At 70.7% G+C, this 56,592-nt stretch carries 53 protein-coding genes and 1 pseudogene (2 of these 54 only partly in view); 18 read left to right on the plus strand and 36 right to left on the minus strand.

Annotated elements, in window-relative coordinates; genetic code table 11:
* On the plus strand, window positions 1-602 hold the end of the coding sequence (locus ACLJWH_RS12505) for a peptide MFS transporter (protein ID WP_411141693.1). 871 nt of this gene lie to the left of the window's left edge; the window shows 602 of its 1,473 coding nt (coding positions 872-1,473); its start codon lies off the left edge, out of view; it ends in the stop codon at window positions 600-602.
* Window positions 603-654: 52 nt separating this feature from the next.
* A complete protein-coding gene (locus ACLJWH_RS12510) occupies window positions 655-2,718 on the plus strand; it encodes a CocE/NonD family hydrolase (protein ID WP_411141694.1) in 2,064 nt (687 codons plus the stop codon).
* Window positions 2,719-2,754: 36 nt separating this feature from the next.
* Here ACLJWH_RS12510 and ACLJWH_RS12515 read toward each other — a convergent pair whose 3' ends face one another.
* Window positions 2,755-4,011 carry an FAD-dependent oxidoreductase gene (locus ACLJWH_RS12515; protein ID WP_411141695.1) on the minus strand — a complete coding sequence of 419 codons (1,257 nt, stop codon included), beginning with the start codon at window positions 4,009-4,011 and terminating at the stop codon, window positions 2,755-2,757.
* Window positions 4,012-4,035: 24 nt separating this feature from the next.
* On the minus strand, window positions 4,036-5,313 hold the full coding sequence (locus tag ACLJWH_RS12520; RefSeq protein ID WP_411141696.1) for an ATP-grasp domain-containing protein: 1,278 nt from the start codon (window positions 5,311-5,313) through the stop codon (window positions 4,036-4,038).
* Between the two features lie 308 nt (window positions 5,314-5,621).
* Between ACLJWH_RS12520 and fahA the strand changes: the two genes are divergently transcribed.
* The 3 genes from fahA to ACLJWH_RS12535 all read left to right on the plus strand — a co-directional run bounded on the left by fahA (window position 5,622) and on the right by ACLJWH_RS12535 (window position 8,192).
* Complete coding sequence (gene fahA, locus ACLJWH_RS12525; protein ID WP_411141697.1) at window positions 5,622-6,887, plus strand: fumarylacetoacetase; 1,266 nt, start codon at window positions 5,622-5,624, stop codon at window positions 6,885-6,887.
* On the plus strand, window positions 6,884-7,534 hold the full coding sequence (locus ACLJWH_RS12530; protein ID WP_411141698.1) for a GOLPH3/VPS74 family protein: 651 nt from the start codon (window positions 6,884-6,886) through the stop codon (window positions 7,532-7,534). Before fahA ends, ACLJWH_RS12530 begins: the two co-directional genes overlap by 4 nt.
* 166 nt (window positions 7,535-7,700) lie before the next feature.
* On the plus strand, window positions 7,701-8,192 hold the full coding sequence (locus ACLJWH_RS12535; protein ID WP_411141699.1) for a hypothetical protein: 492 nt from the start codon (window positions 7,701-7,703) through the stop codon (window positions 8,190-8,192).
* Between the two features lie 122 nt (window positions 8,193-8,314).
* On the opposite strand, the gene nuoN is transcribed toward ACLJWH_RS12535, so the two are convergent.
* The 15 genes from nuoN to ACLJWH_RS12610 form a co-directional block, all read right to left on the minus strand.
* Window positions 8,315-9,967, minus strand: a complete 1,653-nt coding sequence (gene nuoN / locus ACLJWH_RS12540; protein ID WP_411141700.1) for an NADH-quinone oxidoreductase subunit NuoN — start codon at window positions 9,965-9,967, stop codon at window positions 8,315-8,317.
* Window positions 9,964-11,622: an NADH-quinone oxidoreductase subunit M gene (locus tag ACLJWH_RS12545; protein ID WP_411141701.1), complete on the minus strand. Its 1,659-nt coding sequence runs from the start codon at window positions 11,620-11,622 to the stop codon at window positions 9,964-9,966. Before ACLJWH_RS12545 ends, nuoN begins: the two co-directional genes overlap by 4 nt.
* 3 nt (window positions 11,623-11,625) lie before the next feature.
* Window positions 11,626-13,509, minus strand: coding sequence for an NADH-quinone oxidoreductase subunit L (nuoL, locus tag ACLJWH_RS12550; protein WP_411141702.1), 1,884 nt, complete (start codon window positions 13,507-13,509; stop codon window positions 11,626-11,628).
* Window positions 13,510-13,522: 13 nt separating this feature from the next.
* Window positions 13,523-13,822 carry an NADH-quinone oxidoreductase subunit NuoK gene (nuoK, locus tag ACLJWH_RS12555; protein ID WP_411141703.1) on the minus strand — a complete coding sequence of 100 codons (300 nt, stop codon included), beginning with the start codon at window positions 13,820-13,822 and terminating at the stop codon, window positions 13,523-13,525.
* Window positions 13,819-14,682 (minus strand): NADH-quinone oxidoreductase subunit J, encoded by an 864-nt coding sequence (locus ACLJWH_RS12560; protein ID WP_411141704.1) that lies wholly within the window; start codon window positions 14,680-14,682, stop codon window positions 13,819-13,821. The genes nuoK and ACLJWH_RS12560 overlap by 4 nt, the downstream gene beginning before the upstream one ends.
* Entirely contained in the window at window positions 14,679-15,257 is a 579-nt protein-coding gene (nuoI, locus tag ACLJWH_RS12565; RefSeq protein ID WP_411141705.1) for an NADH-quinone oxidoreductase subunit NuoI, read from the minus strand. The genes ACLJWH_RS12560 and nuoI overlap by 4 nt, the downstream gene beginning before the upstream one ends.
* Window positions 15,250-16,641, minus strand: a complete 1,392-nt coding sequence (gene nuoH / locus ACLJWH_RS12570; RefSeq protein ID WP_411141706.1) for an NADH-quinone oxidoreductase subunit NuoH — start codon at window positions 16,639-16,641, stop codon at window positions 15,250-15,252. Before nuoH ends, nuoI begins: the two co-directional genes overlap by 8 nt.
* Window positions 16,638-19,172, minus strand: a complete 2,535-nt coding sequence (locus tag ACLJWH_RS12575) for an NADH-quinone oxidoreductase subunit G (RefSeq protein WP_411141707.1) — start codon at window positions 19,170-19,172, stop codon at window positions 16,638-16,640. Before ACLJWH_RS12575 ends, nuoH begins: the two co-directional genes overlap by 4 nt.
* Entirely contained in the window at window positions 19,169-20,551 is a 1,383-nt protein-coding gene (nuoF, locus tag ACLJWH_RS12580; RefSeq protein WP_411141708.1) for an NADH-quinone oxidoreductase subunit NuoF, read from the minus strand. Before nuoF ends, ACLJWH_RS12575 begins: the two co-directional genes overlap by 4 nt.
* Window positions 20,551-21,300, minus strand: coding sequence for an NADH-quinone oxidoreductase subunit NuoE (gene nuoE / locus ACLJWH_RS12585; protein ID WP_411141709.1), 750 nt, complete (start codon window positions 21,298-21,300; stop codon window positions 20,551-20,553). Before nuoE ends, nuoF begins: the two co-directional genes overlap by 1 nt.
* A gap of 26 nt (window positions 21,301-21,326) precedes the next feature.
* On the minus strand, window positions 21,327-22,664 hold the full coding sequence (locus tag ACLJWH_RS12590; protein ID WP_411141710.1) for an NADH-quinone oxidoreductase subunit D: 1,338 nt from the start codon (window positions 22,662-22,664) through the stop codon (window positions 21,327-21,329).
* A complete protein-coding gene (locus ACLJWH_RS12595) occupies window positions 22,664-23,392 on the minus strand; it encodes an NADH-quinone oxidoreductase subunit C (RefSeq protein ID WP_411141711.1) in 729 nt (242 codons plus the stop codon). Before ACLJWH_RS12595 ends, ACLJWH_RS12590 begins: the two co-directional genes overlap by 1 nt.
* Entirely contained in the window at window positions 23,389-23,958 is a 570-nt protein-coding gene (locus tag ACLJWH_RS12600) for a NuoB/complex I 20 kDa subunit family protein (protein WP_411141712.1), read from the minus strand. The genes ACLJWH_RS12595 and ACLJWH_RS12600 overlap by 4 nt, the downstream gene beginning before the upstream one ends.
* Before the next feature lie 9 nt (window positions 23,959-23,967).
* The gene (locus tag ACLJWH_RS12605) at window positions 23,968-24,327 is read right to left on the minus strand and encodes an NADH-quinone oxidoreductase subunit A (protein WP_411141713.1); all 360 of its coding nucleotides are present in this window, start codon (window positions 24,325-24,327) and stop codon (window positions 23,968-23,970) included.
* A gap of 273 nt (window positions 24,328-24,600) precedes the next feature.
* Window positions 24,601-24,906, minus strand: coding sequence for an excisionase (locus ACLJWH_RS12610; protein ID WP_411141714.1), 306 nt, complete (start codon window positions 24,904-24,906; stop codon window positions 24,601-24,603).
* Between the two features lie 135 nt (window positions 24,907-25,041).
* On the opposite strand from ACLJWH_RS12610, the gene ACLJWH_RS12615 reads away from it, so the two are divergent.
* Complete coding sequence (locus tag ACLJWH_RS12615) at window positions 25,042-25,890, plus strand: C40 family peptidase (protein WP_411141715.1); 849 nt, start codon at window positions 25,042-25,044, stop codon at window positions 25,888-25,890.
* Window positions 25,891-26,131: 241 nt separating this feature from the next.
* Here the strand turns inward: ACLJWH_RS12615 and ACLJWH_RS12620 are convergent.
* The 3 genes and pseudogenes from ACLJWH_RS12620 to ACLJWH_RS12630 form a co-directional block, all read right to left on the minus strand.
* Window positions 26,132-26,498, minus strand: a pseudogene (locus tag ACLJWH_RS12620) (hypothetical protein).
* 14 nt (window positions 26,499-26,512) lie between these two features.
* The gene (locus ACLJWH_RS12625; RefSeq protein WP_411141716.1) at window positions 26,513-26,725 is read right to left on the minus strand and encodes a hypothetical protein; all 213 of its coding nucleotides are present in this window, start codon (window positions 26,723-26,725) and stop codon (window positions 26,513-26,515) included.
* 342 nt (window positions 26,726-27,067) lie between these two features.
* Complete coding sequence (locus tag ACLJWH_RS12630; protein ID WP_411141717.1) at window positions 27,068-27,619, minus strand: DoxX family protein; 552 nt, start codon at window positions 27,617-27,619, stop codon at window positions 27,068-27,070.
* A gap of 411 nt (window positions 27,620-28,030) precedes the next feature.
* Here ACLJWH_RS12630 and ACLJWH_RS12635 point away from each other — a divergent pair, with 411 nt between their 5' ends.
* A complete protein-coding gene (locus ACLJWH_RS12635) occupies window positions 28,031-28,642 on the plus strand; it encodes a DUF4142 domain-containing protein (RefSeq protein WP_411141718.1) in 612 nt (203 codons plus the stop codon).
* 24 nt (window positions 28,643-28,666) lie between these two features.
* On the opposite strand, the gene ACLJWH_RS12640 is transcribed toward ACLJWH_RS12635, so the two are convergent.
* Window positions 28,667-29,098, minus strand: coding sequence for a cupin domain-containing protein (locus ACLJWH_RS12640; RefSeq protein ID WP_411141719.1), 432 nt, complete (start codon window positions 29,096-29,098; stop codon window positions 28,667-28,669).
* A 603-nt stretch (window positions 29,099-29,701) separates the two neighbouring features.
* Between ACLJWH_RS12640 and ACLJWH_RS12645 the strand changes: the two genes are divergently transcribed.
* Entirely contained in the window at window positions 29,702-30,541 is an 840-nt protein-coding gene (locus tag ACLJWH_RS12645) for a helix-turn-helix domain-containing protein (RefSeq protein WP_411141720.1), read from the plus strand.
* A 690-nt stretch (window positions 30,542-31,231) separates the two neighbouring features.
* Here ACLJWH_RS12645 and ACLJWH_RS12650 read toward each other — a convergent pair.
* Both ACLJWH_RS12650 and ACLJWH_RS12655 read right to left on the minus strand, forming a co-directional pair.
* Window positions 31,232-32,230 carry a helix-turn-helix domain-containing protein gene (locus ACLJWH_RS12650; protein WP_411141721.1) on the minus strand — a complete coding sequence of 333 codons (999 nt, stop codon included), beginning with the start codon at window positions 32,228-32,230 and terminating at the stop codon, window positions 31,232-31,234.
* A gap of 746 nt (window positions 32,231-32,976) precedes the next feature.
* Entirely contained in the window at window positions 32,977-34,260 is a 1,284-nt protein-coding gene (locus ACLJWH_RS12655; RefSeq protein WP_411141722.1) for a geranylgeranyl reductase family protein, read from the minus strand.
* A gap of 158 nt (window positions 34,261-34,418) precedes the next feature.
* On the opposite strand from ACLJWH_RS12655, the gene ACLJWH_RS12660 reads away from it, so the two are divergent.
* Complete coding sequence (locus ACLJWH_RS12660; RefSeq protein WP_411141723.1) at window positions 34,419-34,931, plus strand: GNAT family N-acetyltransferase; 513 nt, start codon at window positions 34,419-34,421, stop codon at window positions 34,929-34,931.
* A 386-nt stretch (window positions 34,932-35,317) separates the two neighbouring features.
* Here ACLJWH_RS12660 and ACLJWH_RS12665 read toward each other — a convergent pair whose 3' ends face one another.
* The 3 genes from ACLJWH_RS12665 to mqnC all read right to left on the minus strand — a co-directional run bounded on the left by ACLJWH_RS12665 (window position 35,318) and on the right by mqnC (window position 38,297).
* On the minus strand, window positions 35,318-36,016 hold the full coding sequence (locus tag ACLJWH_RS12665) for a demethylmenaquinone methyltransferase (protein WP_052856279.1): 699 nt from the start codon (window positions 36,014-36,016) through the stop codon (window positions 35,318-35,320).
* Between the two features lie 363 nt (window positions 36,017-36,379).
* Window positions 36,380-36,994: an imidazolonepropionase-like domain-containing protein gene (locus ACLJWH_RS12670; RefSeq protein WP_411141724.1), complete on the minus strand. Its 615-nt coding sequence runs from the start codon at window positions 36,992-36,994 to the stop codon at window positions 36,380-36,382.
* 103 nt (window positions 36,995-37,097) lie between these two features.
* Entirely contained in the window at window positions 37,098-38,297 is a 1,200-nt protein-coding gene (gene mqnC / locus ACLJWH_RS12675; RefSeq protein ID WP_411141725.1) for a cyclic dehypoxanthinyl futalosine synthase, read from the minus strand.
* A 421-nt stretch (window positions 38,298-38,718) separates the two neighbouring features.
* Here mqnC and ACLJWH_RS12680 point away from each other — a divergent pair, with 421 nt between their 5' ends.
* Window positions 38,719-39,762: an alpha/beta hydrolase gene (locus tag ACLJWH_RS12680; protein ID WP_411141726.1), complete on the plus strand. Its 1,044-nt coding sequence runs from the start codon at window positions 38,719-38,721 to the stop codon at window positions 39,760-39,762.
* Window positions 39,763-40,145: 383 nt separating this feature from the next.
* Here ACLJWH_RS12680 and ACLJWH_RS12685 read toward each other — a convergent pair whose 3' ends face one another.
* Together ACLJWH_RS12685 and ACLJWH_RS12690 are read right to left on the minus strand one after the other, a co-directional pair.
* On the minus strand, window positions 40,146-41,024 hold the full coding sequence (locus ACLJWH_RS12685; protein ID WP_411141727.1) for an SAM-dependent methyltransferase: 879 nt from the start codon (window positions 41,022-41,024) through the stop codon (window positions 40,146-40,148).
* A 219-nt stretch (window positions 41,025-41,243) separates the two neighbouring features.
* Window positions 41,244-42,134 (minus strand): menaquinone biosynthetic enzyme MqnA/MqnD family protein, encoded by an 891-nt coding sequence (locus tag ACLJWH_RS12690; RefSeq protein ID WP_411141728.1) that lies wholly within the window; start codon window positions 42,132-42,134, stop codon window positions 41,244-41,246.
* 273 nt (window positions 42,135-42,407) lie between these two features.
* Here ACLJWH_RS12690 and ACLJWH_RS12695 point away from each other — a divergent pair, with 273 nt between their 5' ends.
* From ACLJWH_RS12695 to ACLJWH_RS12710, 4 genes are all read left to right on the plus strand, one after another.
* A complete protein-coding gene (locus ACLJWH_RS12695; protein WP_003984261.1) occupies window positions 42,408-42,611 on the plus strand; it encodes a cold-shock protein in 204 nt (67 codons plus the stop codon).
* Window positions 42,612-43,095: 484 nt separating this feature from the next.
* On the plus strand, window positions 43,096-43,530 hold the full coding sequence (locus ACLJWH_RS12700) for a helix-turn-helix domain-containing protein (protein ID WP_411141729.1): 435 nt from the start codon (window positions 43,096-43,098) through the stop codon (window positions 43,528-43,530).
* A 170-nt stretch (window positions 43,531-43,700) separates the two neighbouring features.
* Window positions 43,701-44,069, plus strand: coding sequence for a DUF4180 domain-containing protein (locus ACLJWH_RS12705; protein ID WP_411141730.1), 369 nt, complete (start codon window positions 43,701-43,703; stop codon window positions 44,067-44,069).
* A gap of 214 nt (window positions 44,070-44,283) precedes the next feature.
* A complete protein-coding gene (locus ACLJWH_RS12710; RefSeq protein ID WP_411141731.1) occupies window positions 44,284-44,463 on the plus strand; it encodes a hypothetical protein in 180 nt (59 codons plus the stop codon).
* Window positions 44,464-44,539: 76 nt separating this feature from the next.
* Here the strand turns inward: ACLJWH_RS12710 and ACLJWH_RS12715 are convergent, their stop codons facing one another.
* The 6 genes from ACLJWH_RS12715 to ACLJWH_RS12740 all read right to left on the minus strand — a co-directional run bounded on the left by ACLJWH_RS12715 (window position 44,540) and on the right by ACLJWH_RS12740 (window position 50,780).
* Window positions 44,540-44,920 carry an RNHCP domain-containing protein gene (locus ACLJWH_RS12715; protein ID WP_411141732.1) on the minus strand — a complete coding sequence of 127 codons (381 nt, stop codon included), beginning with the start codon at window positions 44,918-44,920 and terminating at the stop codon, window positions 44,540-44,542.
* A 472-nt stretch (window positions 44,921-45,392) separates the two neighbouring features.
* Window positions 45,393-46,187: a hypothetical protein gene (locus tag ACLJWH_RS12720; protein WP_411141733.1), complete on the minus strand. Its 795-nt coding sequence runs from the start codon at window positions 46,185-46,187 to the stop codon at window positions 45,393-45,395.
* 82 nt (window positions 46,188-46,269) lie between these two features.
* A complete protein-coding gene (locus ACLJWH_RS12725) occupies window positions 46,270-47,970 on the minus strand; it encodes an alpha/beta hydrolase (protein WP_411141734.1) in 1,701 nt (566 codons plus the stop codon).
* A 649-nt stretch (window positions 47,971-48,619) separates the two neighbouring features.
* Window positions 48,620-48,820, minus strand: a complete 201-nt coding sequence (locus ACLJWH_RS12730) for a carotenoid oxygenase family protein (RefSeq protein WP_411141735.1) — start codon at window positions 48,818-48,820, stop codon at window positions 48,620-48,622.
* Window positions 48,821-49,165: 345 nt separating this feature from the next.
* Window positions 49,166-49,819 (minus strand): TetR-like C-terminal domain-containing protein, encoded by a 654-nt coding sequence (locus tag ACLJWH_RS12735; protein ID WP_411141736.1) that lies wholly within the window; start codon window positions 49,817-49,819, stop codon window positions 49,166-49,168.
* A gap of 460 nt (window positions 49,820-50,279) precedes the next feature.
* Entirely contained in the window at window positions 50,280-50,780 is a 501-nt protein-coding gene (locus tag ACLJWH_RS12740; RefSeq protein WP_411141737.1) for a GtrA family protein, read from the minus strand.
* Between the two features lie 110 nt (window positions 50,781-50,890).
* Between ACLJWH_RS12740 and ACLJWH_RS12745 the strand changes: the two genes are divergently transcribed.
* Genes ACLJWH_RS12745 through ACLJWH_RS12755 form a run of 3 tightly spaced genes read left to right on the plus strand, consistent with a single transcriptional unit; the run spans window position 50,891 to window position 54,257 of the window.
* Window positions 50,891-51,973: a sugar phosphate nucleotidyltransferase gene (locus tag ACLJWH_RS12745; RefSeq protein WP_411141738.1), complete on the plus strand. Its 1,083-nt coding sequence runs from the start codon at window positions 50,891-50,893 to the stop codon at window positions 51,971-51,973.
* A 56-nt stretch (window positions 51,974-52,029) separates the two neighbouring features.
* Window positions 52,030-52,896 carry a polyprenol monophosphomannose synthase gene (locus ACLJWH_RS12750; RefSeq protein ID WP_411141739.1) on the plus strand — a complete coding sequence of 289 codons (867 nt, stop codon included), beginning with the start codon at window positions 52,030-52,032 and terminating at the stop codon, window positions 52,894-52,896.
* Window positions 52,893-54,257 carry a hypothetical protein gene (locus tag ACLJWH_RS12755; RefSeq protein WP_411141740.1) on the plus strand — a complete coding sequence of 455 codons (1,365 nt, stop codon included), beginning with the start codon at window positions 52,893-52,895 and terminating at the stop codon, window positions 54,255-54,257. The genes ACLJWH_RS12750 and ACLJWH_RS12755 overlap by 4 nt, the downstream gene beginning before the upstream one ends.
* A gap of 249 nt (window positions 54,258-54,506) precedes the next feature.
* Here the strand turns inward: ACLJWH_RS12755 and ACLJWH_RS12760 are convergent, their stop codons facing one another.
* Together ACLJWH_RS12760 and ACLJWH_RS12765 are read right to left on the minus strand one after the other, a co-directional pair.
* On the minus strand, window positions 54,507-54,965 hold the full coding sequence (locus ACLJWH_RS12760; RefSeq protein WP_411141741.1) for a nuclear transport factor 2 family protein: 459 nt from the start codon (window positions 54,963-54,965) through the stop codon (window positions 54,507-54,509).
* 232 nt (window positions 54,966-55,197) lie between these two features.
* Window positions 55,198-55,866 carry a TetR/AcrR family transcriptional regulator gene (locus tag ACLJWH_RS12765; protein ID WP_411141742.1) on the minus strand — a complete coding sequence of 223 codons (669 nt, stop codon included), beginning with the start codon at window positions 55,864-55,866 and terminating at the stop codon, window positions 55,198-55,200.
* A gap of 241 nt (window positions 55,867-56,107) precedes the next feature.
* On the opposite strand from ACLJWH_RS12765, the gene ACLJWH_RS12770 reads away from it, so the two are divergent.
* On the plus strand, window positions 56,108-56,592 hold the 5' portion of the coding sequence (locus ACLJWH_RS12770; RefSeq protein WP_411141743.1) for an alpha/beta fold hydrolase. 391 nt of this gene lie beyond the right edge of the window; the window shows 485 of its 876 coding nt (coding positions 1-485); it begins with the start codon at window positions 56,108-56,110; its stop codon lies off the right edge, out of view.

Below are 56,592 nucleotides of genomic sequence, written 5' to 3' on the forward strand. Positions count from 1 at the left end.
TCTTCGCCGCCTCGGTCGTCTTCAACTTCATCCTCTTCCAGTCGTATTCGACGATGACGCTGCTGGCCGCGGACCACGCCCGCACCGCCGTCCTCGGCTGGGACTTCCCCTCGACCTGGTACAACTCCGTGCTCGGCGTCGCCGAGGTGCTGCTCGCGCCGGTCGTCGCCGCCGTCTGGGTCAAACTGGGCCGGCGTCAGCCGCACGCCTCCCGCAAGATCGCCTACGGCGTGCTCCTCGGCGGCCTGTCCTTCCTGGTGATGGTCCCGGCCACCACCGGGCGCTCCGGCGACTGGACGATGGCCGCCTGGTGGCTGATCGGTTCGTACGTCCTGCTCGGGCTCGGCGACATCCTGCTGGAGACCACCGGCATGTCCGCGACGACCAAGCTCGCACCGGCCGCCTTCGCCAGCCAGACCATGGCGCTGTGGTTCCTCTCCCTCGCCCTCGCCAACGGCATCCAGGCGCAGGCCGTCAAGCTCTTCGGCGTACTGCCCAACGACCTCTACTTCGGCCTCAACGGCGCGTTCGCCGTGGTCGTGGGCCTGGCGGTGATCGCCGCCGGGCCGTGGCTGCGCCGCACCATGCACCCCGTCCGCTGACCCGTCCGCACCGCCGCACCCGCCGCCCGCCGCCGTCCCTGGGACCCGCCTCATGCACATCCGGACCGACTTCCCCCACCAGACCTTCCGCGAGGACGTCCGCATCCCCCTGCCGGACGGTACGCAGCTGTACGCGCGGATCTGGCGCCCCTACGGCACCGAGCCGGTGCCCGCCCTCCTGGAGTACCTGCCCTACCGCCTCGGTGACTGGACGGCGCCCCGGGACGCCCAGCGCCACCCCTGGTACGCCGGGCACGGCTACGCCTCCGTACGCGTCGATGTGCGCGGCCACGGCAACTCCGAGGGACGGCCCACCGACGAGTACTCCGAGACCGAGCTGGCCGACGGCCTCGCCGTCATCGACTGGCTCGCCTCCCGGCCGTGGTGCTCCGGCGACGTCGGCATGTTCGGCATCTCCTGGGGCGGTTTCAACAGCCTCCAGCTCGCCGCCCTCGCACCCGAACCGCTGAAGGCGGTCGTCACGGTCTGCTCCACCGACGACCGCTACGACAACGACGTGCACTACATGGGCGGTTCGGTGCTCGCCGTCGATATGCACGCCTGGGCCGCGACGATGCTCGCGTTCGCCTCCCGGCCGCCGGACCCGGCACAGGTCGGCGACGGCTGGCGGGAGCAGTGGCGGGACCGCCTGGAGGCCGTCGAACCCCTCATCCACACCTGGCTCGCCCACCAGTCCCGCGACGCCTACTGGCGGCACGGCAGCGTCTGCGAGGACTACTCCACGGTCAAGGCCGCCGTCCTGGCCGTGGGCGGCTGGCACGATCCGTACCGCGACACCGTGCTGCGGCTGATCGAGCAGCTCCCCCGGCACGGCACCGCGCCGGTACGCGGGATCATCGGCCCCTGGTCGCACCAGTACCCCGACCGCGGACTGCCGCCGGGCCCCGCGATCGGTTTCCTCCAGGAGACGCTGCGCTGGTGGGACCGGTGGCTCAAACCCGCCGCCGCGCGCCCGGCGGACGGGGGCGGTCCCGGCGCCGGGGGCGCCCGCGACGCCGGTGCCCGCGACGTCATGGACGAGCCGCTGCTGCGCGCCTGGATCAGCGAATCGCATCCCCCGGCCACCGTCTACGCGGAGCTGCCGGGCCGCTGGGTGGGCGACGCCGCCTGGCCCTCGCCGCGGGTGTCCCCGACCACGTACCCGCTGCCGGGCGACCGGCCGCGGCCGGTGTGCTCACCGCAGCACACCGGGGTGGACGCGGGCCGGTTCTTCCCGTTCGGCAACGACGCCGATCTGCCGCCCGACCAGCGCGAGGAGGACGGCCGTTCGGTCTGTTTCGACCTGCCGGAGCTGACCGAGCGGACGGAGATCCTCGGCCGGGCCCGGGTCCGGCTGCGGCTGACCTCGCAGGCGCCGCGCGGCCAGGTCATCGCCCGGCTCTGCGATGTCGCCCCCGACGGCTCCTCGACCCTGGTCACCCGCGGTGTGCTCAACCTCCTCGCCCGGCACGGCCGGGACCGCGCCGTCGAATGGCCGCCGGGCGCCACCGAGGACGTCACCTTCGAACTGAACGGCATCGGGCACGCCTTCCCGCCGGGCCACCGCATCCGCCTCGCCCTGTCCTCCGCGTACTGGCCGTGGATCTGGCCGCACCCGGACGCCTCGGGCTGGACGGTCGACCCGGCGGCCTCCACCCTCGAACTCCCGGTCCGCGCGCCCGGCTCCGACGGCCCGCCGGTCACCTTCGCGCCCCCCGAGCAGGCCGAGCCGCTGGGCGTCGTCTTCCCGGCGGACCCCGGACAGCGCCCGGAGCGGCGGGTGGTGCGCGATGTCGCCACCGGGGAGTGGACGCTGGAGGTCGACCCGCGCTACGGCGGCACCCGGATCTACCCGGACGGCCTCGAATTCACCGAGGACGCCCGGGAGACCTACCGCATCCGCACCGACGACCCGACCGGTGCCACCACCCGCTCCGACTGGTCGGTCCGGCTGCACCGCCCGGCCCTCGGCTGGGACGTCCGCATCGCCACCCGCTCCGAGATCACCGCGGACGAGGGCGACTTCCACACCGTGAACGAGGTCGTCTGCCACGACGGTGACGAGGAGTTCTTCCGGCGCACCTGGCACCGCCGGATCCCGCGGACAGCCGGCTGAGGGCGGCGGCGGGGCCGAGCCGGCCGGCCCCGCCGCTCACCCGTACGCCCGCGCCACCGCCCCCGCCAGCCGGGGGGACGCGAACGCGGTGCCGCAGACGAAACGCATCACGGGGCCGAACGAGGCGGCCGCCGGCAGCCCGGTGAAGTACAGACCCGGTACGGAGGAGCCGAAGCCGGCGTCCAGCAGCGGGCCGCCGGCCCGCACCGCGATCCCGGTGCGCAGCCCCTGGCCCAGGAAGTCCAGCGCCGACAGGTCCATCCGGTAGCCGGTCGCGGCCAGCACATGGTCGGCGGCGATTTCTGACAGTCCTGACAGTCCTGACAGTCCTGACTGGTCCGACAGGTCCGAGGGGCGCCCGTCCGCGCCGCGCAGCGTCAGCACTGGGCGGCCGTCGACGATCCGGGCCCGGACGATCCGCTGCCCCTGGGTGACCCGCACCCGGCCCACGAACCGGTCCCGCAGCCACCACGCGCCCAGCGGCCCCAGCACCCGCCGCACCAGGAACCGCCGGGCCGGCGCCGGCAGCCGGCGGAAGCCCCCCGCGTGATACGTCAGCGCGTACAGCGACCAGGCGTTGCCGAACGGCGTGCGCGGGCGCAGCCGCGGCTGCCGGTCCGGCGGCGCCCCGAAGCCCACCGCCGCCCGCCCGCGCGCCACCACCCGTACGGACGCCGCGCCCTGCTCCGCCAGCAGCACCGCGCTCTCCAGCGCCGACTGCCCGGCGCCGACCACCACCACGTCCCGGCCGGCCAGCGCCGACAGGTCGCGGTGCTGCGCACTGTGCGAGACGGGCCCCGTGGCGGACGGCCCGGCCGGGACCGCGGCGGCCAGTTCGGCCGGCAGCCGCGCGAGCCCGCTCAGACCGGTGGCGACGACCACCGCCCGCGCGGCGGCCTGCTCACCGCTGTCCAGCTTCAGCTCGAAGGCCCCGGCCCGCCGGTCCACCGACACCACCCTGACCTGTTCCAGCTCCGGAACCAGCCGCTCCTGCACCCACCGCCCGTACCGGACGAACGTCTCGACGGGGATGACGTCCCAGTCGGACACGTAGCGCCCCTCCCCCGTCGCCGCGCAGAAGTCGCCGAGGGTGTGCCCGGCCTGCGGGGTGTCGATGCCGGAAGCGGCGGGCGTCGACTTGAGCAGCATGCCCGCGGGCATCTGCTCCCGCCAGCTCACCATCGGCCGCCCGAAGACCCGCACCGGCAGGCCGCGCGCCCGCAGATGCGCGGCCGTCGACAGGCCGTACGGGCCCGCCCCGATGACTGCTACCGGTGCTGTCGGAGTGCTCACTCCGGTCCCTCCCCAAGTGATGGCTCAGCGCTGCGCCGCACCGCCGCCCGCGCGGTCCGGGCCCGCCCGGCGGCCGGTCCGCCGCAGCTGCACCAGATGCCGGACGCCCGGCCCGACGCAGCGCGCGAGCATCGTGAAGAACGGCAGCGGGTCGTCGCCCGCGAACCACGCCAGTTCCGTGCCCGCCGCGCGCGCCGGCGCGTGCGGCGTCGTCCCCCCGCTGCGCCGGTAGGCGAGCAGCGCGGGCAGATCGATGTTCTCCACGACGAAGCGGTGCCCGGCCCGCTGTTCGCCCTCCGGGACGGCGCGCCCGGTCAGGTCCAGATGCTGCGCGCGGACGACGTCCACCCCCGCCTCGCTCTCGAAGAGCCGGAACTGCGCGCCCATCCGCGGATTGAAGTCCAGCAGTTTGTACCGGCCGTCGCGGCGGTCGAACCGCCAGTCCAGGTCGGCCGTCCCGCTGAACCCGATCCGCTTGGCGAACTGGGCGCTCAGCTCGGCGAGTTCGGGATTGTCCACCACGTACGCGCAGGCCGTCATCCCGGCGTGCGGCGGCCAGGAACGCACCTTGACACCGGTGAACAGGGCGAGCGCCGCGCTGTCCGCGTCGAAATAGGCGTGCACGATCCAGTCCTCGGCCTCCTCCCGCGGCAGGTACTCCTGGAGGATCACGCCGGGCCGCGGCCCCCAGTCCCGCGCCAGGTCCAGCAGCTGGGCCGGTCCGCCGATCCGGGTCGTCCCGGCGACCGCGGGCCACCGGCGCCGCAGGAACGCCTCGCGGTTCTTGGCCACCACCGGAAAGCGCGCCCGCCCGGCGTACGCCTCGATGTCCGCGTACGAGCGGGGGAAGACGGCGGCCGGGGAGGGCACACCGTGTTCGGCGCAGAGCTCGTGCAGCCCCTCCTTGCTGGCCAGCCGGCGGGGCAGCCCGGCCGCCACCCGCGGCAGCAGGAACGGTCCCGTGAGGGCCGCGGCATGCTCGGCGATCAGCACCGCCGCCTCCTCGTCGGTCGGGATCAGCACCGCCGGGCGGCCGATCCGCCGGCCGATCCGCAGCAGCCCGTCCACCAGGTGGGCCGGCTCCTCGCGCCCGGTGGTCGGCCAGACGAAGCGGCCCCGGAGGTAGCGGGAGGCCGCGGCGGGCGTGAACCGGTCCTCGGTGATGGCGTACATGGGCACACCGAGCCGCCCCAGGCTGCGGATCGCGCCCACCCCGCCGTGGTGCAGCGGGTAGTCGCCGATCTTCACGATCAGCCCCGGCACACTCCGGTCGACCGCCGGCCGTCCGCCCCTGCGCGCCACCTGTCCCCCCAACAGCGGCCACCCGGCCCCGGCCGCGCCCGCCAAGGACGCTAGGCCCGGATCGCGTGGTGCGCCAAGGCTTTTCCGGACATTCCGCGAGGCCGGGCCGCCGCACCCGGCGCCGCTCCCACCGGCGGCCGGGCCCCTCCCCCGCCCGGATACCTTCCCGTCGGCCATCCCGCCGCGCCGCGCCCCGCCGTACTCTGATCACCGGACCCACCGGTCCACGGATCACGGCCCGCCGGCCGCGGGCCCACCCGTCCGGCCACCGGCCGTCCACCGGAGACGACGAACGCGAGGAGCTGTCCATGCCGCCCGTGCAGAGCCCGGAACCGAGCCCCGAGCAGAGCCCGGAAAAGAGCCCGGCGCAGGGCCCGTTCGACCTGGCGGAAGGCGATCCCTTCGGCCCGCACACCCTCCCCTACGGCGTCTTCAGCACGCCGGACGCGCCCGGCCGGCGCCGGATCGGCGTCCGCTACGGCACCCACGTGCTCGATCTGAGCGCCCTGCCCGCCGCCGTCCGGCCGCCGCACGCCGATCTGCTCGCCGCGCCGACGCTCAACCCACTGCTGGCCGCCGGCCGCACGGTCTGGCAGGAGGTCCGGGCGGCCGTCCGCGCCGCCGTCACCGAGCCCGCGCACCGCGCCGCCCTGACGCCGCTGTGCCACCCGCTGGCCGACGTCACCCTGCACCTCCCCTTCGAGGTCGCCGACTACGTCGACTTCTACGCCAGCGAGCACCACGCCACCAACGTCGGCCGGATCTTCCGCCCCAACGACAGCGCCCTCCCCGCCAACTGGAAGCATCTGCCGATCGGCTACCACGGCCGGGCGGGCACCATCGTCGTCACCGGCACTCCGGTGGTGCGCCCCAACGGCCAGCGCAAGGGCGGGGACGACGCCGCGCCGGTCTTCGGCCCGTCCACCCGGCTGGACATCGAGGCCGAGGTCGGCTTCGTCGTCGGCGCGCCCTCCCACCACCACGAACCGGTCGCCCTGAACGCCTTCCGCGACCATGTCTTCGGCGTCTGCCTGCTCAACGACTGGTCCGCGCGCGACATCCAGGCGTGGGAGTACGTACCGCTCGGCCCCTTCCTCGGCAAGTCGTTCGCGACCTCCGTCTCCGCCTGGATCACCCCGCTCGACGCCTTCGACGAGGCCCGTACGCAGCCGCCCGCCCGGGACTTCCCGCTGCTGCCCTACCTCGACGACGCGGCCGCCGAGCCGGGCGGTATCGACCTGCGCATCGAGGTCACCGTCAACGGCGAGACGGTCTCCCGGCCGCCGTTCGCCTCGATGTACTGGACGGCCGCCCAGCAGCTCGCCCATATGACGGTCAACGGCGCCTCGCTGCGCACCGGCGATCTCTTCGCCTCCGGCACCGTCTCCGGGCCCGAACCGGACCAGCTCGGCTGCCTGCTCGAACTGACCCGGGGCAAGGGCCCCTTCCTCCAGGACGGCGACGAGGTCACCCTGACCGCCTGGGCGCCGGGGCCGGACGGCGCCCGCATCGGTCTGGGCGAGGTCACCGGCCGGGTGCTGCCCGCACCCGCCCTCGGCGGCGACCCGGCGTGACCCCCGCGCCGCCGCCCTCGCTCACCCTGCCCGAGGAACTCCTGCTGCTCGCCCTCGATCCCGGCCGCGGCCGGCCGGTCGTCAGCCGCACCTCGCTGCGGTACGGCCTGGCCGGTGCGGCGCTGGCCGATCTGGCGGCGGCCGGGCGGATCACCCCCGAGGGCGGCGGCCGGTTCACGGTGGCCAATCCGCTGCCACTGCACGATCCGGTGCTGGACGGCGCTCTGGCCACGCTGCCCGGCCCGGCCAAGGGCGGCCGGGGCATCCGGGCACAGCGCTGGGTACACGGCGCCGGCCGCACCGTCCAGGAACTCTGCCTGGACCGCCTGGAGGAGCGCGGCGCGGTACGCCGGCAGACCGGCCGTGTCCTGGGCCTCTTCCCGTACCGCCGTTTCCCGGCCGGCCCGGTGGACCTCACCGGGCCGGCCCGGTTCCGCTTCAAGGCCGCCGCCGACGCCCACTTTTCCGACCCGCGCAGCCGGCTGCTGGGCGCCCTCGCCTCGGCGACCGGTCTGGACGCCAGGCTCCTGCCCGGTGGCGCCTTGCGCCCCCTGCGCCGCGAGCTCCGGCGCCTGGCCAAGGAGGAGTGGACGGCCCACGCGGTACGCCAGGCCATCCAGCAGGACAGGAACACGGCAGCCTCGTAGGCGCCCCGGCGCAGGGGACGCACCGGAGCCCCCGCTCCCCAATTCCCTTTCCCCGACGCTCTGTTACGGCTCTCCGCACACACCGGCTCGCTCCGTACGGCCGCCGGGGCCCGCCCGCCCGGCTGCTAGCCTCACGTCTCCCTGTCCCCCAACGGAGGAGACGTACGTGCGCAAGGCAGCACAGGTCGCCGGGACGGCCGCCCTCGCCGCGATACTGCTCAGCGGCTGCGGCAGCGGCGACACCGGGGATGGCAAGGACGGCAAGGACGGCAGACCACAGTCGGAGAGCGCGCCCCCGGACCGGGGCACCGGCACACCGGCGGACGGCTCGGCGGTCGAGGGCGCCTGGGAGGCGAAGTCCGCCCACGGCAAGCTGATCCTGGCCATCACCCACGGCACCGTCGCGCTGAGCGACGCGCACAGGACGGCCTGTCTCGGCACGGTCCAGGAGCCGGCCGGGGTGACCACCGCCGTCCTCAAATGCACCGACGGGGACACCACCCGCACCCGCGGCACGCTCCGGCCCGCCGCCGACGGCAAGAGCCTGAGCGTCAGCTGGCAGAGCGGCTCCACCGAGAAGTACACCAAGTCCACCGACGGCAGTGTGCGGATGCCGGACCTGCCGAAGCTGCCCAGCGGCGTGCCCGACGGCAGCTGACCCGCCGCCCGTCCCGCACCGGCCGCGCACGCCGACGGCCGCCGCCCCGAGCCCCTGCGGGGACCGGAACGGCGGCCGTCGGCACGCCTCGTACGGCGACGGGACTCCCTCCGTGGAGCAGCTCAGCGGATGAAGACGCTCGCCTGGCCGGCCAGGTGGAGGAAGTACTGCGGCGCCAGGCCGAGCACCAGGGTGACCACGACGCCGAACGCGATGGCCGTCGTCGTCAGCGGGCTGGGCACCGCGACGGTCGGGCCGTCCGCCTTCGGCTCGTTGAAGAACATCAGCACGATCACCCGGATGTAGAAGAACGCGGCGATCGCCGACGAGAGCACACCGACCACGACCAGCCACCCGGCGCCGCTCTCCGCCGCCGCCTTGAAGACGGCGAACTTTCCGGTGAAGCCGGAGGTGAGCGGAATGCCCGCGAACGCCAGCAGGAAGATCGCGAACACCGCGGCCACCAGGGGTGAACGGCGGCCCAGCCCGGCCCACTTGGACAGCTGGGTGGCCTCGCCGCCCGCATCGCGTACCAGTGTGACGACGGCGAACGCGCCGAGCGTCACGAAGGAGTACGCGCCGAGGTAGAAGAGCACCGAGGAGATGCCGTTCTCGCTGGTGGCGATGACACCGGCGAGGATGAACCCGGCGTGCGCGATGGAGGAGTAGGCCAGCATCCGCTTGATATCGGTCTGGGTGATGGCGACGATCGCGCCGCCCAGCATCGTGAGGATCGCGACGCCCCACATCACCGGCCGCCAGTCCCAGCGCATGCCCGGGAGCACGACGTACAGCAGGCGCAGCAGCGCGCCGAACGCCGCGACCTTGGTGGCCGCCGCCATGAAGCCCGTGACGGGGGTGGGGGCGCCCTGGTAGACGTCCGGCGTCCACATGTGGAACGGGACCGCGCCGACCTTGAACAGCAGGCCCATCACGACCAGCGCGGAACCGATCAGCAGCAGGACGTCATTGCCCATGGTGCCGGCCAGCGCCGGGTCGATCTGCTTGGCGCCGTCCGAGATGACCTCGGCGATCCCGGAGTACGTCACCGTGCCGGCGTAGCCGTACAGGAGGGCCACGCCGAACAGGAGGAAGGCCGAGGAGAACGCGCCGAGCAGGAAGTACTTCACCGCGGCCTCCTGTGACAGCAGGCGCTGGCGGCGGGCCAGCGCGCACAGGATGTACAGCGGGAGGGAGAAGACCTCCAGCGCGATGAAGAGGGTCAGCAGGTCGTTGGCGGCCGGGAAGACCAGCATGCCGCCGATCGCGAAGAGCACGACCGGGAAGACCTCGGTGGTGGTGAACCCGGCCTTGATCGCGGCCTGTTCGGCCTTGCCGCCGGGGACGGCGGCGGGCTGCGCGGCGAAGGAGTCCACGCGGTTGCCGTGCGCCGCCGGGTCGAGGCGGCGCTCGGCGAAGGTGAAGACGGCGATCAGCGACACCAGCAGGATCGTGCCCTGCAAGAACAGGGCGGGGCCGTCGACGGCGATGGCGCCCATCGCCGCGATATGCGCCTTGGCCGAGCCGAAGCCGCCGGCCGCCAGGCCGATCACCGCGGCGAACGCGGCGGCCAGCGCCACCACGGACAGCAGCAGCTGGGCGTAGTAGCGGCTGCGGCGCGGCAAGAACGCCTCGATCAGGACGCCGACCACCGCGGCACCGAGGACAATCAGGGTCGGTGCCAGCTGGGCGTACTCGATGTGCGGGGCCGGGATTCTGCCCGGAATATCGGCCGCCACTGTCCACAGGCTGTGGACACTCGCCACGGAACTCACTTCGCGGCCTCCACGTCTTGATCACGCACGGCGGGGCCGCGCCGGTCGCCACCGGGCACGGCGTCCACCTGCACAGCGGGTTGGGGGTCCTTCTTGTCCACGACGGACAGGGTGTGGCCGACCGCCGGGTTGACGAGGTCGGTGAGCGGTTTGGGGTACACCCCGAGGAAGATCAGCAGCGCGATCAGCGGCGCGACCACCACCAGCTCCCGCACCCGCAGATCGGGCATGGTGCGCACCTCGGCCCGCACCGGTCCGGTCATCGTCCGCTGGTAGAGGACGAGGACGTAGAGCGCGGCGAGGACGATGGCGACGGTGGCGATGACACCGATCGCCGGATAGCGGCTGAACGTGCCGACCAGGACCAGGAATTCGCTGACGAACGGTGCCAGGCCGGGCAGCGACAGCGTCGCGAGACCGCCGACGAGGAACGTACCGGCGAGGACCGGCGCGACCTTCTGGACCCCGCCGTAGTCCGCGATCAGACGCGAGCCCCGGCGGCTGATCAGGAAGCCGGCGACCAGCATCAGCGCGGCGGTGGAGATGCCGTGGTTGACCATGTAGAGCGTCGCACCGCTCTGGCCCTGGGACGTCATCGCGAAGATGCCCAGCACGATGAACCCGAAGTGGGAGATCGAGGCGTAGGCGATCAGCCGCTTGATGTCCCGCTGGGCGACCGCGAGCAGCGCACCGTAGAGCACGCTGATCAGCGCGAGCACCAGGATGACCGGGGTGGCCCAGCTGCTGGCCTGAGGGAAGAGCTGGAGGCAGAAGCGGAGCATCGCGAACGTGCCGACCTTGTCGACGACCGCGGTGATCAGTACCGCGACCGGGGCGGTCGATTCGCCCATGGCGCCGGGCAGCCAGGTGTGCAGCGGCCACAGCGGCGCCTTCACCGCGAAGGCGAAGAAGAAGCCGAGGAAGAGCAGGCGCTCGGTGCCGGTGGCGATGTCCAGCTTGCCGGCCGCCCGCGCCTCGACGATCTGTTGCAGCGAGAAGGTGCCCGTGCCGAGCTGGTCGGCGGTGACGGCGTACAGGCCGATCACCGCGGCCAGCATGATCAGGCCGCCCGCGAGGTTGTAGAGCAGGAACTTCACCGCGGCGCGCGACCGCTGGGCGGCGGCCTGTTCCTCGCTGTGTCCGCCGGCCCGGTCCCCGAAGCCGCCGATGAGGAAGTACATCGGGATCAGCATGGCTTCGAAGAAGATGTAGAAGAGGAAGACGTCGGTGGCCTCGAAGGAGATCACCACCATCGCCTCGACGGCCAGGATCAGCGCGAAGAAACCCTGGGTGGGCCGCCAGCGGCGGTTGGGCCTGGTGTCCTCCAGGACGTCGGCGTCATGCCAGCCCGCCAGGATGACGAACGGGATCAGCAGGGCGGTCAGCGCGATCAGGGCGACCGCGATACCGTCCACGCCGAGTTCGTAGCGGACCCCGAAGTCCGGGATCCAGGTGTGCGATTCGGTGAGCTGGTAGGGGCCCGTGGCGCCGGGCCGGAAGCGGAACGCGATCAGCAGGGCCAGCGCGAGAGTGGCCAGCGAGAAGAGCAGCGCGAGCCATTTGGCCGCGGTACGCCGGGCGGCAGGCAGCGCGGCGGTGGCGATCGCGCCGACCGCCGGCACCGCGGCGGTCACCGTCAGCAGGGGAAACGACATGGCTCAGACACTCCTCATCAGCAGGGTCGCGGCGACGAGCACGGCCGCCCCGCCCAACATCTGGACTGCGTAGGAGCGGACGAATCCGGTCTGCAACCGGCGCAGCAGACCGGAGAGCCCGCCCATCGAGGCCGCCGTACCGTTGACCGCGCCGTCCACCAGGGAGTGGTCGAGCCGGACGAGCGTGTGGGTGAGCTGCTCGCCGCCGCGCACGAAGACGATGTGGTTGAAGTCGTCCTGGAGCAGATCGCGGCGGGCGGCCCGGGTGAGCACCGAACCGCGCGGGGCGGCCACCGGGACGGCTTTGCGGCCGTACATCAGCCAGGCGACGCCGACGCCGGCGAGCAGCACCACGATCGTGGCGGCGGTGACGACGGTGGCGCTGACCGGGGAGTTGCCGTGCGCGAAGGAGGTGACCGGCTCCAGCCACGTCACGAAGGCATCGTCGATGCTGAACAGACCGCCCGCGAAGACCGATCCGACGGCCAGCACGATCATCGGGATCGTCATGGACTTGGGCGACTCGTGCGGATGCACCTCGGCGGGATTCCAGCGCTTCTCGCCGAAGAACGTCATCAGCATCACCCGCGTCATGTAGAACGCGGTGATCGCGGCGCCCAGCAGGGCCGCGCCGCCCAGGATCCAGCCCTCGGCGCCGCCCTTGGCGAACGCCGCCTCGATGATCTTGTCCTTGGAGAAGAAACCGGACAGCCCGGGGAAGCCGATGATCGCCAGATAGCCGAGCCCGAAGGTGACGAAGGTGATCGGCATATACGAGCGCAGACCGCCGTAACGGCGCATGTCCACCTCGTCGTTCATCCCGTGCATCACGGAACCGGCGCCGAGGAAGAGGCCCGCCTTGAAGAAGCCGTGGGTGACCAGATGCATGATCGCGAAGGCGTAGCCGATCGGGCCCAGGCCGGCCGCCAGGATCATGTAGCCGATCTGCGACATCGTCGAACCGGCCAGCGCCTTCTTGATGTCGTCCTTGGCACAACCGACGATCGCACCGAAGAGGAGCGTGACGGCGCCGACCACGACGACGGCCAGCTGCGCGGTCGGTGCGGCGTTGAAGATCGCCCCGGAACGGGTGATCAGATACACGCCCGCGGTGACCATGGTGGCGGCGTGGATGAGGGCCGAGACCGGGGTCGGGCCCTCCATCGCGTCGCCGAGCCAGGACTGGAGGGGCACCTGCGCCGACTTGCCGCAGGCGGCCAGCAGCAGCATCAGCCCGATGGCCGTGAGCCTGCCCTCGCCCGTGTGACCGGTCGCGGCGAGCACCGGGCCGAAGGCGAAGGTGCCGAAGGTCGTGAACATCACCATGATCGCGATGGACAGCCCCATGTCACCGACGCGGTTGACCAGGAACGCCTTCTTGGCGGCGGTGGCCGCGCTCGGCTTGTGCTGCCAGAAACCGATCAGCAGATACGAGGCGAGGCCGACGCCCTCCCAGCCGACGTACAGCAGCAGGTAGTTGTCGGCGAGGACGAGCAGCAGCATCGCCGCGAGGAAGAGATTGAGGTAGCCGAAGAAGCGGCGGCGCCGCTCGTCGTGCTCCATATAGCCGATCGAGTAGATGTGGATCAGCGATCCGACACCGGTGATCAGCAGGACGAACGTCATCGACAGCTGGTCCAGCTGGAAGGCGACGTCGGCCCGGAAGCCGCCGACCGGGATCCAGCTGAACAGGTGCTGGTGCAGGGCACGGTGCCCGGCAGCCTTGCCGAGCATGTCGGCGAAGAGCACCGCCGCGACGGCGAACGACGCCACCGCCAGCAGGGTGCCGATCCAGTGGCCGGCGCGGTCCAGCCGTTTGCCGCCGCACAACAGCAGGGCCGCACCGACCAGCGGTGCCGCGACGAGCAGCGCGATCAAGTTCTCCACTTTGTGCGACCCCTTACAGCTTCATCAGGCTGGCGTCGTCGACCGAGGCCGTATGACGGGTGCGGAAGATCGACACGATGATCGCCAGACCGACGACGACCTCGGCGGCGGCGACGACCATCGTGAAGAAGGCGATGATCTGGCCGTCCAGATTCCCGTGCATCCGCGCGAAGACCACGAAGGCGAGATTGCAGGCGTTCAGCATCAGTTCGATGCACATGAACACCACGATGGCGTTCCGCCTGATCAGCACCCCGGCCGCGCCGATGGTGAACAACAGGGCGGCGAGATAGAGGTAATGGACCGGGTTCATTTCTTCGCCTCCTCCTTCGGCGCCGCCGGGCCGGGGGCCGCCGACGACGACCGCGGCCCGGAGTCACGCTCCAGCCAGTCCTCGGAGCGCCGCTCCAGCTCCTTCAGTCCGGTCAGCGACTCGCCGGAGACATCACGGACCTGGCCGCGCTGCCGCAGGGTCGGATTGACGGTCAGCTCGGACGGGGTGCCGTCCGGCAGCAGACCGGGGATGTCCACCGCGTTGTGCCGGGCGTAGACGCCCGGAGCGGGCAGCGGCGGCACCTGCTTGCCCGCGCGGACCCGCGCCTGCGACTGCTCTCGCTGGGACTTGGCGCGCTCCGTACGCTCCCGGTGGGTGAGCACCATCGCGCCGACTGCGGCCGTGATCAGCAGTGCGCCGGTGGCCTCGAAGGCGAAGACGTACTTGGTGAAGATGAGCGCGGCCAGACCCTGCACATTGCCGCCGGCGTTGGCCTGGCCCAGCCCGTCGAAGTGCCGGAGCGAGGCGTTGCCGATACCGGCGATGAGCAGGATGCCGAAGCCGAGGCCCAGCCCGGCGGCGAGCCAGCGCTGGCCCTTGAGCGTCTCCTTGAGGGAGTCCGCCGCGGTGACGCCGACCAGCATCACGACGAAGAGGAACAGCATCATGATCGCGCCCGTGTAGACGACGATCTGGACGACGCCGAGGAAGTACGCGCCGTTGGCGAGGTAGAAGACCGCCAGGACGATCATGGTCCCGGCGAGCGAGAGGGCGCTGTGCACGGCCCGCTTCATCAGGATCGTGCAGAGCGCGCCGACGACGGCGACGGTGCCCAGGATCCAGAACTGCACGGCCTCCCCCAAGGAGGTCGTGGAGGCCGCGGCGGCGAGGCCGGTCATGCCGACACCCCCTCGTCCTCGGGCCGTTCGCCCTGGGAGACGGCGGTCTGGCGGACGGTGCCGGGGGCGGCGCCGGTCACCAGGCCGCTGTAGTAGTCCTTCTCCGTCATCCCGGGGAAGATCGCGTGCGGTGTGTCGACCATCGTCTCCGTCAGGCCCGCGAGCAGCTCCTCCTTGGTGTAGATGAGCGATTCGCGGGACCGGTCGGCGAGTTCGTACTCATTGGTCATCGTCAGCGCGCGGGTCGGGCACGCCTCCACGCACAGGCCGCACAGGATGCAGCGGAGGTAGTTGATCTGGTAGACGCGGCCGTAGCGCTCGCCCGGGGAGTAGCGCTCCTCGTCGGTGTTGTCCGCGCCCTCGACGTAGATCGCGTCCGCCGGACAGGCCCAGGCGCACAGCTCGCAGCCGATGCATTTCTCCAGGCCGTCCGGATGGCGGTTGAGCTGATGACGGCCGTGGAAGCGCGGCGCCGTCGGCTTCTTCTCCTCCGGATACTGCTCGGTCAGCCGCTTCTTGAACATGGCCTTGAAGGTCACGCCGAAGCCGGCCACGGGGTTCTGGAAGTCAGGCACCGTCGCCCCCCTTTCCGTCGATTCCGTTTCCGTCACTGACAGTGTCCACCCCACCACTGACAATCAACTCGCGCTCGTGGCGCGGCCGTCGGCGTGGCACGGGCGGCAGGCTCTGGCCGGGCAGCGGCGGTACCGGGAAGCCGCCTGCCATCGGGTCGAAGGCGGGCGTGCCGTCCGCGTCCTCCGCCTTCTCGGCCCGCCGGAAGAAGTCCACGGCCAGGGAGATCAGCAGCAGCACGATCGCGGCCCCGGCGACGTAGAGCACGATCTGCTGGAAGTCGTAGCCCTCGTTCTTCAGCGCCCGGACGGTCGCGACCAGCATCAGCCAGACCAGCGAGATCGGGATGAGGACCTTCCAGCCCAGTTTCATGAACTGGTCGTAGCGCACCCGTGGCAGCGTGCCGCGCAGCCAGATGAAGAAGAACAGCAGCAACTGGACCTTGATGACGAACCAGAGCATCGGCCACCAGCCGTGGTTCGCGCCCTCCCAGAAGGCACTGATCGGGTACGGCGCCCGCCAGCCGCCCAGGAAGAGGGTGACCGCGACCGACGAGACGGTGACCATGTTGACGTACTCGGCGAGCATGAACATCGCGAACTTGATGGACGAGTACTCGGTGTTGAAGCCGCCGACGAGGTCGCCCTCGGACTCCGGCATGTCGAACGGCGCGCGGTTGGTCTCGCCCACCATCGCGATGATGTAGATGACGAAGGAGACCGGCAGCAGCAGGATGTACCACTTGCCCTGCTGGGACTCCACGATCGCCGAGGTCGACATCGACCCGGAGTAGAGGAAGACCGCCGCGAAGGACATGCCCATCGCGATCTCGTAGGAGATCATCTGGGCGCACGAGCGCAGACCCCCGAGCAACGGGTACGTCGAGCCGGAGGACCAGCCCGCCAGCACGATGCCGTAGATGCCGACCGAGGCGGTGGCCAGGATGTAGAGGACGCCGATCGGCAGGTCGGTCAGCTGCATCGTGGTGCGCTGGCCGAAGATCGAGACCTCGTTGCCCGCGGGGCCGAAGGGGATCACCGCGATGGCCATGAAGGCCGGTACGGCCGCCACGACCGGCGCGAGAAGGTAGACCGCCTTGTCGGCCCGCTTGACGATCAGGTCTTCCTTGAGCATCAGCTTGATGCCGTCGGCGAGCGACTGGAGCATGCCCCAGGGGCCGTGCCGGTTGGGGCCGATGCGCAGTTGCATCCAGGCGACGACCTTGCGCTCCCAGACGATCGCGAACAGCACGGTCAGCATCAGGAACGCGAAGCAGAAGACCGCCTTGACGACGACGAGCCACCACGGGTCGCGGCCGAACATCGACAGGTCTTCCTGGGCGAGCGCGGTGCCCGCGGCGGTCAGGTGATCGAGCGGCCGCATCATGCGTCCACCTCCTTGGCCGGCTCGGGAGTGCCGGGGACGGCGAAGACCTGCACCAGCTCACCGAGGCGCGCCCCGGTGTCGGCGGCGACGCCACCGCCCGTGGAGTTCAGCGGCAGCCACACCACCCGGTCGGGCATCGGCGTGATCTGGAGCGGCAGGTGGACCGCGCCGGCCGGTCCGGCGACCGCCAGCAGATCGCCGTCCTTGACGCCGGTCTCCCGCGCGGTGGTCTCCGACAGCCGGGCGACCGCGGGGTGCCGGGTACCGGCCAGCGCATCGTCACCCTCCTGGAGCCGCCCCTGGTCCAGCAGCAGCCGGTGCCCGGCGAGCACCGCCTGACCGGCGTCGGGACGGGGCATCGGGCGGCCGGTGTCCGACGGCTCCGCGGCGTACGGACCGGTCCAGTCGCCGAGCCGGCGCAGCTCGTCGCGGGCCGCGCGGATGTCCGGCAGCGCCAGCGGGACGTCCAGCGCGTCGGCGAGCATGTGCAGTACCCGGGTGTCCGGGAGCAGATGCCGGCCCGCCAGCTGGTCCGGCTTGAGCGCCGCCTCGAACAGCCGCGCCCGGCCCTCCCAGTTGAGGAACGTCCCGGACTTCTCGACCACGGCCGCCACCGGGAGGACCACATCCGCCCGGCGGGTCACCTCCGAGGGCCGCAGCTCCAGGCTCACCAGGAAGCCGACCGCGTCCAGCGCGGCGGCCGCGCGGGCCGGGTCCGGCAGGTCCGCCGGCTCGACACCGGCCACCAGCAGCGCACCCAGTTCGCCGGTCGCCGCGGCCTCGATGATCTGGCCGGTGTCCCGGCCGTGCCGCTGCGGGAGCGCGTCCACGCCCCAGACGGCGGCGACCTCCGCGCGGGCCCGCGGGTCGGTGGCCGGCCGGCCACCGGGCAGCAGCCCCGGCAGCGCGCCCGCCTCGACGGCGCCGCGTTCACCGGCCCGCCGCGGAATCCAGACCAGTCGGGCACCGGTCGCGGCGGCGGTACGGGTCGCGGCGGTCAGCGCGCCGGGGACCGTCGCCAGCCGCTCGCCGACGATGATCACCGCGCCGTCCGCGCGCAGCGCCTCGGCCGCCGCCTGCCCCTCGCCCTCCAGACCGGTGCCGCCCGCGAGCGCGTCCAGCCATTCGGTCTCGGTGCCCGGCGCGGCCGGCAGCAGCGTGCCGCCGGCCTTGATCAGCCCGCGCGAGGCGTAGGCGGCCAGCCCGTAGGTGCGCTGACCGCTCTTGCGGTGGGCCTTGCGCAGCCGCAGGAAGACGCCCGGGGCCTCCTCCTCCGCCTCGATACCGGCCAGCAGCACGGCCGGCGCCTGCTCCAGCGAGGTGTACGTCACCGCGCCCCCGCCGGCCAGGTCACGGCCGCGGCCGGCGACCCGGGCCGCCAGGAAACCGGCCTCCTCCGCGCTGTGTGCCCGCGCCCGGAAGTCGATGTCGTCGGTGTCCAGCACGGTCCGGGCGAACTTGGCGTAGGCGTAGGCGTCCTCGACGGTCAGCCGGCCGCCGGTCAGCACGCCGGTGCGTCCCTTGGCGGCGGCCAGCCCGCGGGCCGCGGCCGCCAGCGCCTCGGGCCAGCTCGCCGGCTCCAGTTCGCCGGACTCCGCGTTACGGACGAGCGGATACTCCAGCCGGTCGCGCTGCTGCGCGTAGCGGAAGCCGAACCGCCCCTTGTCGCAGAGCCACTCCTCGTTGACCTCGGGGTCGTTCTCCGCCAGCCGCCGCATCACCTTGCCGCGGCGGTGGTCCGTACGGGTCGCGCAGCCGCCCGCGCAGTGCTCGCACACCGACGGCGAGGAGACCAGGTCGAACGGGCGGGAGCGGAAACGGTACGCGGCGGAGGTGAGCGCGCCGACCGGGCAGATCTGGATGGTGTTACCGGAGAAGTACGACCTGAACGGATCGCCCTCGCCGATGCCGACCTGCTGGAGGGCGCCGCGCTCCAGCAGCTCGATCATCGGGTCGCCGGCGATCTGGTTGCTGAAGCGGGTGCAGCGCGCGCACAGGACGCACCGCTCGCGGTCCAGCAGCACCTGCGTCGAGATCGGCACCGGCTTCGCGAACGTCCGCTTCTTACCCTCGAAGCGGCTGTCCGGGTCGCCGACCTGCATCGCCTGGTTCTGGAGCGGGCATTCGCCGCCCTTGTCACAGACCGGGCAGTCCAGCGGATGGTTGATCAGCAGCAGCTCCATCACGCCGCGCTGCGCCTTCTCGGCCACCGGGGAGGTGAGCTGCGAGCGGACGACCATCCCGTCCGTGCAGGTGATGGTGCACGAGGCCATCGGCTTGCGCTGGCCCTCGACCTCGACGATGCACTGCCGGCAGGCCCCGGCCGGGTCCAGCAGCGGGTGGTCGCAGAAGCGCGGGATCGCGATGCCGAGGAGTTCGGCGGCCCGGATGACCAGGGTCCCCTTGGGGACGGAGATCTCGATGCCGTCGATCGTCAGCGAGACGAGGTCTTCCGGCGGGACCGCCGCGGCGCCGCCCCCGGAGGGGCCCGCGGCGGAGCCGCTGTTCGATCCGGTTGTGGTGACGGTCATGCATTCACCCCCAGGTGAGCGTCGTTGTCGGCCCAGACGGTCGACTTGGCCGGATCGAAGGGGCAGCCCTTGCCGGTGATGTGCTGCTCGTACTCCTCGCGGAAGTACTTGAGCGAGGAGAAGATCGGTGAGGCGGCGCCGTCGCCCAGCGCGCAGAAGGACTTGCCGTTGATGTTGTCGGCGATGTCGTTGAGCTTGTCGAGATCGTCCATTCGGCCCTTGCCGGCCTCGATGTCGCGCAGCAACTGCACCAGCCAGTAGGTGCCTTCGCGGCAGGGCGTGCACTTCCCGCAGGACTCGTGCTCGTAGAACTCGGTCCAGCGGGTCACCGCGCGCACCACGCAGGTGGTCTCGTCGAAGCACTGGAGCGCCTTGGTGCCGAGCATCGAGCCGGCCGCGCCGACGCCCTCGTAGTCCAGCGGGACGTCGAGGTGTTCGTCGGTGAAGAGCGGTGTCGAGGAGCCGCCCGGTGTCCAGAACTTGAGCCGGTGGCCACGCCGGATGCCGCCGCTCATGTCCAGCAGCTGGCGCAGCGTGATGCCCAACGGGGCCTCGTACTGGCCGGGGTGGGTGACGTGGCCGCTGAGCGAGTAGAGCGTGAAGCCCGGGGACTTCTCGCTGCCCATCGAACGGAACCAGTCCTTGCCCCGGTTCATGATGGCGGGAACCGAGGCGATGGACTCGACGTTGTTCACGACAGTGGGGCAGGCGTAGAGGCCGGCCACCGCCGGGAAGGGAGGACGCAGCCGGGGCTGTCCGCGACGGCCCTCCAGGGAGTCCAGCAGCGCGGTCTCCTCACCGCAGATGTACGCGCCCGCACCCGCGTGCACGACGACATCCAGGTCGAGCCCCGAGCCGAGGATGTTCTTGCCGAGGTAGCCCGCCGCGTACGCCTCGCGGACGGCCTCGTGCAGCCGCCGCAGGACGGGCACGACCTCACCGCGCACATAGATGAAGGCGAGCCGGGAGCGGATCGCGTAACAGGCGATGACGATGCCCTCGATGAGGGAATGCGGATTCGCGAAGAGGAGGGGGATGTCCTTGCAGGTACCGGGCTCCGATTCGTCGGCGTTGACCACCAGATAGTGCGGTTTGCCGTCGCCCTGCGGGATGAACTGCCACTTCATGCCGGTCGGGAAGCCGGCCCCGCCGCGGCCGCGCAGCCCGGACTCCTTGACGTACGCGATGACGTCGTCCGGCGCCATCGCGAGGGCCTTGCGCAGGCCCGCGTAGCCCTCGTGCCGCTGGTAGGTCTCCAGCGTCCAGGATTCGGGCTGGTCCCAGAAGGCGGACAGGACGGGCGCGAGGAGCTTCTCGGGGCTCGCCTCGCCGCCGGTCGCCGGCCTGGAGGTGCCCCCGTTCTCGGCTGCCACCGTCATCACTCCCCCTCCTTGGCCGCTGGTCCGGCCGGGTTGTCCGGACCGGCCGTGCGCGGCGCGATGACGTGGTCGGCGCCGTGGCCCGGGAGGGCCTCGCCCTTGGCGAGCCGCAGTCCGGCCAGTGAGGCGGGCCCGGCACCGCCGGTGGCCTCGACGGCGCCCGGCCGCTGGTCCGGGAACCCGGCGAGCACCCGGGCCGTCTCCTTGTACGTGCACAGCGGCGCACCGCGGGTGGGCGCGACGGTCCGGCCGGCCCGCAGGTCGTCGACCAGCCGTTTGGCGCTCTCCGGCGTCTGGTTGTCGAAGAATTCCCAGTTCACCATCACGACGGGCGCGAAATCGCAGGCGGCGTTGCACTCGATGTGTTCGAGGGTGATGGCGCCGTCCTCGGTGGTCTCGTCGTTGCCGACGCCGAGGTGTTCCTTCAGCTCCTCGAAGATGGCGTCGCCGCCCATCACCGCGCAGAGCGTGTTGGTGCAGACGCCGACCTGGTAGTCACCGCCCGGCCTGCGGCGGTACATGGAGTAGAAGGTGGAGACCGCCGTGACCTCGGCCGTGGTCAGTCCGAGCTGCCCGGCGCAGAAGCGGATGCCGGTGCGGGTGACATGGCCCTCCTCCGCCTGGACGAGATGCAGCAGCGGCAGCAGCGCGGAGCGGGAGTCGGGGTAGCGGGCGATCACCTCCTTGGCGTCGGCCTCCAGCCGGGCCCGGACCTCGGCCGGGTAGTCGGGGGCGGGAAGTTCGGGCATGCCCAAGTGAGTCGCGGGGGTACCGGTCACCGGTCGACGCCTCCCATCACGGGGTCGATGGACGCGACGGCGACGATGACGTCGGCGACCTGGCCGCCTTCGCACATCGCCGCCACGGCCTGGAGATTGGTGAAGGACGGGTCGCGGAAGTGCACCCGGTAGGGGCGGGTGCCGCCGTCGCTGACCACGTGCACACCCAGTTCGCCCTTGGGCGACTCCACGGCCGTGTAGGTCTGTCCCGGCGGGACGCGGAAGCCCTCCGTCACCAGCTTGAAGTGGTGGATCAGGGCCTCCATCGAGGTGCCCATGATCTTCTTGATGTGGTCGAGGGAGTTGCCCAGGCCGTCCGGGCCCATGGCCAGCTGGGCCGGCCAGGCGATCTTCTTGTCCGCGACCATCACCGGCCCCGGCTCCAGCCGGTCCAGGCACTGTTCGACGATCCGCAGCGACTGGCGCATCTCCTCCAGCCGGATCAGGAACCGGCCGTAGGCGTCGCAGGTGTCGGCGGTCGGCACCTCGAAGTCGTAGTTCTCGTAGCCGCAGTACGGCTGCGCCTTGCGCAGATCGTGCGGCAGCCCGGCCGCGCGCAGTATGGGACCGGTGGCGCCGGTGGCCAGGCAGCCCGCCAGGTCGAGGTAGCCGATGTCCTGCAAGCGGCCCTTGAAGACGGGGTTCCCGGTGGCGAGCTTGTCGTACTCGGGGATGTTCTTGCGCATCTTCTTGATGAAGCCGCGCACCTGGTCGACGGTGCCGGGGGGCAGGTCCTGGGCGAGGCCGCCGGGCCGGACGAAGGCGTGGTTCATCCGCAGACCGGTGATCAACTCGTAGATGTCGAGGACGAGTTCGCGGTCCCGGAAGCCGTAGATCATGATCGTGGTGGCGCCCAGTTCCATCCCGCCGGTGGCGATGGCCACCAGGTGGGAGGAGATCCGGTTGAGCTCCATCAGCAGCACGCGGATGACGGTGGCGCGGTCCGGGATCTGGTCGGTGATGCCGAGCAGCTTCTCCACGCCCAGGCAGTACGCCGTCTCGTTGAAGAACGGGGTGAGGTAGTCCATCCGCGTGACGAAGGTGGTGCCCTGCGTCCAGGTCCGGTATTCGAGGTTCTTCTCGATGCCGGTGTGCAGATAGCCGATACCGCAGCGGGCCTCGGTGACGGTCTCGCCGTCGATCTCCAGGATGAGCCGGAGCACGCCGTGCGTGGAGGGGTGCTGCGGCCCCATGTTGACGATGATCCGCTCGTCGTCGGACTTGGCGGCCGCCGCCACGACCTCGTCCCAGTCGCCGCCGGTGACGGTGTAGACGGTGCCCTCGGTCGTCTCGCGCGCGGGCGAGGCTTCGGAGGAAGTAGGGGAAGGAGTCATCAGCTGTACGACCTCCGCTGGTCGGGAGCCGGGATCCGGGCACCCTTGTACTCGACGGGAATGCCGCCGAGCGGGTAGTCCTTGCGCTGCGGGAAGCCCTGCCAGTCGTCCGGCATTATGATCCGCGTCAGCGCGGGGTGGCCGTCGAAGACCAGGCCGAAGAAGTCGTAGGTCTCGCGCTCGTGCCAGTCGTTGGTCGGGTAGATCTCCACCAGCGAGGGCACATGCGGGTCGGCGTCGGGGGCGGAGACCTCCAGCCGGATGAGCCGGTTGTGGGTGATCGAGCGCAGGTGGTAGACCGCGTGCAGCTCGCGCCCCTTGTCGCCGGGGAAGTGCACCCCGCTCACGCCCGTGCAGAGCTCGAAGCGGAGCGCCGGGTCGTCGCGCAACGTCCGGGCGACGGCCGGCAGGTACTCCCGCTCGATGTGGAAGGTCAGCTCGTCGCGGTCGACGACCGTTTTGCCGATGACGTTCTCGGGGACCAGGCCCTGCTCGTCGAGGGCGCCCTCCAGTTCGTCGGCGACCTCGTCGAACCAGCCGCCGTAAGGCCGCGGGGTGGCGCCCGGCAGCCGGACGGAGCGGACGAGTCCGCCGTAACCGGAGGTGTCACCGCCGTTGTTGGCGCCGAACATGCCGCGGCGGGTGGCGATCAGATCACCGGCGTCGTCGCGCTGCGCCGGGAGGTCGTCCCGGGCCTCCGGGCTCTCGGGGTTCTTCGGCTCGCTCACCGCAGCCCTTTCTTCACGGACGAGAGGGGCATGTTGATCAGGGGAAGCGCCTTGAGCGCCGCCTCCTCCGCCTCCTGGGCCGCCTGCCGCTGATTGACGCCGAGCTTGCTGCTCTGAATCTTCTGGTGCAGCTTGATAATGGCGTCCAGCAGCATTTCGGGGCGCGGCGGGCAGCCCGGCAAATAAATATCGACCGGGATAATGTGGTCAACGCCCTGCACGATTGCGTAATTGTTGAACATTCCGCCGGACGAGGCGCAGACCCCCATGGAGATCACCCATTTCGGGTTCGGCATCTGGTCGTAGACCTGCCGCAGCACGGGCGCCATCTTCTGGCTCACCCGGCCGGCGACGATCATCAGATCCGCCTGCCGGGGCGAACCGCGGAAGACCTCCATGCCGAAGCGGGCCATGTCGTACCGCCCGGCGCCGGTCGTCATCATCTCGATGGCGCAGCAGGCCAGCCCGAACGTCGCGGGGAAGACCGACGATTTGCGCACCCAGCCCGCGGCCTGTTCGACGGTGGTCAGCAAAAAGCCGCTCGGCAGCTTCTCTTCAAGTCCCATTGGTGGCCCCTAGTCCCATTCCAGGCCGCCCCGACGCCAGACATAGGCGTAGGCGACGAAGACGGTGAGCGCGAAGAGGAGCATCTCGACGAGCCCGAAAATCCCCAGGGCGTCAAAGGTGACGGCCCAGGGATAGAGGAAGACGATCTCGATGTCGAAGACGATGAAGAGCATCGCCGTCAGGTAGTACTTGATCGGGAAACGGCCGCCGCCGGACGGCTGCGGGGTCGGCTCGATTCCGCATTCGTACGCTTCGAGCTTGGCCCGGTTGTAACGCTTGGGCCCGACGAGCATGGCCGCGACGACAGAGAAGATCGCAAAGCCTGCCCCGAGGGCCCCCAGTACGAGGATGGGCGCGTAAGCGTTCACCGTCCCGGCTCCCTTCAGTCGACGATGACTGGATGGCGGTCCGCTCGGGCCGGCCGGCCGCCCCATGAAGATCGTGCCTATGTGAGGCAGTTCACAAGCCCGAACCGCCTGCATCCTATGCCCGCCGGTCTGTGATCTGCGACACGGGTAACGCCAACGCCTTTGTGATCTCCACCACCTGACGAAGGATCATGAAGTCGGATGAGCGGTGATCTTCATACGCGAAGCGCGCGAGTGATCACGAGAGGTGACATTCACGCCCGTCTTTGCTGGTCAGAAGCGCGTCGCCACTATCAAGCCATGGCCGATAAAGGCAAATTGGTGCTGGACTCGGCCAACTGCTATAAGAGGCGCCGCCGCAGACGTGACCCACCCGTGATCCGACCGTGATCGTCGGTACGTGCGTCGGTTCACGAGCGGTCGGGTCACGGGAACATAACGGGCACTCACGAGTGACCTATCCCACGCGGTTTCGTGCGCCGAGCCCTTGACGGACGAGAAGCCTTGGCGTGGCGGATGTGGAGGTGATAAGCACCTTCTGACCCACCGTCGGACAGCAAATGCCATGCGTAGGAACATGATCACGAAATCCGGGCGGCTCGTTTCCGACCCGACGGTCGGTCAAAAGTCCGTTTTGTTCGGCGCGTACGCGTCAAGTGTGGTGTAGACCACCTTTGTTGGCAGCAACCTGCGGCTCCTGATAGCCGTGGTCCCATGTCCTCGAACGCACTCATACCCAGCCACCGGAAGCCCCGCCGTTCCGCGTCCTCGCGGGCACTGCGTGCGGGAGTGACCGGTGGCATCCTCACGCTCGCGGTGACCGGCGCCACCGTGCCGGCGAACGCCGCCGAGAAGCCGGTCTCCGAGACCCAGGAAATGCCGACCATCACCTCGGCGCTGGCCACCCTCAGCGCCAAGAGCGTCGACACCGTGCAGCAGGTCGCGCTCGACTACGAGCGGCAGGCCCTCCAGGACAGCACCGTCGCCAAGGCGGCCAAGGACGCGGAGAAGGACAAGGCCGCCGCCGAGAAGCAGGCGAAGGCCGACGCCGAGGCCAAGAAGAAGGCCGACGAGGAGGCCCGCAAGGCGAAGGAGGCCGAGCAGGCCCGCGCCTCGCGCTCCGCCGAGCGCACCACGCTCGTCGGCTCGTCCACGCCGTCCGGCGGTTCCACCACCACTGCCACCTCCACCTCCACCTCCACCGGCAGCGGCAACACCGCCTCGCTCGTGAGCTTCCTCAAGGCCCAGGTCGGCAAGGCATACGTGAGCGGCGCCACGGGCTCCTCCGCGTACGACTGCTCCGGTCTGGTGAAGGCCGCGTACAAGCAGCTCAACATCGACCTGCCGCGCGTCTCGCAGGACCAGTCGACCGCGGGCACCCAGGTCGGCCTGAGCAACCTTCAGGTCGGCGACATCCTGTACTGGGGCAGCGCGGGCAGCGCCTACCACGTCGCCATCTACATCGGCGGCGGCAAGTTCATCGGCGCCCAGAACTCGAGCACCGGCGTCGTCGAGCGCCCGCTCAGCTACAGCCAGCCCACCGGCGCGGTCCGCGTCCTCTGAGACGCCCGCCCCGAAAGGACCGTTCCTCCCGCCGCCTCGGGAGGGACGGTCCTTTTGCGTACTCGCGCGGCGTACGCCGCCGTCAGCTGCCCCGCCCCACGCGCCCGCGCCCCACCTGCCCCTACCCTGCGCGCCGCGCCGACCGGCGTTTCCCCTACGGAGGGCCGGCGGGAAACCCGCAGCGCGTAGTGCCCGCTCCGAAGGTCCGGTCGACCGACCGCCTGGGAACGTTCCTCTCTGCTCAGCTCAGCGCCTTCTCGACGGCCTCGAAAATATCGGCGTCGGTCTCCTGCTGCCAGGACGGCAGGTCCGGCCAGTCCGCCACATACCCGGGCTTCGGGTCCTTGAAGTGCTTGAACATCTGGGCCGTCCAGCAGGTCGCGACGAACCGGCTCTTCTGCTCGCGGGACAGCCTCGACGTGTGGCCTCCGCTGAGCTCGACGAACTGGCGGACCTGGTCGTGCACCCATCCCGGCGGCCTCGCGCTCCCACTGCGGGGTGTCGTCCCACGGGGTGACGTAGCCGGCCTTCGGCTCTCCGGGGAAGTGCCGGTGCACTCCAGCGATCCAGGTTTCCCGGAACAGTCGTGCACCTTCGGTCTGCGACATGCCTACCCCTCTCGTCACGGCGTGCTCAGCGTGGCGATCTCCGCCCCCAGCTCCGCCACGCGGTGGTCGCGGCTCAAGGGACCGAACTCGTCGCACAGGGCCTGGAGTCCACGGGCGACGTACCCGGATGCTGAGGCTCGGGCCAGGCTGACGGCCTCCCTGCCGTACTCCACGACCTGTTCGGCGTCCCGCCGCTTCGCCCCGATGGCGGCCAGGTTGGCAAGCACTGCTCCGCGTCGCCGGTACGACTGCCCGGACGCCGGAGCTGTCTGCTCCAGAGCATCCGTCAAAACACCCTCCGCCAGGTCGAGACGGCCAAGCTGCACGTAGCGCGATCCCCGCTCTTCGGCCGGCCGCGCGCCGTCCGGCGACCGCCGCCGCTGCCTGGCCCGAGCACCGCAAGGCGGCCTGAACCGACCGCATCTACCGCTCCGGCCACCCCGAACGAGCAGGCGTCCGGCGCTGCTTCGGCCGGTGTCCTGTCCGGGTCGGGTCCGGGTCGGGGTCACGCTCCGGGTCGGGGGCACGCTCGGGGTCGGGCATGTCCAGGGTCCCGGCGCCGGAATCCTTCAGAGGCTCAGCACGATGGCCGCCCCGATACCGCCGAGACACAGCGCGAAGGCGCCCGCGCGCCAGCCGCCCTGCCCCCAGCGGAACGGCCGGTCCAGGGCGAGCCGTCCGGGGCCGATGGCGGCGACGGCGAGTGCGACGACCGCGATGCACACGCTGTACTCCACACCGCCCTCGCTCTCCCACAGACCGTGTGCCCCGGTGACGGTCGCCATGGCGTTGATCATGACGCCGATCAGCGCGGCCGCTGCCAGTGGAGTGAACAACCCCAGGGCCAGCCCGATGCCGCCGAGAAACTCGGAAGCGCCGCCGATGGCGGCGAAGACCGTGCCGGGACGGTAGCCCAGGGCGGTGAATTCCCGGCCGGTGGCGGTCAGGCCCTGGCCGCCGAAGATCCCGAAGAGCTTCTGGGCGCCGTGCCCCGCCAGCAGCAGGCCGAACGTGAGCCGGAGCAGGAGCAGAGCGCAATCCCCGGCCGACACCAACGGTCGCGCCCGTCCGGCGGCCACAGATTCTGGAGCGGCGCGCAGCCGCTCAGGTATGCCACGCATCGGGATTCTCTCCCTGCATCTCCCTCTCCGCTACTCAGCATAGGTGCCATATGTGACGCACGCCACACTTCAAACAGGTTTCATCGCTCCCCCGGAACCCGTGCCTGGGCCTCGATAACTGATCAACGGCGAGCGCGCCAGCGTTGCCGGGGGCGCCGAGGGAAGTGGTTACGCCGACACGCCGAAGGGGAATCCCTGGTTTCGGCGCGAATCCGCACATTCCGAGCGGCGAGCGAGACGAGGCAGCGCAGACGGGACGCAACGGGGCCGCGCAGAACGAGCGAGGCCGAGCGACGAGACCAAGCGGCGAGACCGGGACAGCGTCCATCTCGCCAGGCGCGCCCCTCTCCCCCTCCCCCACCCGCGTCCCCTCCCCCTCATTCGCCCACCCACACGAACCGTGGAGGATATATGTCCATAACGCGAACCACCGCCCGTTTCAGCGCAGTCTGCGCCACGACGCTCTGCCTCGCGGGCGCGGCGGCCGGAGCCGCCCTCGTATCGCCCGGAACGGCCCTCGCGGCATCACCCTCCCCCTCGTCGTCACGGGTCTCCGCGCTGGACAAGGAACTGCTCACCGCCGCCCACCAGGGCAACCTCTGGGAGATCGAGACGGGACAGGCCGCCCAGACGGACGCCACCACCTCCTGCGTCAAGAAGGTCGGCGCCGAATTCGTCCGGGACCACCGCACCCTCGACGCGGGCGTCACCAAGACCGCTGCCCAGGTGGGCGTGAAGCTCCCCTCCGGGCAGACGGCCGACCAGCGCAAGCAGGCCGCCGCCCTCAAGGCCATGGCCAAGAAGCACTCGTACGACGCCGCTTGGCTCAAGGCGCAGCACGCGGCCCACACGCAGACCCTGGCCCTCATCGACAAGGTCATCGCCTCGGGCACCAACGCCAAGGTCAAGGAACTGGCCAAGACCGCGCGTCCGGTGGTCGCGCAGCACACGCAGATGGTCAACCACGGCAGGTGCCGCCCTCCCCAGGCCCACGGTTCCCAGGCTCACGGTTCCCACCGGTGATCCCGGCCTCGCGCCACGGAACGGCTACAGCGTCGTCGCCGTCCGGGTCAGCGGTCCGCCCGCGTCACCGGTGTTCACCACCCCGGCCGGTTCCAGCAGCAGGATCGCGGTCTCCTCCGCCGCCCGCGGACAGTGCTCCACACCCCGCGGCACGACGAACAACTCCCCCGGTTCGAGGACGACATCCCCGTCCCGCAGCTGGATGGTCAGCCGTCCGCTGATGACGAGGAACAGCTCGTCGGTGTCCTCGTGGGTGTGCCAGACGAACTCCCCCTGCACCTTGACGACTTTGACCTCGTAGTCGTTGAGCGCGGCGATCTTCCTCGGTCCCCAGTGGTCGCTGAACAGCGCGAGCTTCTCGGCGAGATTGACGGACGCCGGGGCGGGGACCGCGAGGGAAGCCTCGGCGGGAGCCAGGGAACGAGCTTCGGCGGGACGGGACATCTGATCAGACATAGCGGACTTGCCACCTTTCCGGATACGCGAGCCGGCCGAGCTGGCCGAGTCGACCGGGCCGACCGGGCCGACCGGGCCGACCGAAGTCCAGCCTGCCACCCCCGTCTGACAATCCCCCGGGACGCCCCGCAACCTCCTGCCCGCACTCGGCTCCTGACGCCCCATTCCCCCTGGTCAGGGCCGCTCAGCACGCCGCTCACCGGATCGCACGTACCGCGACCCGGTGAGCGGCGTCGCGGAGCGGCCCGACGCCCCATAAGGAAGCGGGAGAAGGAACACCCAAACCCCTCCCCCTCCGACTCCCCTGGCTTCCCGCAGCCCGACCTTCCACCAACTCCCCCTGGCAGAACGCCGCATCACCTGATCAGGTGACTGAGTCGCATATGCGGGTGTGAAGCCGGTACGTTCACGGCACATCCCGCGGAATCCACCCGGGAAAAGAATTGGCCCCCGGCGGGACTGGCATCCCAACGCCGAGGGCCTGATCAACGGAAGAAGAGACCTTCCAGATGATCCTCACCAGGAAGAAAGCCCTTCCCAATGACACCTGTTAAGTCTACCGCGCGGGCCTCGACACCGTCTCAGCATCCGCCGCCCTCCGGTGTGACCCATATCCGTCACCGCCACACCACCCACTTCACGGTGGTCGGCAATCACCTCGCCCAGCACCCCACCCTCTCCTCCACCGCCATCGGCATCGCCGTACGCATCCAGTCCCTGCCGGACGGCGCCAAGGTCGGCATCAAGGCGCTGGCCGAGCGCCTTCCGGAGAGCGAGTACAAGATCGCCGCCGCGCTCAAGGAGCTGAAGGCGGCCGGGTACTTGCGGCGCAGCAGAGAACGGACCGCGGGTCAGCGGATCGTGACGCGTACGACGTACTACGAGTGCCCGGACGCAGAGCGCCGCCCCGCGCGCCCGGCCCGCCCCGACCGCCGGACTCACCACATCCACCCCGCCCATCCACAGCCTGTGGACAGCTCCTCGCCGCCACCTCGCCCTCCGGCCGCCCCGCCGACACCCACGACGTCGCCTCCGGTATCGCCCTTGCCGCCGTCCCGGGAACGCACACCCGCCGCCGCTCTTCTCGCCGGACTGCGCCGCACGGATGCCCGACTGGCCTTGTCCGTAAGGGAGATCACCCAACTGACCCCGGCGGTGGAGACCTGGCTGGCACGCGGCGTACCGGCCGAGCAGGTGTCCCGTACGCTCACCGCCACACTGCCCGGCGGCATCATCGTGAGAGCGAGCGCCCTCCTCGCCCACCGCCTCGCCGAATGGCTGCCACCCGTGCTGCCCGCGGAGCCACGCGCGAAGGCGGCGGCTCCACCGCCCGCGCCCTTCCAGGAATGCCCGGACTGCGAGCGGGCGTTCCGGTCGCCATCCCCCGGCCGCTGCCGCGACTGCCGGACACCGGCCGGTACGGAGACGCGCGGCGAGGGCTGAACTCCGTTTCCTGTCCCGCCCCTTCCCCGAACCGCGGCGGGGCGGGTGCGGCGAACCGGGGCGCCCCACCGGTGAGGGGCGAGGCCGTGCCGCGGAGCACCCCCGTGTCCCCGCCGCAAGCGGCCCCGCACCACCCTCCGCGGTGCGCGCCCTTGTCCGTTCAGGCGCATCACGTCCTTCCTGGCGGGGTTGATGACGGGGTTGGTGACGGGGATGGTGGTCACGACGGGCGGCAGGCGCCCTCGCGCGCCGCGTAGCGGCAGCGATCGCTGCCCGAGCCCAGGCTCGCCCCGAACACCCGGAACATGGTGAGCCACCGAAAGGCGAGCGAAGCCGAGAGTGCGTCTCGGGGCGAGTCGACACCGGGGCGAAGTGATCGGCCATCCGCTCTACCAGGACGATCTGTTCGTGGCTTCAGTCAGGCAACCGGGGAACGTTGCCGTGGCCCGGCTGTCCGGCTCAGGGCGCCTGACGCATATAGCTGTGCGGCGTCCGGCCATAGCTTGTCGCGCCGCCCATGGATCCCCTCAGGGAATACCGCTTCCCTGTGCAGTCGGATGAGATCGGCGCGTCTGTGGATCACGATTCCCCCCGTTGGGTCGGCCAATGCTCCGAAGGCATATTCCAATGATGCGCGGCAGGTCGCTCCGGGGTCATTAGCACAGAGACCACTCCCGCTTCGCAATGCGTCTACTCGTTGACGCGGCCGGGTGTCCACACGGCTTGGTGCCGGTAGTCCCTGGGCGGGACGCCGTAGGCGGTGCGGAAGGCGCGGCTGAAGTCGGCTGCGCGGGGGAAGCCCCAGCGGGCGGCGATGGTGTGGATCGGAATGGCCCGCTGGGCAGGGTCGGCGAGATCGCGGCGGGTGCGTTCCAGGCGTTGGCGGCGGACTCTGCCGGCTACCGTGCCGCCTTCCTGCTGGAAGAGGCGGTGCAGGTAGCTGAGGGAGATGTGGTGTGCAGCGGCGATGCTGCGCGGGGTCAATTGGGGGTCGTGCAGGTGTTGTTGGATGAATGCCTTGATGCGCAGGGTCAGGGTGCGCTGATGTGATTCGGGTGGGCGGGCGCTGTCGTCATCGAGGGCGCGGGCGAACACCGCGGCGATCAGATCGATCAGTACCGTCTCCAGACGGGGCCCGTCGGCAGGCTCGTACGACGCGCTGTTTTCGACGATTTGGAGCAGGAACTGGGTCATGAGCGCACCGATTCCCTCGCGCCCCGGCATTCCCTGTCCGAATAGCCGGTCCACCCGGCCTGCCGGCAACGGCAGCAACGCCTTGGGAACGTCCACCCCCATCCCTGCGAAGTACCCGTGATCACCAACGGCGTTCATGTGCAGCTCGAAGATCCGTGAACTGTCGCAGAGATGCAATTCGTAGGGGCTGAACTCGGATTTCTGGTCGTCCCAGGACAGTCGGTTGACACCCGACAGCGGAAGCGCGAGGTGATACTGCTCGGGATCGGACTGGCGGATCAGCTTCGCTGTCCGCTGGAACCGCAACGGGTGGCAGGTCACCGGCCATACGCGAATCGCGCCGAGTTCCAGCACGCGATGATGTGCATCATATTCCGCTGAAAATTTGCTTGTCACCTCTACGGGTGCGTGGGTACGGCCAATGAGCTCACGCCAGACCTCGAACCGATCCGCCGCAGGCAGTTCCTCGCTCCAAAAGACTGTCTCTTTCAGCACGGGCCGGCACCTCGTCTCTCGCCCTCTGTCCAGTACTGGCTCGGCGACGATCCTCACGTTCGACCACTCGGGCAGGAAACCCGCTACGGGTGAGCATGCGATGAACGCCCGATCCGCCTCGGATGCGCACCGTCATCGGCCCGCGGAACCCCTGCGCGCCCCTGGTGACGGGCGGCACAGCGCAGCCGCCGGCACCCCGCCGACCACCGCCGACCACCGCCGCCGAATCCTAGATGAATGAGTCCGGGATTTCGGCTCTGCCTGCCGACCACCGCCGAGGGCAGGCCGGTGTCCTGTGTGCCTGGCGAACCCGAAGACCGGCGAGCGGGAAGTGACGACCGCACGGCTGGAACGCGACCATCGCCTCGTCCGCAGTGGCCAGGCGATCCTCGCCGACAAGGGCTTCGCCGGGCGGGAGTTCGAGGAGTTCGCCACCCAATACCTGGGCATCCCCCTGGTCCGGCCGGACCGGAAGAACCGGCCCGGCACGGCCGACTCGCCCGTGTCCGTCAGCGGATCGAGGCCGTCTTCGACACCCCCAAAGGCCAGTTCAGCCCGGCACGACACGGAGGCGGAACCTCGGCGGGCGAAAACCCCCGGAGACACTGGAGGCACTGGAGACACTGACGAGAGCCCGGACCAGGCCCGGACCAAGCCCGGATACAGACCCTGATCCAGACCCGAACTCCCCTACAGGCGACGGCAGTCGCGTCCCGTACGGGAACGGCGCCCGCCGCCGGACGGGATCACGCCTTCGGGGCGACCTTGCTCAGCCCGTTGATGACGCGGTCCATCGCGTCGCCGCCCGTGGGGTCGGTGAGGTTGGCGAGCATCTTGAGGGTGAAACGCATCAGGAGGGGGTGGGTCAGGCCGCGCTGCGTGGCGATCTGCATGACCTTGGGGTTGCCAATGAGCTTCACGAAGGCGCGGCCGAGGTTGTAGTAGCCTCCGTAGGTGTCCTTGAGGATCTTCGGGTAGCGGTGCAGGGCCAGCTCGCGCTGGGCGTAGGTCTGGCGGGCCTGGGCCTGGACGATGACCTCGGCGGCGATGCTGCCGGACTCCATGGCGTACGCGATGCCCTCGCCGTTGAAGGGGTTCACCAGACCACCGGCGTCGCCGACCAGGAGGAGGCCCTTGGTGTAGTGCGGCTGGCGGTTGAAGGCCATCGGGAGGGCGGCGCCGCGGATCGGGCCGGTCATGTTCTCGGGGGTGTAGCCCCACTCGGCGGGCATCGAGGCGCACCACGCCTTGAGGATCTCGCGCCAGTCCAGCTCCTTGAAGGAGCTGGAGGTGTTCAGGACACCGAGGCCGACGTTGCTGGTGCCGTCGCCCATGCCGAAGATCCAGCCGTAACCGGGGAGGAGACGGTCCTGGGCACCGCGGCGGTCCCACAGCTCCAGCCAGGATTCGAGGTAGTCGTCGTCGTGTCGGGGCGAGGTGAAGTAGGTGCGTACGGCGACGCCCATCGGGCGGTCCTCGCGGCGGTGCAGGCCCATGGCGAGGGAGAGCCGGGTGGAGTTGCCGTCGGCGGCGACGACGATCGGGGCGTGGAAGGTGACCGGGGTCTTCTCCTCGCCGAGTTTCGCCTGCACGCCGGTGATGTGGCCGGTCAGCTCGTGGATGACCGGGGCGCCGACGTTGCAGCGCTCGTAGAGCCGCGCGCCGGCCTTCTGCGCCTGCCGCGCCAGCTGCTCGTCGAAGTCGTCGCGCCGACGGACGAGGCCGTAGTCCGGGTAGCTCGCCAGGTCCGGCCAGTCGAGCTGGAGACGGGAGCCGCCGCCGATGATGCGCAGGCCCTTGTTGCGCAGCCAGCCCGCTTCCTCGGAGATGTCGATGCCCATGGCGACGAGCTGCTTGGTCGCACGCGGGGTCAGGCCGTCGCCGCAGACCTTCTCGCGGGGGAAGGCGGTCTTCTCCAGGAGGAGGACGTCCAGACCGGACTTGGCGAGGTGGTAGGCGGTCGCCGAACCTGCGGGCCCGGCGCCGACGACGATCACATCCGCGCTGTACTCCGAGCGGGGCGTGGTCACCGACTCAGTCACGGGCTGGGTCACGGACTCTGTCACGGACGCGGACTCGGTCACGACGGTTCTCCCGGAAGTCGATATATGGATATCTGGGTGCCGATCGGCACCGGGCACATGCAGTCTATGGGGGCGTTGGTGATCACTTCCTGAAGGGTTGGCTCATGAACAACACACCGCTACCCGCCGTCGAGCTGCGCGTGCCCACCGAAGAGGACGCGCTGAACTGGCACCGGGCCTTCGACGACCCGGACGTCATGGAGTTCCATGGCGGCGCGCCGGCCGAGCTGTCGGTGTACGAGGAACTGACCGCGCGCCAGCGCCGGCACCACGCTGAGCGGGGCTTCTGCCTCTACACGCTGCTCGACCCGGCCGACGGCGCGGTCATCGGCTTCACCGGGGCGCAGCCGTGGCCGCGGGAGTGGGGCCCGGCGGGCGAGATCGAGATCGGCTGGCGGCTCGGCCGCGCGTACTGGGGCAAGGGGTACGCCACGGTCGCGGCGCAGAAGGCGCTGGACGCCGTACGGGAGGCCGGGGTCCGGCAGGTCGTCGCGATGGTGGACGCCCGCAACGAGCGGTCGATAGCCGTGACCCGGCGCCTGGGCATGCGGCACGCGGAGACGCTCCACACGCCGACGTCACAGCGGAAGGCGTACTGCTTCCGGCTGGATGTGTGAGGGCCTCGACGACGTCTTACTGCTTCCGGCTGGACGTGTGAGACGGGGGTGAAGCGGGGGTGAGATGGGGGTGAGGCGGCTGTAGTGGGGCGGGCGCGCGTGGGTGCCGCGCGTTCCGTCTCGGCAGTTGCCTCACACCCCTTCACCCCTGTCTCACGTTTCACTCCCCGTCGTTCCCCCGGGGCGGCCGGGCAGCTGGGCGGCTGAGCGGCTGAGCGGCTGGGCCACTGAGGTCATGGGGCGGAGGGGCCACGGCGGCCGGTGAGTCTCAGGAGGCGGGGCGTGAGCAGCACCGCGCCGTAGGCCGCACGCTTCCCGGCGACGCACTCCCGGTACAGGAGCGTCACCCCAGCGAGTCCGTCCGCTCGCGGCCGTCCGCCCGCGGCCTACTCGGCCGGCTTGGTCCCCCGGTGCAGCGCCACCACACCGCCGGTCAGATTGCGCCAGGCGACCCGGTCCCAGCCCACGCCCTGCATGCGGGCGGCGAGTTCGGGCTGGTTGGGCCAGGTGCGAATGGACTCGGCGAGATAGACGTACGCGTCCGGGTTGCTGCTGACCGCACGGGCGACCGGGGGCAGCGCGCGCATCAGGTACTCGGTGTAGACGGTCCGGAACGGCGCCCAGGTCGGCTCGCTGAACTCGCAGATCACGACCCGGCCACCGGGCTTGGTGACGCGGTACAGCTCGGCCAGCGCGGCATCGGTGTCCTGGATGTTGCGCAGTCCGAAGGAGATGGTGACGGCGTCGAACACCCCGTCGGCGAACGGCAGCCGCGTGCCGTCACCCGCGGTGAAGGGCAGCCACGAGTGCCGCCGCTTGCCCTCCTTGAGCATGCCGACCGAGAAATCGCAGGGCACGACGTACGCGCCGGTCCGGGCGAACGGGAGCGAGGACGTACCGGTGCCGGCCGCGAGGTCGAGCACCCGCTCGGCGGGCCGCGCGGCCACCGCCCGCTGCACCTCCTTGCGCCACAGCCGCGCCTGCCCCAGGGAGAGCACGTCATTGGTGAGGTCGTACCGTGCCGCCACGTCGTCGAACATCGCGGCGACTTCGTGCGGCTGCTTGTCCAGGGATGCTCGGGTCACCTGCCCATTGTCCACCGTGCGGCGGACGGCCCCCGCACCGGGCACGCCCTTGGGGCGGCGGGTGCGGAGTCTGGACGGGGGCGGCCGCATGCCCCCTCGGAACATCCGAGCGGTCCAGCGGTGCAGCGCATCGTGAGCGGCCGAATCGGCCGCCCCCGCAGCCAAGATCATGCCGGGTGGCAACGGCCGTTCCGCTTCCGTTAACACCGCCCTGACGTGCGAAAACGCGGCGTTGACGGCTCCTTGATGAAGATCATCACGAAGTCAGGGGGAAGGGAAAGGGCGAAGGTCCAGGGACGGGCCGGGCGGAGGGAGGGGGAAGACGGACGCCCCGGCAACCCCCGGCAACCCCCGGCAAGACCCTCAGCGGCGGCGGAACACCAGGCGGCCGCCGAGCGCGGTGGCGAGGCAGCTGCCGTCCGCGGCGAAGACGGCGAAATGGGCCGGGCCGCCGACAGCCAGTGTGCGCGGGCGGCGCCCCGGCAGCTCCCACAGTCCGGACCGCTGAACGGCCGTACGGACCGCGGGCCGGGTGAAGGGGCCGGTCAGCGCGGTCGTCCCGGTGGCCAGCAGGCGTTGCAGTCCGCGCCGGGCACTGGCACCCCAGCGGGTCTCGGTCATACCGAGGGCAGCGAGCGCCTCGCCCGTGATCGGCTCGCTGCCCAGTTCACCGGCCTCGCGCGGGTCGGGGTGGTAGGCGGCCTCCAGCAGCGCGGCGCCGTCCGGTTCGTAGCGGCCCGGCGTCAGTACACCGTCCCACTCCCGCAACCTCGCCCGCTCTCCGTACGCCGCGAGCAGCTCCGTATACGGGCCCAGGGCCGCGAAGCGGTCATCTTCGACGACCACCGCGTACCCCTCGGCGTACTCGCCTGCGAACCCGTCGGCGTACTCGTCGTCCGGGCGTGCGTCATCCGGCCGCTCGGCGGGCGGACCGTCCACCACGAGCCGGACGCCGCGCACCCGGTGCAGCGTCAGCACGGCAGCCGGACCTCCGAAGACAGCCCGCATTCCCGCACCGGGTCAGTTCCCTCCGACAACGGGCCACCCTCCGGCCACATGGTCAACTCCCGCCCGTCGGCGTTCAGTTGGCCTCGATGAGCTTCAGCTCCGGGTGGGCCGTGCCGCCCTCGATGGCGGTCGAGGAGAGATGCGAGACGACCTTGTCGTCGACCGGGTCGTTGGCCGGGTCGTCGTGCACGATCAGGTGCTCGTAGGTGGTCGCGCGCTGCGCCGGGACCCGGCCCGCCTTGCGGATCAGGTCGATGATCTCCGTACGGTTGGAGCGGTGCTTGGCGCCGGCCGAGGAGACGACGTTCTCCTCCAGCATGATCGAGCCGAGGTCGTCCGCGCCGTAGTGCAGCGAGAGCTGGCCGACCTCCTTGCCGGTGGTCAGCCAGGAGCCCTGGATGTGCGCGACGTTGTCGAGGAAGATCCGGCCGATGGCGATCATGCGCAGGTACTCGAAGAGGGTGGCCTGCGTCTGGCCCTTGAGGTGGTTGTTCTCCGGCTGGTAGGTGTACGGGATGAAGGCGCGGAAGCCGCCCGTACGGTCCTGGACGTCGCGGATCATGCGCAGGTGCTCGATGCGCTCGGCGTTGGTCTCGCCGGTGCCCATGAGCATGGTGGAGGTGGACTCGACGCCCAGGTTGTGCGCCGTCTCCATGATTTCCAGCCACCGCTCGCCGGACTCCTTCAGCGGCGCGATCGCCTTGCGCGGCCGGGCCGGCAGCAGCTCGGCGCCGGCGCCCGCGAACGAGTCGAGGCCGGCGGCGTGGATCCGGCGGATCGCCTCCTCGGGCGTCACCTTGGAGATCCGCGCCATGTGCTCGACCTCGGAGGCGCCGAGGGAGTGGATGACCAGCTGCGGGTACGCCTTCTTGATCGCCGAGAAGTGCTTCTCGTAGTACTCGACGCCGTAGTCCGGGTGGTGGCCGCCCTGGAACATGATCTGGGTGCCGCCCAGCTCGACGGTCTCCGCGCAGCGGCGCAGGATGTCGTCGAGATCGCGGGTCCAGCCCTTGGCGGTGTCCTTGGGCGCGGCGTAGAAGGCGCAGAACTTGCAGGCCGTCACGCAGACATTGGTGTAGTTGATGTTGCGCTCGATGATGTACGTCGCGATGTGCTCGGTGCCGGCGTAGCGGCGGCGGCGCGCGGCGTCGGCGGCGGCCCCCAGGGCGTGCAGCGGAGCGGAGCGGTACAGGTCGAGCGCTTCCTCCGGCGTGATGCGGCCGCCCTGCGCGGCGCGGTCGAGTACGGACTGGAGGTCGGCGTTCTCGGTCACCGGGGCGTCCCTTTCGGAGGCGGGCATAACGACCGAACCAGCCTACGCCAGGGGTATGACAGCCCCGACAGCCCCGGTCACGGCCGGGCGGGTGCCGCCCCGCCGGCCCCCTGGTGAGTACGGATACCGCCCCGCCGACTCCACGGACCACTCGGCCGGTTCCGGGCCGGGCTCGGACGTTTGGTGACGTCGGACGTTTGGTGACGTCGGACGTTTGGTGACGTCGGACGTTTGGTGACGTCGGACGTTTTATGACGCACGTCATGTCCGGCCCCGGCAAACCCGTGACCCGCTTTCCGCATCAAACAGGGCGTAAGTCGTCCATCCTGCCCGTCGGGGCAGCGCGATCAGCCGGAGTACGCCCGTGCCTCACTCCCCCGATGAGCAGCCCCCGTACGGCCTGCGTCAGGAGCACCGTCCCGTGCGCCGCAGACCGAAGAAGCGGCTGTTCCTGATCGGCGCGCTCATCGCGGTCCTGGGGCTCGGCTCGGTCCCCGTGCTGAACCATTTCGACGTCTTCTCCGACAACGGCGACCCGATGTCGTTCAACCAGCCGACCCCGGACGGCGGCGGGCGCATGGTGCAGAGCGCCGCCCACGACCCGTCGGTACGGATGCCGACCGGGCCGCAGGCGGAGTTCGTCACCGCGAACACCCTCGACGACGGCACCAAGATCGGGGTGACCACGCTCCACGGGAAGAAGTCCAGGTTCACCGGCCAGGTGTGGGTGTGGGCGCCGAAGGAGTACTACGAGGAGCGGTACCGGGACAGCGCGTTCCCGGTCCTGATCGCGCTGCCCGGCGGCCGCGGCTACCCGATGAACTACTGGATGGGCACCAATCTCAAGCTCCAGGAGACGGTCAGTGAGCTGGCCGGGCAGGGCAGGAGCAAACCGTTCATCGTGGTGATGCCGGTACTGAATCCGGACAAGAAGTACTACTACGACGGCAGTGACATACCGGGGCAGCCGAAGATGGGCACCTGGATGTCCGACGACGTCCCCGACTTCGTGAAGGCCAACTTCCGGACCTTCACCACGCGCGACGGCTGGGCGTTCATGGGCTCCTCCTCCGGCGGGTTCGTCGGCCTCAAGCAGGTGCTACAGCACCCGGACCGGTTCAAGGCCGTGATCGCCAGCGGCCCGGACACCCGGCCGGACTCGCCGCTGTGGCGCGGCCACCCGAAGGAGATGCAGGCCAACAACCCGGAGCGGCTGGCCAGGCAGCTCGCCACCCGGCGCGGCGCCCCGGACGTGTACATCCAGTTCCAGATCGGCACCAAAGAGGGCGGCCGGGCGAACCTGGAGCGCTTCATCCAGCAGTACGGCAAGGGCCCGGTGCACGCCTCGCTCCGGGTCATCCAGGGCGGCGGCCACAACGCCAAGGGCTACATCCAGGGCATGCGGGAGGGCTCCCTGGAGGCGATCAGCAAGGTCCTGCGCGGCCCGACGCCGTCGGACGGATAGCCGAACCGACGCCGTCGGACGGACAGCCGAGGAGAGACAGCCGGCCCGGCGTCGGGGGCGCGCCCCCGATACGTGGCCGGGACGTCCCCCTACGGGGCCGAAGGAGCACGGGATCACGGAGCTGCGGGACCAGACCGGGCCTGACGCCGGGCCCGGCCCCGGTCCTGGCGCCCGAGGCCCCCAGGAACCCTGGCCCTGGGGCGTGTCTCTTTGATGGGCTGGCCGGTCGATCGGATGCGTCTGCCCGGTCAGGGGTCCTGACTCACCGGACGGTGCCTGGGCGATGCAGCCTCGGGGGCTCATGGCGGTTTGTTCATCCCGCAGGTATGGCTCGTGTCCCCGGTGCGGTAGGTATCCGGCTTCTCATGTCGCCGGCGCCCGGATCACCGCAGGCCGGCGAAGACGTGCCGGACGTTGTCGGTCATCACGGAGGGCGTCAGGGCACGTTCGTAGGTTTCGGCCGCATCGGCACCCGTCATCACCCGGGTCTGCCAGCCACGCTCCGCGAGCCGCTCGGCCGGGCTGGGACGCTGGTCGCCGTGCAGCAGGTCAGCGAGTTCGACGCCCATCGCGACCGCGTTCTGCTCCATCACCGGATCGTCCAACACCTGGCCCATGTCGAAGAAGTACTCGGCCGCGAGGCGGCTGCCCGGTGCCGAGAGCCGGTGGACCTCGTGCAGAAGGTGTTCCTCGGCCTCGGGCGGGAGGTAGGGCAGCAGCCCCTCGGCAAGCCATACGGTGGGGCGGGAGGTGTCGAATCCGGCACCTTCCAGGGCCGTGGCCCAGTCGTCACGAAGGTCCACACCCGTCGGCCGGTGATCGCACTGCGGCTCGGCCCCGGCCTCACGCAACACCCGCAGCTTGAAGTCCAGTACGCGCGGCTGGTCGATCTCGTGAACGACTGTGCCGGCCCGCCAGTCAAGCCGAAAGGCCCGGGTGTCCAGGCCGGAGGCCAGGATCACGGCCTGCGTGACACCGTCCTTGGCCGCGCGCAGAAAATGATCGTCGAAAGCCCGGGTTCGCACGGCGATGTAGTCGGTCATGTCCGTCCAGGTTTCGCTGTCCCGGTCCCGTGCGTCCCTGGCCTCCTCGACGGTGGTCGGCAAGGGAACAGGGTGTTGTGCCGCGGCGACGAACCGCGCGGCGTAGGGGTCCTTGATCAAGGGGGCCGGGCGGCTGGTCTCGACGGCCCTGGCCGCCGCCACCGCCAGCGCGGTGATACCGATTCCGGTCACGATGTCCCACTGCTGGTCGCTACGCACGAGCGCCTCCATGATCACCGGACCGCGCCCGCGCAACGGTGATCGTCACCGATAGCGACACGGCCACTGAGCGATTGGCATGTTAGATGCCCCATACATACTTCCGCCAGGGCACACAGTGAGCCATCAGCCTTACGAGGTATCCGAATTGCTCGGCGGCTGCCCCATCGGACCAATCACGGGTCAACGAGACAGGCTCCAGGCCGCTCTGGGCCGGCTCTAGGCCCCGAGCAGCTTCACGTTCACATCCGCCGGGAAACCGGTCGTCGGGCCGACCCGGCGGGCGAACTCGGTGACGCCGCGCAGCTGGTCGGGGCCGAAACGGAAGTCCAGCGTGGTGAAGTAGCGCGCCAGCACCGTCTCGTCGAAGGTCTCCCAGCGGGCCGCCTGCTCGGCGACCTTGGTGACCTCTTCGAGCGACAGATCGCGGGAGGCGAGGAACGCCTCGTGGACCTTCTCCACGACCTGCGGCTCGCGCTCCAGGTAGTCACGCCGGGCGGCCCAGACGGCGAAGACGAACGGCAGACCCGTCCAGTCCTTCCACATCTGGCCCAGGTCGTGCACCTCCAGGCCCAGCCGCGGGCCGTCGTGCAGATTGGCCCGCAGCGCGGCATCGCCGATCAGCACGGCCGCGTCCGCCTCCTGCATCATCAGGCCGAGGTCGGGCGGGCAGGTGTAGTAGTCGGGGCGGACGCCGATCTTCTCGGCGAGCAGCAGCTGGGCCAGCCGGACGGACGTCCGCGAGGTCGACCCGAGGGCGACCCGGGCACCGTCCAGCCGGTCCAGCGGCTTCTGCGAAACGATCACGCAGGACATCACCGGACCGTCGCAGCCGACCGCGAGATCGGGGAAGGCGACGAGGTCATCGGCGGCGCGCAGGAACTCCACGAGGGTGATCGGCGCGATGTCGAGTTCCCCGCGCACCAGCTGTTCGCTGAGCTTTTCCGGGGTGTCCTTGGTGAGCTCCAGATCGAGCAGGGTGCCCGTACGGGCGAGGCCCCAGTAAAGGGGCAGGCAGTTCAGGAACTGGATGTGGCCCACCCGCGGCCGGCTGCGACGGTGGTCGGCCGCGGCTCCCGCGGGTGCGTCTCCGAAGGTTGAATTGTCCACATGCGGAGGCTAGACCCGCGCTCTGTGATCCGACGCGGCGGGGGGCCGCTGTGGCTGGTGCGGCGGTCCGTAGATGGCCCCGCAGGATCCCCGTTAAACGTGATCTTTGGCTCTTCCACCTCAGGAGCGCCACATGCTACGCTCAGCGCAAGTTGCAGTTTGGTTTCCCTTGCAGTACAGAGCCTGCGGAGCATGTGACCCGCAGGCTTTTGTAGTTTTCAGACTTGTTTGCAGGTTCTGGAGCAGGGCAACCCTTTGGCCCAAGGAGGGCTTATGGCTACCGGAACCGTCAAGTGGTTCAACGCTGAAAAGGGCTTCGGCTTCATCGCCCAGGACGGCGGCGGCCCGGATGTCTTCGTCCACTACTCGGCGATCAACGCCTCTGGTTTCCGCTCCCTGGAGGAGAACCAGCAGGTGAACTTCGACGTCACGCAGGGTCCGAAGGGCCCGCAGGCGGAGAACGTTACGCCGGTCTGAGTTGCCCGGTCCGACCATTCCAGGTCGACTTAGCAATACCTAAGGAGCCCCGCTCCTCCACTTCGGTGGGGAGAGGGGCTCCTGCCTTTGTCCGGGGCTGTCCCTGATGTTCCCCCTGGTGTTCCCCGGATGTTCCCCTGGCGTTCTCGTCGCGCCCGCGCCATTCCCCTGTTGCCCCGTCGCGCGCTCTGCCCGGCAGCGGATGAGCCGGCACCCGTCGCGGATTAGCTTTCTAGAAATATCCCCTAATTAAATGTGCTTCTGCTCTGCGTCGGCCGGTACGGCGGATCAGATCTTGGAGACGGTCGGCGTCGACGGACGACAGCCGGTGGCCGCGCCGCCGCCCGGCACCGGACCCCCTACCTCACGCCCCTCCAGTCTTCCCCATCCTTCCCCATCGAGTGCTACTTTAGGGACTCATACGGTAGATGGGCGTCGCCGGTGGCCAGGCGCCGCGGGTGCGGGTCAGGACGGTGTGGACGGTATGGCGCAGCAGCACTACTACTCGGCGGAGCAGGTGGCGGACCTGCTGGGGCTACATGTCAGAACCGTGCGGACCTATGTGCGAGACGGGCGGCTGAAGGCGACCCGGGTCGGCAAGCAGTACCGGATCACCCGCGAGGACCTGGCGGCGTTCACCGGCGCCGCCGCCCCCTCGCCCGTCCGGGGAGCGCCCCATGCCGAGGTGTCCAGCATCGTGCAGATCGACGCAATCGACCCCGAGGAGACGATCCGCCTGACCAACACGGTCATGGCCGCGGTCGGGGTCCGGAAGGGCGGCGAGACCGGTGATCGCCTGCGGGTCGAGAGCGTCTACGACGAGGAACGGGCCACCCTCAAGATCATCGTGCTGGGCGGCCTGGACACCACGGCGGAGCTGCTGAAGATCATCCGCGCGCTGACCGAGGAACAGGACTGAACGGCGCCGGGGACGCGCCACCCCGGGGATGAGATGCCGAGAACGCTCCGCCCCGGGATGTGAGCGGCACCACGGCGCCTGCGCCGAGGGCACGCACCTCTTGCGTGCGCGGCAGCGCCACACCTTCCTGGACGACACCACGCCCTCCTGAACGATTGGAACACCACCCCATGCCTGACGCACTCCAGCACCTCGGCGGCATACCCGTCTTCGTCTGCGCGGCCGACGGCGCCCCGCTGCGGGACGAGCGCGCCGCGATCGATGTGATCGGCAATGCGTCCTACCAGGGCGCCGCCTGGGTGGCGGTCCCGGTCGGCCGGCTCACGGACGACTTCTTCCGGCTGCGTACCCGGCTCGCGGGCGACATCGTCCAGAAGTTCGTCAACTACCGCATGGGGCTCGCCGTCGTCGGGGACATCTCCGCGCACACAGACGCCAGCACCGCGCTGCGGGACTTCGTCCGCGAAAGCAACCGGGGCACCCAGACCTGGTTCGTGCCCGACACCGAGGCGCTGCGCACCCGGCTCGCACAGGACTGACCGGGCGGGAAGCGGACGGAAAACAGACGGCGTACGCGCACCCGGGCCGCGGCGACCACCGGCGTGAACGGCCGGCAGTCGTCAGCGTGAGCGGCCGGCAACCACCGCCGTGAACGGCACGGGCACCGGCATGCACGGACGGCGACCACCGGCGCGAGCGACCCACGGCCGCCAGAACTTCATGCAGGCCCGCGTTCTCCTCTCGGAGAGCCATATGCTGAACCCGCAGAGCGGCATCAAAATCATCCGGCACACCACGCTGGACGATGAAATGCGCGTCAAGTACGAGAAGTTGCTGGACGAGTACGTCGCAGAACTCTTCCGCAAGAAGAACACCGCGTCACAGCAGTCCGCGCCGCAGCAGCCGGCGTCACAGCGGTCCGCGCCGCAGTAGCCCCTGCCGCACCTGCCGATGGGTGGCCCGGCCTCGGTCGGGCCACCCACCAGCGGCTATGTCAGGGACGTGTACGTCAGAGACCGGCGAGCCGTTCGAAGGGGAACGGCGGCTGGGCCAGCGGACGTACCGCGAGCCGGGTGAGCGGCAGCGCGTTGTCATCGCCCGCGGTCCGGTTGGCGTGCAGGACGCCACAGCCGGTGCAGCGGTGGACGATCACCCACTCGCCGTCCCCGCGTACGGAGATCGCGAGCGGCTCCATGCGCGCCCCGCAGTCCGCCGCCCGGTCGCCGGGGGTGTCGTCGAGGTGACGGCTCCACAGGCAGTTGGGGCAGTGGTTGCGGTGGCTGGTGCCCACGGCGCTCATGGAGATGTCGAGGCCGCACTGGAGACAGCGGAAGGACTGGGCGCGTGCCGACGCATACGTACGCGCCCGTTTGGTGGGCTTGCGGTTCATGTGAAGTGGACTCCTGGCGTGCTGCGTTGACGAATGGACCATGTCGAACGCCGCTCGTCGCCGAGGAGTACGGCCGCGGTCAGCCGTGCCGTACGGGCAGTGCCGCCGGTGCGGACCGTCCTCGATGACGAGAGCCGTTCCGCGACACCTGGGGCATAAAACGCCACCTTTCACACACGGGCCCGGCCCGGCGCAGGGCCCCGCAGTCCACCGTCGATGAAAGCCGGTGCGGGGCCGTGCGGCAATCGATTTTCCGCGGGACCGCCACACTGTCCGGGCGTCGGCCGTCCCGCTCCGGACGGGGACGACACGAGACCCCGTGCCGCCTCCCCCACAGAGGTGACACGGGGATCCAGTCTGACGCGCCGGGGGTCCTGACTCCAGAGCACGGGCGGGACCTTCTTACCCCGGAGTCAGATAATTTCGTACGGCGTTCCGTCTGCGGTGCTCCGGCTCCTCCGCTCCGCCGCCGCTACTCCGCCAGTCCGCGGGTCTCCTCGATGAAGTCGCGGATCACCGCCGCGTTCGGGACGGATATGGCAAAGGAGCTCGGCCCCTTGGGGGCGCCCGCCTGCTGTGTGAAGCGCAGGAGGACATCCGAAGTGGGGCTGACTCTCGTCTCCTTGAGCTGGGACCAGTCCAGCAGCACCGGGGGCCGGTCCTTGTCGGCGGCGGGGAAGAGGATGCCGGCGCGAGTGACGATGACCGGCCCCACACGGGCCTCGCCGTTGGCGTCCAGGGCCGCGTTCAGCGACTCGAACAGCCGCGGGCGGATCTCCTCCTCGATCGTCGAGGCCAGGTCCGACTGCCGCAAAACGTGCATCAGCACGATCGGGGGCTTCCCGTCCGACGGCCAGATCGTGAGATGCCCGTACCGGACAGTGCTCTGGACGCCTCCGCTCTTGAACTTCACGTCGGACTGTTCGTACACCTGTCGGCTGGCCTCGACGTCCTCCCAGAGCAGTGTGACGGGGTACGCGTTGGTGTGGACGAAGAGCAGCCCCTTGTCGTACACGAGGATCATCCGTATCCCCGTGCGGGGTGGAATCCGGCGCAGGCCCACGATGGTGCCGACGGCGATGACGGCCAGCACGGGGACGTAGAGCAGAGGCGACTTCAAGAGCTCGTACGCCAGCACGGCGATCATCATGAACGGGACGACCAGCCACTCCGTGTGGCGCAGGCGGTGGCGGACGCGGTAGACGTCCCACCGCTCGCCCAGACCCTTGCGGTCGGCCACTGTGTCGTACTCTTCCAGCTTGCCCACGGCTGTTCCCTCTTCTCCTGTGTGGTGCGCGGCGTGGTCCGCCCCCACGCCATCCGGCGCTCACCGAGAAGGATGCCGTTGATCACCAGACGGTGACCAGCTGGTCGTTCTGTTTGACGCAGGTCTGGTCCTTCGCGGGCAACTTGCCCGTGGCCAGGTAGGCGTTGACCCTGTCGTCCACACAGGCGCTGCCGTACATGCCGTAGATCGCGTGCCGGTTGGCGCCCTTGAGGGTGAGCAGCTTGGAGCTCGGCAGCTTGTGGTGGAGTGCGACGCTGCCCGTGTAGGGGGTGCGCGGGTCGCCGGTGGCGGCCACGATCAGCGCCGGGGTGTCGCGTCGCACCTGGACGGGCTCCTCGCGGGGCCGGTCCAAGAAGGCGCACGTGCCGATGTTGTTGGTCAGCGGGCCGAACAGCGGGTGCGCGGCGCGGCTGCGCTCGATGTCCTGCCAGTACTGCTCGGGGTCGCGCGGGGCGGCCACGTCCCCGCACAGGATCGCGGACTGGATGCTGCCGGTGGGCGAACCCTCGCTGGTGAATCCGAGCCGCAGGACACCGGCGAACTCCTGGGACAGCCGGGCCGGCTGCTGCCCGTCGGCGGCCTTGGCCAGTACGGACACCCGCTCACCGAGGGCCTTGCGGTCCGCCTCGGTGTCGCTCGCGACCCCCGCATTGATGACGACGGGCACCTGGGACGAGTCCAGTTGGTAGACGTCGGGGGCGGTGCCGACGGTCAGCGGGCGGCGTGCGGACGCCTGGACGATGCGGTTCACGGTGGCGAGCACCTCGGCGCGGGTGCGGCCGAGACCGTAGGTGTCCTGGCGTGCGGCCGCCCAGGTCGCCCAGTCGGCGAACGCCTGGTCGTTCTCCTTCTCGACGCCCTTGAACAGGCGGGGGTTGTAGCGGCTCGGGTCGAGCGCCCCGTCGAGCACCACCCGGTCGTAGCGGCCGGGGAACATCTGGGTGTAGGCCGTGCCCAGATAGGTGCCGTACGAGTAGCCCAGATAGGAGAGCTTGCGTTCGCCGAGCGCGCCGCGGATGACGTCCATGTCGCGGGCCGTGTTGCGGGTGGTGATGTACGGCAGCACCTTCCCGTTGGTGGCGCGGCACTTGTCGGCCAGGCCCTTCTGGAAGGCGACCTGGCGCTCGAAGCTCGCCCGGTCGGGACCGGCCGAGCGGATGGCGGGGCCGCTGGACCAGCCGCAGTCCAGGGCGTTGCTGCGGCCGACGAAGCGCGGGTCCATGCCGATCAGGTCGTAGAGCGCGCCGGCCTCCTTCATCACCGGGCGGATCTGCGCCGGGACGGTGAGGCCGGACCCGCCCGGACCGCCGGGGTTGAGGAGCAGCGGGCCGACCCGGTGGCGGGTGTCGGTGGCCTTGATCCGGGATATCGCGACGGTGAGGGTGCGGCCCTTGGGGTCGGTGTAGTCGAGCGGGACGGTCACATCGGCGCAGCGCGCGCCGGTCTTCGCCAGCTCGCGGCCCGGTGCGTCGTCCGGGCCGAGAACGCAGCTGCGCCAGTCGAGGCGCTGGCGGTAGTAGCGGTCGAGGCCGGTCCCGGATGCCGCCGCGCCGCCGTCACTGTCCGGGGCGGCCGTGTCGGCGGTGGCTGTGGCGGGGGTGGCTGTGGCGGGGGTGGCTGTGGCGGGGGTGGCTGTGGCGGGGGTGGCTGTGGCGGGGGTGGCTGTGGCGGGGGTGGCTGTGGCGGGGGTCGCGGTGAGGCAGGCGGTGAGGGCGAGGCCCACGGCCGAGGCGCGGCGCGCGGCGGCTCTGAGGGTGGTCACACGGTCTCCTTGGGTGGTGGTGCGGTCGGTGACACGGAGGGTGCAGGTGACACGGAGGGTGCAGGCGGCATGGAGGATGCCGGTGGCACGGAAGCGCCGGCTGCACGGCATCCGGTGGCCGCGACGGCGAGGGGGTGTCGTTCGGCACGTCCGGTGCCGGTCGCGGTGCGGCCTGGCGGGGTCAGTGCCGGGCCTTCGGATGCCGCGCCCGGACGAGTGCCGGGCCGGACGGGTGCCGGGCCGGTCGGGTGCCGGGCCGTCGCCCGTCCGTCCCGAGCATCAGCCTTCCACCGCACCTGACCTCGCATCATCACTCTGCGGCAGGACCGGCCCGTACCGCATCGGCGTTAGCCCCTCTACGGGCCATGACACCTGAGGCGTACAGCGGCGGCCCCGCCCTACCGCAGGAGGCGGAGCCGCCGCGCGTACCCAGCCGGCCGGCACGGCGGCGGTGTACCGGTCCACCTCAAAGACCGGACACACGGCCGCACTTGGGCAATCATCAATCGGCGACGCGTCCCCCCGTGCCGCCGTATCCACGTGCCCACGTATCCCCCTGCCCCCGTATCCCCCTGCCCCGTGATCCGCTACCCGGCCGAGCCCTGCCACCGGCTCACCGGTCGGCTCACCGCTCGGGTCACCGCTCGGCTCACCCCTCGTCGCCCGGCACCCAGCTCCCGTGCAGCCCCAACGGCACCCGCACCGGCAGATGCATCCGCGCCACGGGCTCCCCGGTGAAGTCCTGTGCGGCGAGGATCACCAGGTCGGAGGCGCCACGCTCCGGGTCGAAGACATACGCCATGACGTATCCGTCGTCCTCCGCGGTGGGTGACGCCGCGGCGACGAACACCCCCTCCCCACCGCCCCGGCCCGCCCGAACTCATCCGCCTCGGTGGTTCCGTGGCGCAGATCGTGGTTGAGCAGCGCGTGGCCGAACCCCTCGTCCGGACGGTCGTCGTCGGGTCCGGCCGGCGGCGCGTAGAGCTCGACGGCGGCGGCGCGTAGAGCTCGATGGCGGCGGCGTACCCGTACCGGTAAGGACGCGCCGTGTAACGGGAGTTGACGCGGGGGAACTCCTGCACCCGGTCACGCGAGCGAATGCAGTTCGCGGGTGCGCGGACCGAAGAGGGAGTGGGCGTTGGCGCTGTACCCCTCCGGGGTCGCCCCCAGGTCGCAGGGGCCGACCGTCTCCAGGTCATGGGTGAGTTCGTACGGGCAGGCCGTACGCCGTGACCTCCTCGGCAACCGGTGCGAAGTTCCCCGACAGATAGCGGTTGACCGTCATGACTGCTGCCCTTCTCGCACGGAGGCGGAGGGGGACGGGGACGGGAACGGGAACGGGACGGGGACGGGAACGGGACGGGAACGGGGACGGGAACGGGAACGGGAACGGGGACGGGAACGGGAACGGGAACGGGAACGGGGAAGACGACAGGGAGGACTCCGGGGCAGGATCAGGGCCGGGCTCGGGGACGGACACCTGGATGGACTCGGGGTCGGCGCCGAACGCCCGCCCCACCGCCGTCATCAGCGCGGCATAGCGACGGGCCGCCGTATCCCCCGTGAAGTGTCCGGCGAACTCCAGACTCACCGCCCCGTGCGACGCGGCCCAGAAGATCTTCGAGATCTCCTGGGCGTCGCCCGGCCGGAAGACACCGGCGTCGATACAGGCGGCCACGGCGGCGGCCGAGGCGTCGAAGGCGGTCTCGGCCACGGCAAGAGCCTCCGCGCTCGGCCGGTATTCGGGTACGGCCTGCTCGAACATCACCCGGCAGTAGGCCGGTTCGGCCAGCGCGTGCTCCCGGTACGCCGTCCCGAGCTGGGTCAGATGCGCCAACGGGTCGTCCACAGACCAACGGGTCGTCCACAGAGGGGACTCGCTCCTGTGCCCGCCGCAGGCGCGCGAACCCCTCCCGGTACAGCGCGTCGACCAGCCCCTCCTTCCCGCCGAACAGGGTGTAGAGGACCTTGGTCGACGAGCCGATGCCGGTGGCGATCCGGCCCATCGTCAGGGCGGCGGGCCCTCCGTGACCAGCAGATCGATGGCGCGGCCGAGGATCGTGGTGCGCACGGATTCCTGACCGGCGCGCTGGGCGTCTTGGCAGAGCGTGCTCATGAGCAACAGTGTTACCCATGGGTAACACTGTTGCCACCACCTGGGCGTGCAGATCACGGGCGGGGGGCCGTCACGCGCCCGCCGTTGCGGTTCGACCGAGGCTTCGCGCTTCACCCTTGATGTTCGGGCTTCGCGCCCCGCTCTCGCGGTTCGGGTGGTGTCTCGCGCCCGCCCGCCCGCCCGCCCGTCCCGCTCAGCGGGAGCTTTTCGCCAGGCGCTCCTCGGGGGCCGTGGGCAACGGCGGCTGCGGCTGATCCGGCTGCTTGAAGACCAGGGTGCGATACGTCCAGAAACGGAAGAGCGTGGCGATGCCGATGCCGACGAACTTGAAGATGTTGTTCTGGAGCGGGCTGTTCCAGTCGAAGGCGTACGTCGCCGTGTACAGCACACCGTTCTCGATGACCAGGCCGATGGCGCTGAAGACCGCGAAGAGCGTCAGCTCCTTCGCGCGCCCGCCCTTGTCCCGGTCCCGGTAGGCGAAGTAGCGCAGACCCAGGTAGTTGAAGACGATCGCGACGACCGTGGCGATCACGCTGCACCGGACCACTGCGAGATCGGTCACCGCCCGGCACAGGTTGAACGCACCCAGGTTGACCAGGACGCCGAGACCGCCCACGGTGCCGAACTTCGCGAGTTCACGGACCAGTCGGCGCAGCCGTCCGCCGGCACCGCCGCGCTCACGTATGGGACTCATGGGGGTCATTCATTCCTTCTCTGGATGACAACTGAAATTGGCCGTATAAGCAGCATGTAGTGTAAACGTTTGTGAAAAACTCGCGCTGATTTGACTGACTGGGGACTGGTGTGACGGAAGCGGTACTGCTAGTGGGCGGCAAGGGCACTCGCCTGCGGCCCCTGACGGTGAACACCCCCAAGCCAATGGTTCCGGCGGCGGGAGTGCCGTTTCTGGCGCATCAGCTCGCCCGGCTCAAGTCGGCCGGGGTGGACCATGTGGTGCTCGCCACGTCCTATCTGGCCGAGGTGTTCGAGCCGTACTTCGGTGACGGGTCGGCGCTCGGGCTGCGGCTGACCTACGTCACCGAGGAGGAGCCGCTCGGCACGGGCGGCGCCATCCGGTCCGCCGCCGACGCCCTGACCTCGGCGCCGGCCGAGCCCGTGCTCGTCCTCAACGGCGACATCCTCACCGGCCTCGACATCGCGCACCTGGTGCGGCGGCACGAGGCGGCCCAGGCCGCCGTCACCCTGCATCTGACCCGGGTCGAGGACCCGCGCGCCTTCGGGCTCGTGCCCACCGACGAGACGGGCCGGGTGCTCGCCTTCACCGAGAAGCCCACCAGCCCGGCCGAGATCGTCACCGACCAGATCAACGCCGGTTGTTATGTCTTCCGCCGGGAGGTGATCGACGCCATCCCCACCGGCCGTCCGGTCTCCGTGGAGCGCGAGACCTTCCCCGGTCTGCTGGCGGACGGGGCCCATCTCCAGGGCGTCGTCGACCGCACCTACTGGCTGGACCTGGGCCGGCCGGACGCGTTCGTCCAGGCATCCGCCGACCTCGTACGGGGCGTCGTGGCCTCCGCGGCCATGCCCGGCGAACCCGGTGAGTATCTGGTGCTGCCGGGGGCGAAGGTCGCCGCGGGCGCCAAGCTCGGCGGCGGCACGGTCGTCGGCGCGGGCGCCGAAGTGGCCGAGGGCGCCGTGGTCGAGGGCTCGGTCCTGCTGGACGGCGCGCGCATCGAGGACGGCGCGTGCATCAGCGACAGCCTCATCGGCGCGGGCGCCCGGATCGGCGCGCGCACCGTCGTGGACGGCGCCGTCGTCGGCGACGGCGCCCAGGTGGGCGCCGACAACGAGCTGCGCAAGGGGGTCCGGGTGTGGTGCGACACGCGCCTGCCGGACGCCTCCGTGCGCTTCTCCGCCGACTGCTGAGCCCGCCCCACCGCACTTTCCTTCCGTGGCATGCACGGACCCGCACGCTCCGTGGCATGCACGGACCCGTAGAAAGCACCGAGCACGTGGCTACCACCGCACCGGCCCCGCACACCGCGCGGCTCCCCGCACCGCTTCCCGACGTCTGGGCCCGTACCGCCCTGACCATCGTGATGCCGACCTACAACGAGGCCGAGAACCTCCCCGGTATGGCGAAGGAGCTGATGGCCCTCGGCCTGGAGGGGCTGCGCCTGCTGGTCGTCGACGACAACAGCCCCGACGGCACCGGCCGGGTCGCCGAGGAGCTCGCCGAGCAGTACCCGGGCCGGATCGACGTACTGCACCGCACCACCAAGGACGGTCTGGGCCGGGCGTACGCGGCCGGTATGACCCGGGCCGTGGACGACGGCGCCGCCTACGTGTTGCAGATGGACGCCGACGGCAGCCACCCCGTCGAGTACGTACCGCAGATGCTGGGCAGCGCGCTGTCCACCGGCGCCGGTCTGGTGGTCGGCAGCCGCTATGTGTGCGGCGGCCGACTGGCCGAGGAGTGGGGTCTGCACCGGCGGCTGCTCTCCCGCTGGGCGAATCGCTACGTCAGCACCGTGCTGCGCACCGGACTGCGCGACGCCACGGCGGGCTTCGTCCTGTGGCGGGCCGACGCGGTCCGCGCCGCCCGGCTGGACCAGGTCCGCTCCAGCGGCTACAGCTTCCAGGTCGAGCTCAAGTACCAGGCCGTCGGCGCCGGATTCACCGCGCTGGAGATACCCATCCACTTCGAGGAGCGCCAGATAGGCGCGTCCAAGATGTCGGCCGCCGTACAGGTCGAATCCGCGATCATGCCGTGGCGCATCCGGCTCGACGCGATACGCGCGCCCCGCAAGGGGAACGCTCGGCCGGCCGGACGGGGAGCCGGCCGGTGAGCACCGGTACGGAGTGGGTCGAGGACCGGATAGCCGCGGACCGGGCCGACGCGGCGCGGGCCGGGGGCGCGGGCCCGGGGTCCGCCCCGCCGCCCGCCGGCCCGCACCGGCACCGACGCCGGCGCCTGGACCGCCGGGTGCGGGGACTCGCGCTGCCGGGCCTGGTGGCGGTGGTCTTCGTCGTCCTGCACGTCTTCGCCTTCCCCGCCTCGCTCTTCTCCAACGACTCCTACCGCTACGCCCGCTCGGCATACGAGTACCTCGGCGATACGCGGGCGGACGCGCAGCACAAGGCGCTGGTGGCGTTCTGCAAGGACGAGGGCAACCGCAAGTACCGCGGCCAGCTGCTCGACGAGATGAAGTTCACCGAGCCGCGCGACCCGAAGCCGTACGAGCGCTGTATGAAAGCCTCCGAGGCCAAGGGGCTCGGCCCCAACGATCCGCGCTACGAGCGGATCTTCGACACCCGGCCCCTCTACCCGCTGCTCGCCGCGCCCTTCGTCGGGCTCATGGGCGCCAAGGCCGGGCTGAGCGCGGTGTCCCTCATCTTCACCACCGCCGGCGGGTTCTTCCTGCTGGCCGCGTTGCGCCGGCTCGGGCTCTCGCGCGGACTCGCCGTGCTCGGCCAGTGCCTCTTCTATGCGACCCCGCTCGCCACCTGGGGCACGCTGCCACTGGCCGAGGGGCCGCTGCTGTCGATGCTCGCGGCGATGCTGCTGGGCGCCGTGGCCCTGCTCCAGGGCCGGGTCCGCACCGGCGCGCTGATATACACGGCGGCGCTGGCGGTATCGGCGGGCGTGAAGTACTCCAGCGCCCAGATGGCGGCCATGATCATGACCGCCGCGGCCGCCGCGATGCTGCTCTTCGTCCGCCGCACCCGCCACCGGGGCACCTGGTGGCTGTTCGGCCTCTCGGCCGGGACCACGGCCGCCGTCGCCCTGGTCAGCAAGCTGATGGCGCTGCCCGGCACCACGGCCACGCTCCAGGACACGTTCAGCAAACACTGGACCAAACCCGAAGTGGCCGCTCCCTGGCAGGACCTGTTCCACCTCAACCACAACTTCTGGTGGCAGTGGGCCCAGCAGCAGTCACTCGCCCCGGTCATCGTGTTCCCCCTCGCACTGGCCCTGTGGGGACTGTGGCGGCGCTCGGCACCACTGGCCCTGGTGGTCACCGGTCTCGGCGCCACCGGCATCGCCACGGTCATCGCCCACCCCGTCTACTTCCAGGCGGACCGGCTGTACGCGGCGGTGTGGCTGATCACCGCCGCGGGGCTGCCGATCCTGCTGGACGAGGTCATCAAGCGCGCTGTGCAACGGCGGTGCGGGACGGCGGAGCCGGAGCTGGGGCCGGTGCCTTAGCGGTCGCGCGGACAGGCGTACTGATGGCACCTCGGCCGCGAGGCAGGCACAGGTCCTGGCGATCACGGAGTTGCGCCACTCCGTGATCGCCAGGACCTCTGCCTGTATTGCTACCATGACCGGCCGAACCACTCCGGGCCACTCGCCCCCAGCACCCCGCCCCGGGACGGCCGTCCGGCCGGCGGACGCAGTCTGCTGGCGCTCCGCCGGGGTCCCCCGGCGCCCCGTCAGCAGATCGCCGACCGCCCATCAACCAATCTCCGACGGCCCCGCCGCGAACGCCTGGGCGACGGCGAGGCTGTCCTCGTAGACGTGGTGCCGGGTGACAAGGCCGTCTTCGACCGTGAGGTGCAGGGCGAACCGGGCGCTGTAGGCGCGCCCGGTGGACCGGGCGGTCTGGCGGATCACGCCGAGCACGACCGCATCGGCGCCGTCTATGAGAATGCGCTCGATCTCGGTGGCCGCCCGCCCGGGGACGTGGTGCTCGGCCAGCTCGCGGTAGTGGGCGGCGGCGTCGGCGCGGGTGGTCCGGTGGCGGATCCACGGGGTGGCCGCGCGGCCGTGCTCCGCCTCCGGCCAGTCCAGCTGCCAGTCGCCCCGTTCCGCGTACAGCTCGGCGATCTGCTCGGGGTCGCCCTCGCCGATCCGGCGCAGGAGTTCCTCCACCACGGTGCGCGTGGTCGTGGGGACGGGGGTGGCTGTGGCCATGGCTGATGCCTCCAACGTGGCGGCCGCGTCGCACCGACGCGGCGAGATCGCCATTCTTGTCGGCGACGGCGGTCCACGACGATTACCTCCCGGGTAAGCGTGCGCACCATCGTGATCCACGCTCGCGGCAGGCACCGTCCGGTCCGTACGGCCGGTCAGGCGCCGCCCGTTCATCCGATGCGCCGGGGGCTCCCCCGCCAGTGGCCCGCCGGAGCGCACCGCCCACGGCCCGTCACGCCTCCGGCGTCCACCGCTCCCCGCCCATCAGCCGCCCCAGTCCGGCCCAGGCGAAGTTCATCAGTGTGGCGGCCGTGTCCTTCGCCGCCGGACGTTCCCGCTCCCCGGACGCGCCCTCGTCCGTACGGGCGTTGGCCCACTCCGCGAGCGACTCGGCCGCGCCGACCAGCGCATGCGCCAGACCCGCCACCTCACGGTCGGCCAACTCACCGACGCAGCCCGCCTCCTGGGCCGCCGCGCCGATCAGCGCCGTCACGAACCGCACGATCTCCGCCCGCATCGCGGCCACTTCGAGGGCGAACGGCTCGCCGTGCGTGCGCGCCTGCTGATGCAGCACCGCCCAGCCGTCGGGATGCTCGGCGGTGTGCGCGAAGAAGCCCGTCAGCCCGCTCCACAGCTGGCGGTCGGCGGGCGCGTCCGGCTCGACGGCCGCCGTCACCGCCTCGACCAGCGCCGCCGCCTCCCGCCGGATCACCGCACTGAACAGCTCTTCCTTCGAGTTCAGATAGAGGTAGACGAGCGGCTTGGAGACCCCGGCCACCTCGGCGATCTCGTCCATCGAGGCCGCCCGGTAGCCACGCCGCGCGAACGTGCGCACCGCGGCGTCCAGCATCTGCTGCTCCCGCACCGCCCGCGGCACCCGTTTGCTCTTCACAGCACCCACGCCGATCGTCCCTCCAGCCCGCCCCTTTACCCCGAAGTAAGTTTACGATCTCCCCTCCCCGGCCCCCTGTCCTTGACCTCATCACGCCAATACGAGACGATACGTCTCGTCGCACCATTCGCACTGCTCGTCGCACTGCTCGTCGCGCCATACGTTGCGCCACTCGTCGCACCACACGTCACGGCCGCGCCGGTCGTCACCCCTGACATACCGTGCCGGCCATCCCCCTGGAGGACCGTCCATGCAGCAATTCGTCGAAGCCGCCCCGGGAATCCGCCTGTGGACCGAGCAGCGCGGCGCCGCCGACGCGCCCCCGCTGCTGCTGATCATGGGCGCCACGGCGCCCGGCCCCGGCTGGCCCGATCCGCTGGTCGACGCGCTCGCCGCCCACCACCGGGTCATCCGCTACGACCATCGCGACACCGGCCGTTCCACCTGGTCCTTCGACGAACAGCCGTACCGCATCACCGATCTCGCCCAGGACGTGATCGCCGTCCTGGACGGCCTCGGCGTCGACCGGGCCCATATCGCCGGCCTGTCCCTGGGCGGCATGCTGGCCCAGCTGACGCTGGCCGATCACCCCGGCCGGGTCCTCAGCGCCACCCTGATGGGCACCGGCGCCCTCAGCACCGCCCCGTACACCCGTCCCGACGGCACCGAGATCCCGGCCGGCGACCTGCCCGGCATCTCGCCGGAGGTCCTGGAGATGTGGGCCCGCCCCGTCGA

The organism is Streptomyces sp. x-80 (genome assembly GCF_046549095.1).
Taxonomy (GTDB): domain Bacteria; phylum Actinomycetota; class Actinomycetes; order Streptomycetales; family Streptomycetaceae; genus Streptomyces; species Streptomyces celluloflavus.

Excerpts from the sequence above, each read along its gene's own strand:
- ACLJWH_RS12510 (WP_411141694.1), top strand. The coding sequence starts at position 655 with ATGCACATCCGGACCGACTTCCCCCACCAGACCTTCCGCGAGGACGTC.
- fahA (WP_411141697.1), top strand. The coding sequence starts at position 5,622 with ATGCCGCCCGTGCAGAGCCCGGAACCGAGCCCCGAGCAGAGCCCGGAA.
- ACLJWH_RS12545 (WP_411141701.1), bottom strand. The coding sequence starts at position 11,622 with ATGTCGTTTCCCCTGCTGACGGTGACCGCCGCGGTGCCGGCGGTCGGC.
- nuoK (WP_411141703.1), bottom strand. The coding sequence starts at position 13,822 with ATGAACCCGGTCCATTACCTCTATCTCGCCGCCCTGTTGTTCACCATC.
- ACLJWH_RS12560 (WP_411141704.1), bottom strand. The coding sequence starts at position 14,682 with ATGACCGGCCTCGCCGCCGCGGCCTCCACGACCTCCTTGGGGGAGGCC.
- nuoH (WP_411141706.1), bottom strand. The coding sequence starts at position 16,641 with ATGATGCGGCCGCTCGATCACCTGACCGCCGCGGGCACCGCGCTCGCC.
- ACLJWH_RS12575 (WP_411141707.1), bottom strand. The coding sequence starts at position 19,172 with ATGACCGTCACCACAACCGGATCGAACAGCGGCTCCGCCGCGGGCCCC.
- nuoF (WP_411141708.1), bottom strand. The coding sequence starts at position 20,551 with ATGACGGTGGCAGCCGAGAACGGGGGCACCTCCAGGCCGGCGACCGGC.
- nuoE (WP_411141709.1), bottom strand. The coding sequence starts at position 21,300 with ATGCCCGAACTTCCCGCCCCCGACTACCCGGCCGAGGTCCGGGCCCGG.
- ACLJWH_RS12590 (WP_411141710.1), bottom strand. The coding sequence starts at position 22,664 with ATGACTCCTTCCCCTACTTCCTCCGAAGCCTCGCCCGCGCGCGAGACG.
- ACLJWH_RS12600 (WP_411141712.1), bottom strand. The coding sequence starts at position 23,958 with ATGGGACTTGAAGAGAAGCTGCCGAGCGGCTTTTTGCTGACCACCGTC.
- ACLJWH_RS12610 (WP_411141714.1), bottom strand. The coding sequence starts at position 24,906 with ATGTTCCTACGCATGGCATTTGCTGTCCGACGGTGGGTCAGAAGGTGC.
- ACLJWH_RS12615 (WP_411141715.1), top strand. The coding sequence starts at position 25,042 with ATGTCCTCGAACGCACTCATACCCAGCCACCGGAAGCCCCGCCGTTCC.
- ACLJWH_RS12630 (WP_411141717.1), bottom strand. The coding sequence starts at position 27,619 with ATGCGTGGCATACCTGAGCGGCTGCGCGCCGCTCCAGAATCTGTGGCC.
- ACLJWH_RS12635 (WP_411141718.1), top strand. The coding sequence starts at position 28,031 with ATGTCCATAACGCGAACCACCGCCCGTTTCAGCGCAGTCTGCGCCACG.
- ACLJWH_RS12640 (WP_411141719.1), bottom strand. The coding sequence starts at position 29,098 with ATGTCTGATCAGATGTCCCGTCCCGCCGAAGCTCGTTCCCTGGCTCCC.
- ACLJWH_RS12660 (WP_411141723.1), top strand. The coding sequence starts at position 34,419 with ATGAACAACACACCGCTACCCGCCGTCGAGCTGCGCGTGCCCACCGAA.
- ACLJWH_RS12695 (WP_003984261.1), top strand. The coding sequence starts at position 42,408 with ATGGCTACCGGAACCGTCAAGTGGTTCAACGCTGAAAAGGGCTTCGGC.
- ACLJWH_RS12700 (WP_411141729.1), top strand. The coding sequence starts at position 43,096 with ATGGCGCAGCAGCACTACTACTCGGCGGAGCAGGTGGCGGACCTGCTG.
- ACLJWH_RS12705 (WP_411141730.1), top strand. The coding sequence starts at position 43,701 with ATGCCTGACGCACTCCAGCACCTCGGCGGCATACCCGTCTTCGTCTGC.
- ACLJWH_RS12710 (WP_411141731.1), top strand. The coding sequence starts at position 44,284 with ATGCTGAACCCGCAGAGCGGCATCAAAATCATCCGGCACACCACGCTG.
- ACLJWH_RS12715 (WP_411141732.1), bottom strand. The coding sequence starts at position 44,920 with ATGAACCGCAAGCCCACCAAACGGGCGCGTACGTATGCGTCGGCACGC.
- ACLJWH_RS12740 (WP_411141737.1), bottom strand. The coding sequence starts at position 50,780 with ATGAGTCCCATACGTGAGCGCGGCGGTGCCGGCGGACGGCTGCGCCGA.
- ACLJWH_RS12750 (WP_411141739.1), top strand. The coding sequence starts at position 52,030 with ATGCACGGACCCGTAGAAAGCACCGAGCACGTGGCTACCACCGCACCG.
- ACLJWH_RS12760 (WP_411141741.1), bottom strand. The coding sequence starts at position 54,965 with ATGGCCACAGCCACCCCCGTCCCCACGACCACGCGCACCGTGGTGGAG.